The organism is Microbacterium sp. SORGH_AS_0421 (assembly GCF_030818635.1).
Taxonomy (GTDB): domain Bacteria; phylum Actinomycetota; class Actinomycetes; order Actinomycetales; family Microbacteriaceae; genus Microbacterium.
This window is the reverse complement of sequence record NZ_JAUTAO010000001.1, coordinates 3254771-3312182: the sequence shown is the minus strand read 5'-3', so window position 1 is coordinate 3312182 and position 57412 is coordinate 3254771. Positions and strand designations below refer to the sequence as shown.

Genomic DNA, 57412 nt, shown 5'->3' with positions numbered 1-57412 from the left:
CTGACTCTGTGCGGATTGCTGGGGTGATGTCGCGCGGGTGGGCCGGGCGTCGCGCAGTCTCAGTGTTTCGCGCAACTTCAGCTGCTTGGCCCTGGATGCCGCTGACTCTGTGCGGATTGCTGAGGTGATGTCGCGCGGGTGCGCCCGGCGTCGCGCAGCCTCAGTGACTCGCGCAACCTCAGCCCCTTCGCCCCGGATGCCGCGCACCCTGTGCGGATCGCTGAGGGTGCGCGGGCGACACGCCGACGCGCGGAAGGCCGGCGCCCCTCGGGGCACCGGCCTTCTGGCATCCGGACGCGGGCTTCGCGTCAGGCCTTGGCCTTCGCCTTCGGCTTGCGGACGAACAGGGTCTCGGTCTGCTCGAGCTCCATGCCCTTGGTCTCGGGGATGCGCAGGGCGACGTAGACGAACGACAGGGCCGCGAACAGGGCGTACATGCCGTAGGTGAGGGGCAGCGACCAGCCCGACATGGCCGGGAACGACACCGTGATGGCGAAGTTCGCGATCCACTGGGCTCCGGCGGCGACGCCGAGGGCCTTGCCTCGGATGCGGCTCGGGAAGATCTCGCCGAGCAGCACCCAGACCAGCGGGCCCCACGACGCCCCGAAGCCGACGACGAAGACGTTCGCGGCGACCAAAGCGACTCCACCCCACGGGGCGGGCAACGACACGTCCGTACCCGAACCGGTGGCGAAGGCGAACGAGAGCGCCATCGCACCGAGCGAAACGGTCATGAGGATCGAGCCGGTCAAGAGAATCGGCTTCCGGCCCACCCGGTCGACGAGGAAGATCGCGACGAAGGTCACGACGACGTTCGTGACCGAGGTGATCACCGAGATCAGCAGAGAGTTGCTTTCGTCGAAGCCGACAGCCTTCCAGAGGGTCGTGGAGTAGTAGAAGATCACGTTGATGCCGACGAACTGCTGGAACATCGACAGCAGAATGCCGGTCCACACGATCCCCTGCAGTCCCAGCACCGGCCCGCGCAGCGAGACGTTCTTGTTCTTGCGGTCGGCCTCGATGGCGTTCGAGAGCTCGTTCATCGTCTTGTCGAGGTCGGCCGGCGGCACCAGCCGCGCGAAGATCGCCTTCGCCTCGTCGCGCTTGCCCTTCGAGAGCAGGTAGCGGGGCGATTCGGGAACCGTGAAGGACAGGACTCCGTATACCGCTGCCGGGACCACACCGACGAGGAACATCCAGCGCCAGGCCTCCATGCCCAGCCACAGCTGATTGGCCGCGCCGCCGGCGGTGTTGGCCAGCAGCGCGTCCGAGAGCAGGGCGCCGAAGATACCGAGCGTGATCGCCAGCTGCTGCAGGGAGGCCAGGGAGCCACGGATCTGACGCGGGGCGACCTCCGCGATGTAGGCGGGGGCGACCACCGAGGCGATGCCGATTCCCAGTCCGCTCATCACGCGCCACAGGATGAGGTCGGGCACGCTGAAGGTGAGGGCGGCGCCGATCGACGAGACGAAGAACAGCACGGCGCCGAGGAGCATGACCTTGAGGCGCCCCCAGCGGTCCGACAGGGCGCCGGCAACGATCGCGCCGACGGCGCATCCGAGCAGGGCGACGGCGACGACGAAACCGGTGAGCACCTGCGAGAGCTCGAAGTTGCCCTGGACGGCATCGACAGCGCCGTTGATGACCGAGGAGTCGAAACCGAAGAGGAAACCGCCCACCGCTGCCGCGAGCGAGAGCCCGATGGCTCGTCGCCCGTAGGGGCTCCTGAGGGTGAAAGCGTTCGAGGGGATGGACTGCGTTTGACTCACCTGATCACGCTACTCCTGCCCATCGGGAGCGTCGGGCACTGGCGGGATCGCTGACTACAGTGGAACAATGCCCGTTTCCCTCCTCGGTGCCTCCGAGATCCGTCGGCTCGCCGCCGAGCTCGATGTGACCCCCACCAAGAAGCTCGGGCAGAACTTCGTCGTCGACGCCAACACGGTGCGCAAGATCGTGCAGGCGGCTCGGGTCACGGCATCCGATCGTATCGTCGAGATCGGTCCCGGTCTCGGATCCCTCACCCTGGCGATCCTCGAGACGGGTGCCTCGGTCGTTGCCGTCGAGATCGATCACCGGCTCGCGGAGCGGCTTCCCTCCACCGCGGCAGCCCACGACGTGCCCGCCGGCCGCCTGACGGTCATCGACGCCGACGCTCTGCGCGTCGATGAGCTGCCGGGAGAACCCGGCGTCCTGGTCGCGAACCTGCCGTACAACGTCTCGGTGCCCGTGCTGCTGCACTTCCTCGAGACCTTCCCCTACCTGCAGCGCGGCGTCGTCATGGTGCAGGCCGAGGTGGGGGAGCGCCTCGCCGCCCCTCCCGGGTCGAAGATCTACGGCGCCCCGAGCGTCAAGGCGGCCTGGTACGGCTCATGGCGACTGGCCGGCACGGTGTCGAGTCAGGTGTTCTGGCCCGTGCCGAACGTCGACAGCGTGCTCGTCGGCTTCGACCGGGATGCCGAAGCCCGCGGCACCGAGGAGCACCGACTCCGCACTTTCCAGATCGTGGATGCCGCTTTCCAGCAGCGCCGCAAGATGCTCCGCCAGGCGCTGTCGGGCGTGCTGGGCGGCACGGCCGCGGAGGCGTCAGCTCATCTCGAAGCGGCCGGCGTGGATCCCACGCTGCGCGGCGAGCAGCTGACGGTTGAGGACTACGCGCGCATCGCCGCGGTCTGATCGCCGCGCTCTGACCCGAGGTCGGGGCGCCTCGACGTGACCCGCGTTCGAGGTGACCCCTGTCCGCCGAGAGGACCCGCGTTTCGCGCTCGTCTCGGGTCATCTCGCGCATCGTGGGTCATGTCGCTCGACCGGGCGGGATGCGGCGCGGCGTCCACCCCACACGACGTCCCGTGCCACCGCGCAGTGCGGCCACGTTGTGAACTGTCGGGTGAATTCTCGCCGTGTTCATCACGCGTTCCAGAAACATGTCTGTAACATTTCGAGCCAACCGGGAGCATCACGCCGGTGACGAGGTCGTACCCGACGGCCCGAGAGGATCGAGATGCGCTACGCCGAGTACCCCCGAGCCGAACGTGTGCTGCTCCACCTGAGCGACACCCACCTTCGCGCCGGCGGTGCACCGCTCTACGACGACGTCGACTCCGAGGCGTACCTCGCCCGTGCGGTCGAGGCGATCGGTGCGTCGGGCATCCGCCCCGACGCCCTCGTCTTCACCGGCGACCTCGCCGACTACGGCGAGGCTGACGCCTACGACCGTGTCCGCGCGTTGGTCGAGCCGCTCGCCGAGCGCTTGCAGACGCGCGTGGTGTGGGTCATGGGCAACCACGACGACCGGGCGGCCTTCCGCTCGCGGCTGCTGCCCGGTGACGAGGGCGACCGCGACGCTCCGGTCGACCGCGTCGACGAGTTCGACGGCTTGCGCATCGTGACGCTCGACACCTCGGTGCCCGGTGCCCATCACGGCGAGGTCACGGCGGCTCAGCGCGAGTGGCTCGCCGAGGTGCTGGCCACCCCCGCGCCCCTCGGCACGATCCTCGCGATGCACCACCCGCCCGTCCCGAGCGTGCTCGACCTCGCGGCCTCCGTTGAACTGCGCGATCAGCGCAGTCTCGCCGCGATCCTTCGAGGATCCGACGTCCGCGCCATCCTCGCGGGACACCTGCACTACTCGACGTTCGCTACGTTCGCCGGCATCCCGGTGTCCGTCGCCTCGGCCACCTGCTACACGCAGGACCTCATGGTGCCCGTGGGCGGCACGCGCCCTCAGGACGCGGCGCAGGGCTTCAACATCGTGCACGTGTACGACGAGACGGTCGTTCACTCCGTCGTTCCGCTCGCGACGAGCGCGGCCTTGCAGTATGTCGACGCGGACGAGTCGCAGCGGCGGCTGCACGACGCCGGCATCGTGGTCCCGGCCTCGCGCGAACTCAGCGGGCGGGTGTCGCCGCCGACGACGCCGCTGCCGATCCTTCGCTGACCGAGGTCTTCTCCCACGGCGCGGCGACCGGGAAGTAGCGCTCGAGGCAGGCGCGCAGCGCCGGGACGCGCACCTCCTCGGGGATCTCGGGCACGCTGCCGTCGTTGAGGCAGAACATGTCGGTGTCTCGGCGCGACACGAGGCGCTCCATGGTGCGGAGGGAGTCCAACTGCGTGGTCTGCACGTAGCGGGTGCGCGGCTCGGTCGTGATGACCGCGCGACCGGTCGCCAGGGCGTAGTGGTGGTACAGGCTGTTGGTGACCGAGATGTCGGTCGCCGAACGGAACCGGCTCGCGGCCGTGCGTGCATAGTCCTCGGCGAACTCCCGCTCGAGTTCGAAGGCGACCGAACGGCGCAGGGGCGTCGCGCAGTGCTCGAGGTCGAGTGTGATGACGCGGCCGAAGCGCTCTTTGAGCAGCGCCCGGTTCACGCGCAGGCCGTTGTCGTGGCCGGAGCGGTCGACGTGCGCCGGACCGCTGCCGATGCGCACACCGCTCTCGACGAAACGGCTCACTCCGCCACCGCTGAAGAACAGTTCGGGGGTGACGGGGCGCCCGAAGAACATGTCGTCGTTGCTGTAGAGGAAGTGCTCGGCCAGACCGGGGATGCGGTGCAGCTGCGCCTCGACCGCGTGCGAGTTGTGCGTGGGCAGGACCGAGGGATCGGCGAAGAACTCCTCGCTGCGCACGATCGTCACTTTCGGGTGATCGGCGAGCCATTCCGGGGTGGGGGAGTCGGTGGTGGCGATGAAGATGCGGCGCACCCACGGCGCGTACATGTGCACGCTGCGCAGCGCGTAACGCAGTTCGTCGACCTGCCGGTAGCGGGCGGCGTTGTCGTCGCCGTCGCCGACGACGTAGCCCTTCATCCGGGCGGCGCGCTGACGTTGGAACTCGCTCGAGGACCCGTCGACCCACGAGAAGACCATGTCGACGTCGGCGGTGAACTCGTTCGGGTGGGGGTCGAACATGCCCGAGACCGTCATCCAGCGGCGGCCGTAGCGCTCGACCTCGACCAGATCGAGGTCGGCGGCGGCGAACTTGCGGCGGGTGAGGGCGCTCGGGCGGGGTGCCTCGATGGTCTTCTCGCCGAAACGCCAAAGTTCCATCCGCGGAGCCAACGCCGAGCCGTAGCGGTAAGAGCCCTCGGTCGAGGTGCGCGGGCGGAAGACCGCGTAGGCCTGCACCGACCCGGGAGCGGGCTCGACGCTGTGTGCGGGCACCGGGTCTTCGCCACGGGCCTTGAGGTACATCGGGCCGAGGTCGGGATCGCGCAGCGCGGCGAGGGCCTTCGCCGCGTCGGCGGTGTCGACCACGAGCTTGGGACGACGGTTGGCGTCGCGCACCAGCAGCACCCTCACCCCCGCAGCTTCGATCGCGGACGCTGCGGTGAGCAGGTCGTCGCGTTCGGCCATCGCGGGCGTCGAGGAGTCGTCGACGACGTGCAGGATGCCGTCGTGCATGCGGATATCGGACCGGGACAGCAGGGCGCGCCAGGGGTCGGTGTCGATCGACAGGGGGACCATCGGGCGCATTCTGTCCTCCTCGGGGGTAGGTGCAAGGGATCCGGTCACCGTATGGTTCCGGGGTTACGAAGACGTTTCGGCCTCGGCGCCGAACGACGGGGGAGCGGAGCACTACTGTCGAAGAGTGACTCAGATCGCTCGCTCCGGCCCGGACCTTCCCGTACCGCCTTGCGAGCGTTGGCGGGAAGTGGGCCGACGTTCCAGTTTCGCACACCCCGACAGCCCCCGGCGCGCGGGACGGCGGCAGGGACGATGAGCGTCCACGCCCCGGCATCCGTCCGCGTTCGCGCGCCCGGGAAGATCAACGTCTTCCTCGAGGTGGGCGACGTCCAGGACGACGGTTACCACGAGCTCGCGACGGCCTTCCAAGCGGTGTCCCTCTACGAAGAGATGGTCGCGACGCCCGCTGACGACATCACGATCGAGGTGTCCGCGCGCGGTCCGGTCGATATCGATGGTGTTCCCACCGACGACCGCAACCTCGCCGTTCGCGCGGCGCGCCTTCTCGCGCAGACCGCGGGAATCGACCGAGGCGCCCATCTCTCGGTCCGCAAGGCCGTTCCCGTCGCCGGCGGCATGGGTGGGGGATCGGCCGATGCGGCTGCCGCCCTCGTCGCCTGCGATGCGCTCTGGGGGCTCGGGATGCCGACGGGCGAGCTCGCCCGCCTGGCTGCCCGCCTCGGCGCGGACGTCCCCTTCGCCCTGCTCGGCGGGACCGCCATCGGCACCGGTCGCGGCGACCAGCTGAGTCCGGCTCTCGCGCGTGGGCGCTTCGACTGGGTGCTCGTTCCGAACGAGACCGGCATGTCGACCCCCGTCGTCTACGGCGAGCTCGATGCGCACCGCAGACGTCACGCCGTCGACATCGGTCCGGCTCCGCGCGTGCCCGTGGTCGACCGTGACGTGCTCCACGCCCTTCGTCAGGGCGACGCCGGCATGCTCGCCGCGAGCCTGCGCAACGACCTCCAGGCGCCGGCCCTCCACCTCCGCCCCGATCTCGCCCGCGTGCTCGAGCGCGGCGAGAGCTCGGGTGCCCTGGCGGGGATCGTTTCGGGCTCCGGGCCGACGCTCGCGTTCCTCGCCGCCGACGAATCATCCGCCATCGACCTGCAGGTCACCCTCAGCGCCGCCGGTCTGGTCGCCCTGCACGTGCACGGGCCCGTTCCCGGCGCGCGTGTGGTCTGAGGGCGCCGCACCCTAGCCCAGGTCGTCACACGGGGCAATCTGCGCTTTGCGTGCCGACCGTCTGGTTAGCCTCATGCGAGGTGGTCCGTCACCGGTGGGCGCTGTGCCCGCGGGACGCCACGGAGGGGGTAAACCATGAAGGCAGTGCTCGACGGCGTCGTGATCGCCGAAGCCGACCGCAACGACCTGGCCTCGATCGAGGGCAACTGGTACTTCCCGCCGCAGTCCGTCCGCGAGGGCGCTCTGCATGAGAGCCCCACCCCGTACACCTGCCCGTGGAAGGGCGCTGCACAGTACTGGAACGTCGCGCTCGACGGTGTCGAACTGGCCGACGGTGCCTGGTCGTACCCCGACCTGTACCCGGGCGCTGTGGAGCGCGTGGGCAAGGACTTCGCCGGCTACGTCGCCTTCGACCGGAAGGTCGTGGTCTCCGACTGAGGTCGGGTGAGCACATGATCGAGTTCTCGGCCGTCTCCAAGGTCTTCCCCGACGGCACGCGCGCCGTCGACGACTTCCATCTCGTCATCCCCTCGCGAAAGACGACCGTCTTCGTGGGGTCGTCCGGCTGTGGCAAGACGACATTGCTGCGCATGATCAACCGCATGGTCGAGCCCTCCTCGGGCACGATCGAGATCGACGGAGCAGACATCGGCGGCAGCCCCGCCGTGCAGTTGCGCCGCAGCATCGGCTACGTGATGCAGAACTCCGGCCTCTTGCCGCACTTCACCGTGGCCGACAACATCGCCACCGTGCCGGTGCTGCAGGGGCAGAACCGTAAAGCCGCTCGCGCCCGGGCGCTCGAGCTCATGAAGACGGTGGGCCTCGACGCGGCGATGGCCGACCGTTACCCCAGCCAGCTCTCCGGCGGGCAGCAGCAGCGCGTCGGCGTCGCTCGCGGCCTCGCCGCCGACCCCAACATCCTGCTGATGGACGAACCCTTCGGTGCCGTCGATCCGATCGTCCGCGATGAACTGCAGCAGGAACTCCTTCGTCTGCAGAGCGAGATCGGCAAGACGATCGTCTTCGTCACCCACGACATCGACGAGGCCTTCCTGCTCGGCGACCAGGTCGTGATCCTCGAGAAGGGCGCGAAGATCGCGCAGGTGGGAACTCCCAGCGAGATCGTCGAGAACCCCGCCAGCGACTTCGTCGCGAGCTTCATCGGCGCGGTCAAGGGCAAGCGCGCGCTCCATCTGAAGCAGACGCCGAGCGGCACGGTCGTCGTGGATGCCGAGGGACGCACGCAGGGTGCGCTCGTGGAGGATTCCCGCCCGTGAACTGGGTCGGCAACAACCTCGAGCTGATCGGGGAGCTCACGCTGGTGCACCTGCGCCAGAGCATCATCGCGTTGATCGCTGGCTTCGTGCTGAGCGTCCCGCTCGGCTGGGTCGCGTGGCGGTATCGCCTCGTGCGCAGCGGTGTCATCACCATCACCGGCTTGCTCTACACGATCCCCTCTCTCGCCCTGCTGATCCTCGTGCCCGTCGTCACCGGTTGGTACAGCATCGTCAGCGAGACGAACCTCATCGTCGCTCTCGCCATCTACGCGGTCGCGATCCTCGTACGCGCGGTCGCGGACGGTCTCGATTCGGTGGATGCCGGAGTCCGCCAGGCCTCGACGGCCATCGGCTACGGCTCCTTCCGTCGCTTCTGGGCGGTGGAGTTCCCGCTCGCCGGCCCCGTCGTGCTCGCGGGCCTGCGCGTCGCCTCGGCCAGCACGATCGCGCTGGCCACGGTCGGCATCCTCGTCGGCATCCAGAACATCGGCTACCTGTTCACGAACGGGCTGCAAAGGCGCATCATCCCCGAGGTCTTCGCGGGCGTGATCGCCGTCGTGGTGCTCGCTCTGATCATCGACCTGCTGCTCGTGGTCGCGGGCCGCCTGCTCATGCCGTGGACGCGTGGGACGAAGACCGTCTCGCGTCAGGCCAACCGAACGCTGGTGAAGGCATGAACCTCCTCGGCGACGCGATCGCCTGGATCTTCTCCGGGGATTCCGGCCAGTTCGACTCGATCCCCGCCGCCATCGGCGTCCAGTTGCTGTACACGCTGGTCGCCGTGGTGATCGCGGGAGCGATCGCCATCCCGCTGGGCTGGTACATCGGCCACACCGGCAAGGGGCGCGAGAGTGCCGTGGCGATCTCGGGTGCGGCACGGGCGATCCCCTCCTTCGGCTTGCTGATCCTCCTGACACTGCTCCTCGGCGTCCTCCACAAGCCCGAGGCCGCGGTCATCTCGTTCATCGTGCTGGCGATCCCGTCGCTGCTCGCCGGGGCGTACACGGGCTTCGAGGCCATCGACCGCCGCGTGATCGACGCGGGACGCTCGATGGGCATGACCGAGTCGCAGATCCTCTGGCGCATCGAGGTTCCCCTCGGTCTTCCGCTGCTGGTCGGCGGCATCCGTGCGGCGACCCTGCAGGTGTTGGCGACCGTCACGATCGCCGCGTACATCGGCCTCGGCGGGCTCGGGCAGTACATCATCGCCGCGATCCCGCTCCGCCGGTTCGACATCCTCATCGGCGGGGCGATCCTCGTGGCCGTCCTCGCGCTCGTCATCGACGGGCTCTTCGCCCTGCTTCAGCACCTGGTCGTACCCCGTGGCATCCGTGCCGCAGGTTCCGCTCAGCCGCAGCGGCGCTCCGTTCGTCAGCGTCGCGCCGAAGCCCTCGCCGTGGGGGCACCGACCGCACCTCCGGCGACCCCCTGACCCACACTCGATTCCCGAATCACCAGAAAAGAGAGCACCCATGTTCACAGCACGAACCAAGAAGGGCCTCGGCCTGTTCGCCGGCCTCGCGGTCGCCTCGCTCGCCCTCGCCGGTTGCGGCGGCGGCTCCAGCGATCCCCTCAGCAACGGCGGCGGCGACGCCAGCGCCTCGAGCGACACCATCGTGGTCGGCTCGCAGGCCTACTACTCGAACGAGATCATCGCCGAGATCTACGCGCAGGCGCTCGAGGGTGCCGGCAAGACCGTGAAGCGCCAGTTCCAGATCGGTCAGCGCGACGCGTACATCCCGCTGCTCGAGGACGGCACCGTCTCGGTCTTCCCCGAGTACACCGGCAACCTGCTCCAGTTCTTCGAGAAGGACACCACCGCGCGCACCTCCGACGACGTGTACGCGGCTCTGCCGGCCGCCCTCCCCGAGGGTCTCGAGGTCCTCGACCAGTCGCAGGCCACCGACCAGGACTCGTACACCGTCACGAAGGCGTTCGCCGACGCGAACGGGCTCACCTCGATCGCCGACCTCGCGAAGGTGACGTCGGGTGTGACCCTCGGGGGCAACGCCGAGCTCGCCGAGCGTCCCTACGGACCCACCGGTCTGCAGTCGACCTACGGCGTGAGCGTCCAGTTCTCGCCCACCGGTGAGACCACGGTCGACGACCTCGTCGCCGGTACCGTCCAGGTCGCCAACGTCTACACGGCCGACCCCCGCATCAAGACCGACAACCTCGTCACGCTGACCGACCCCAAGGGCCTGTTCCTGGCGTCGAACGTGGTGCCGGTGGTCAACTCGAACGTCGCCTCCGAGGTGTCGGACGTGCTCAACAAGGTCAGCGCCGCCCTGACGGCCGATGCCCTCGTCGAGATGAACGTCGAGTCCACGGTCGACCAGAAGTCGTCCGCCGACATCGCCAAGGAGTGGCTCTCGGCCAACGGCTTCTGAGCCGTCGAGTCACGCGGGGTCGTCCGGTTCGCCGGGCGGCCCCGTCGTCGTTCCGGCCGCGGCCCCGGGTGCCGGCATCCGGGGTGCGCCTGCGATCGTCTCGTCCGTGGCGCGCCAGATGGGCGACGGGAAGCAGGAGATCCCGGATGCCGGCACCCCCGCGCGCTCGCACACCCCGGGCACCGCGTAGCCTGGGACGGATATGGCACACCTGCTCGGGGGCGAAGCCCTGCACCTGGAATACCCGACCAAGGTCGTCTTCGACTCCGTCTCGCTCGGCGTGAACGAAGGTGACCGAATCGGCATCGTCGGTCGCAACGGCGACGGCAAGTCGAGTCTGCTCGGCATGCTCGCCGGCACCCGCGAACCCGACGGCGGGCGCGTGACGGTGCGCGGCGGCGTCACCGTGGGCGTGCTCGACCAGCAGGACACCCTCGACGACGACGACACGATCGGGCACGCGGTGGTCGGCGACCGCGCCGAACACGAGTGGGCCGGTGACGCGCGCACGCGCGACGTGATCGCGGGTCTGCTGGGTGATCTGCCCTGGGACGCGCGCCTCGGCGACCTCTCGGGCGGTCAGCGCCGCCGCGTCGCGCTGGCGGCGCTGCTCTCGGGCGATTGGGATGTGCTGTTCCTGGACGAGCCCACCAACCACCTCGACGTCGAAGCCATCACCTGGCTCGCGGGGCACCTGAAGAAGCGGTGGGCGCCGTCGGCGGGCGGTCTGCTCGTCGTCACGCACGATCGGTGGTTCCTCGACGAGATCTGCACGGTCACCTGGGAGGTGCACGACCGTCTCGTCGAGCCCTTCGAGGGCGGATACGCGGCGTACATCCTGCAGCGCGTGGAGCGCGACCGTCAGGCGGCATCCATCGAACAGCGCCGACAGAACCTGGCCCGCAAAGAGCTGGCGTGGCTGCGTCGCGGGGCGCCGGCGCGCACGTCGAAGCCGAAGTTCCGCATCGATGCGGCCAACGAGCTCATCGCCGACGTGCCCGAGATCCGCGACAAGGTCGCGTTGCAGTCCCTCGCCGTGGCACGGCTCGGCAAAGACGTGGTCGACCTGCTCGACGCCGGTGTGACCTACGGCGATCACACGGTCCTGAAAGACGTCGAGTGGCGCATCGCCCCGGGTGAGCGCACCGGCATCCTGGGGGTGAACGGCGCGGGCAAGTCGACCCTGCTGAGCCTGGTCACCGGCTCGCTCGAGCCGACGAGCGGCCGGGTCAAGCGCGGCAAGACGGTGAAGGTCGCCACCCTCACCCAGCGCCTCGACGAGCTCGACCAGCACCTGAACGACCCCGTGCGCGTGGTGATCTCGGGGCTGCGGACCACCTATTCGTTCGGCGCGGGGTCGAAGGCGAAGGAGCTCACCCCCGGCGAGCTGCTCGAGCGCCTCGGGTTCTCGAGCGCCCAGCTCTCGACCCCCGTGAAAGACCTCTCCGGCGGTCAGAAGCGGCGCCTGCAGCTGCTGCTCGTCCTGCTCGACCAGCCGAACGTGCTCATCCTCGACGAGCCCACCAACGACCTCGACACCGACATGCTCGCGGCCATGGAAGACCTGCTCGACTCGTGGTCGGGCACCCTCATCGTCGTCTCGCACGACCGGTACTTCCTCGAGCGCGTCACCGACCAGCAGTACGCGATCCTCGATGCGAAGCTGCGGCACCTGCCCGGCGGCGTCGACGAGTACCTGCGTCTTCGAGCGATTCAGGATGCCGAGCCCTCGCGGTCCGCGACGACGGGCGGCGCCACCGCGACCTCGGGTCTGCAGGGCGCGGAACTGCGCGCCGCGCAGAAGGAGGCCTCGGCCACCGAGCGGCGCATCGAGAAGCTGCAGCAGCAGATCGACAGGGCCAAAGCCGCGCTCGTCGACCACGACCAGGCGGATTATGAGGGACTCGGCAAAGAGATGCAGCGCATCTCGGCCCTCGAGGGCGAGCGCGACGAGCTCGAGATGAAGTGGTTCGAGCTCACCGAGACGATTGGCTGAGCTCGTCCCGAGCGAGTGCCGCCCAGCGGAGGATTTTCGTACCTCGATCGTCCTCGGCCGCCGAGATCTCCTCCCCGCACGGCGAACGGCCCGCCCCCTCGGGTGACGGGCCGTTCGCGTCGTCGGGTCAGTGCACCGAGACGAAGATCGGGTTCGTGTAGAGCCACGTGTCGAGCCAGGGGTTTCCCTGCCCCGCCGCGTGCGGCTGAGGAGCGCGCGGGTCGACCTCGGCGCCGCGGGGGCCGGTGCCGTGGACCTTGCCGTCGGAGCCGCGCACGCGCACGTAGCCGTCGACGTCGGCCGTGCCCACCGGGATCACGATCTGGAAGGGCGAGCCGCTGCGGTCGCTCACGTCGCGCAGCTCGACGACGCGGGTGCGGGGAGCGATCATGGTGTCGCGGTCGGTCACCGCGCCGGTGATCTCCCCGCGGATCACATCGAGGTGGGCCAGACGGGGCAGGATGCCGGCGGAGTTGCGCTGCGTGGTCGGCTCGACGTCGATCACGATCTCGATCTTCGTCCCCGTCGGCACGCGCAGGGTTCCGCCGAGGGTGGCGGTGTTCGCGGTGTCGTCGACCGCGCGGAGGGTGACCCCGAGCCCGGCGACGAGGTGGCCGTGGTCGACCCACATGCGCCCCGCTCGCACCGCGTCGAGGACGGCCGTGTGCGTCTTCGCGGTGGCGCCCACGTGGGTGCGGCTGAACTCGCCCGGCCAGAGGTCGCTGCCGCCCTGCGGTGCCGCCGTCGACACGGGATCGGGGCGGCGGCCGGCGCGGTTGAAGTTCGCCAGCGTCGCGCCGTTGTCCCAGCCCGAACCGGTGGGAAAATCGCCCACGCGGGTGTTGTCGAAGTTCTTCAGGTGCAGGTCGCTGTTCGTGGTGATCCACCAGCGGCGTCCCTCGCTCAGCAGTGCGTCCCACATTCCGCCGACGACGGCCGTCATCCAGTCGAAGCCGCCGTGCGCCCGGTAGGCCTCGCTGGGGAACCCGGGGTACGAGTAGTCGCTGCGCGAGTTCTCGTACTCCCCGCGCTGCGAACGGTCGGTGGTGTTGGCCGCGAGGCCCGAGGCCTGCGCTCCCGGTGCACCCTCGAATCCGACGAAGATGTCGGGGTCGGCATCCTGCCACGCGCGCAGTTCGCCGGGGGAGTCGATCCCCAGACGGCTGGGATGGTTGGCGAGCACCAGCACGTCGGCGATCGCCCCCGCGGTGCGCTGCTGACCGAGCCACGAGATGCCGTCGACCGCGTGCTGCAGCCAGTCCGCGGCGTCGCTCGTGTTCGGCCGCGGCTTCTCCCACTTGTTCAGCTTGCCGTCGTAGTCGAGCTCGAAGCGTCGCAGCACCTCGGTGACCCGGGGGCCGGGTGCGACGAGAACAGTGCCGTGCTCCGCGGCCGGGATGTACCACTCGAGCCCCTGGAACACGAGCAGGTCCGGGCGCGCCGTGCGTGCCGCCTCGATCTCCCGGGCGGCGTTGAAGACGCCTCCGACGTTGGCGTGACCGACGTTGCTGTGCTCTGTGAAGGCGATGGCATCCACCCCGAAACGCTGCGCCTGGTCGAGGATCGTCGTCATCGCGTACTTCGCGTCGTGCGAGTACACCGAGTGCACGTGGTGGTCGAAGACCAGCCAGCGCAGGGTCTTCGGGTCGGTGACGGCGGCGGGCGCGGCGGTCGCCGCCGCAGCTGTCGCGGCGGCGGCGGGACCGAAGGACGACGCGGCGGACGCGGTCGTGACGGCCGCCGCCGCGGCGGCGAGGAAGGCGCGGCGGGAGAAGCCGGAAGGGGTGTGAGTGGGCATTGGTCACTTTCGTGAGAGGGGTCGCCGGGAACGTAGGGGCCGCGGGTGAATAGCGGGTGGCCTGCGGGTGATGTTGGCGTCATCATCCGTTCACCGGGCGGACCGAACCGTGGGGCACAGTCCGTTCGTCCTCACCACCCGATCGAGAGCAGCCATGTCGTCCACGCCCGTGCCCACCCGCCTTCTCCCCATCGCCGCCGCCGTGGTCCTCGTCGCGGGTATCGTTCCGCTCAGCTCCCTGGCCGCTTCCGCGGCGAGCCCCCTCGTGCTGCGGGATGCCGACGGTGCGGCCGTCTTCTCGGGCGACGCCGCCGCATACCCGTCGTTCGCCACCGCGTACTTCGCCGACGGCTGCCCGGCCGGCACACGCGACGGGGCGCGCCTGACCGTTTCGGCGGGCGGCAGCACCGTGGTGGTGTCGGCGACCGTGCCCGTGGACGGGGGAGCGGCCGTGAGCGTCCCCATGGGCTCGTCGTTCCGCGCCGTGGTCCCCGCGGGAGCGACGGCGGCGACCCTCAGCCTCGAGTGCCTCGCGCTATCGTCGGGCGTGCCCTCATCGATCACCTCGGCGGCCAGTCTGCCCGTGACCCTCACCGCCTCGGGCTGGTCGGTCCCGGGCCAGCCCGCTCCGACTCCGACGACGGCCCCGACGACCGCCGCTCCGTCGCCGAGCACCTCGGCGTCGGTCGGCCCCGACCCGGCGGCCGCCGTCACTCCGCGCCCCTCGGTCTCGACGGTCGCGGTTCCCGTCGCCGCGGGCGGGGCGGACCTCGCCGTCACGGGGGCGCAGGTCGCGGGCGTTGCGGGACTCGGGGCCCTCCTGGCCGTCGTCGCCGGCTTCGTCCTGCGCAGCCGCGCCCGTCGCCGGGCGGTCGCTCGGGACTGATGGCCCTTCCCACCGCGTCGTTGCGAGAGCGATGAGACGGTCGGCGTCAGCGGAAGGCGCTCGTGTCGCCCGCGACGAGATGTCGACGAGGGATGCCGTCAGTGGATGGCGTACTCGAGCAGGATGATGAACACGCCGAGGCAGGCGGTCGCGAACGCTCCCAGCAGACGCACCGCGATCCGGGCCTTCCGCCTCGCGTACGCGCCGTACCCCAGCAGCGCGAGCACCGCGAAGGTCGCCCACATGCAGGCCTCGAAAGCATCGTCCACCGAGACGCCGGTGAGGCCGGCCCACACCAGCACGAGGATCGAAGGAACCGAGGCGTACAGCATCCCGGCTCCGTGGCGCATCCCCTCACGCGTGGCCAGACGCAGGCCGTGGTCGGCGTGCTCGGTCAGGGTGTGGGCGAAGACGTGCGCGATGAAGAACACCACGAGCGACACCGACGCGCTCGCGAGGACCTCCCACACGTCCTCGGCGTGATCGTCGGCGATCGAGACGAAGGCCGCGAACACGATGAGGCCGTAGATGGCGGCGGGGGAGCGGAAACGAACGTCGAACCACCCCCTCACACGGGCCCAACGCGAGGGGGACCCGATCGGAGCGCTCACGCGTCGAACCCCAGGCTCAACTTGCGAAGCAGGGTCGCGAGGCGGTCGCGGTCGCCGCGGGAGAGGCCCTCGAGCAGCAGGGCCTCGGCATCGACGAGGCGGGTGATCGCGGCATCCACTCGTATTCGTCCGTCATCGGTCAGAGTCACCAGGATGCTCCGTCCGTCCCCGGGGTCGGCCTCCCGGCGCACGAAACGGCGAGCGACCAGCCGATCGATGCGGTTCGTCATCGTTCCGCTCGACACCAGCGTCTGCTGAAGAAGCTGCTTGGGGCTCAGCTGGTAGGGCTCGCCCGCGCGGCGCAGAGCCGAGAGCACGTCCCACTCCCACGACTCGATGTCGCTGCGGCGGAACGCCTCCTTGCGGGCGATGTCGAGGTGCCGTGAGAGGCGGGCGACACGCGAGAGCACCTCGAGCGGCGAGAAGTCGAGATCGGGGCGCTGCCGCATCCACGCATCGACGATGCGGTCGACTTCGTCGCTGTCCCGGCTCACGGTCTCATTATGTCGAGTGCGCGGTCCACCGTCGTCGCGCGCCGCAAGTCGGAACGCACGGCGCTCGGGTCTGGCAGACTTGACCGGTGCCCGCGGGCACGGTCCGCCGTGGTGTAACGGCAGCACAACAGCCTTTGGAGCTGTTAGGTCTAGGTTCGAATCCTGGCGGCGGAGCATGACATCACCGACCGAGCTGGCCGTCGTCGTCCTCGCCGCGGGTCAGGGCACGCGCATGCGCTCCCGCACCCCCAAGGTGCTGCACCCCGTCGGCGGTCGCCCGCTGGTCGGTCACGTGCTCGACACCGCGGCCTCCCTCGACCCGGCGCGCATCGTCGTGGTCGTGCGTCACGAGCGAGAGCTCGTCGCCGAGGCCGTGTCGGAGCTCGCGCCCGGCGTCGTGATCGTCGACCAGGACGAGGTGCCCGGTACCGGTCGTGCGGTGGAGGTCGCCCTCGACGCGCTCGACGGATTCGAGGGCGATGTCCTCGTGCTCAGCGCCGACGTGCCGCTGCTCGAGACCGGAACGCTGACCGAGCTGCTCGTGACGCACCGCACGGGCGGCACCGCCGTCACCCTGCTCAGCGCTCGCGTCGACCAGCCGTTCGGCTACGGCCGGATCCTGCGCGACGAGGCCGACGGCGTGCGTCGGATCGTCGAGCAGAAAGACGCCTCGGCCGAGGAGGCCGCGGTCACCGAGATCAACGTCGGGGTGTACGTCTTCCAGGCGGCGCCGCTTCGCGCCCAGCTCGCGCAGGTGGGTACCGCCAACGCGCAGGGCGAGAAGTACCTCACCGACGTGGTCGGCCTGCTGCGCGACGCGCAGCTGGGGGTCGCCGCCTCCGTCACCTCCGACGCCTCGGCCGCCCTCGGAGTCAACGATCGCGTGCAGCTGTCCGAGGCCGGGCGCACGCTGAACGCCCGCACGGTGCGTCGCTGGCAGCTCGAGGGCGTCACCGTCGTCGATCCCGCCACGACCTGGATCGACGTGACCGCCACCCTGGCTCCCGACGTCACGATCCTCCCCAACACCCATGTGCGCGGGGCGACCGTCATCGCCTCGGGCGCCATGATCGGCCCCGACACGAGCCTGGTCGACTGCGAGGTGGGAGAGAACGCCACGATCACCCGCACCGACGGCACCCTCGCCGTCGTCGAGGCCGGGGCGACCGTCGGACCGTTCGCCTACCTCCGTGCGAACGCCCGGGTGGGCGTGAACGGCAAGGTCGGCACCTTCGTCGAGGTGAAGAACTCCTCGATCGGCGAGGGCAGCAAGGTGCCGCACCTCTCCTACGTCGGCGACACGGAGATCGGCCGCGGCGTCAACCTCGGCGCCGGCGCCATCACCGCCAACTACGACGACGTCGCCAAGCACCGCACGGTGATCGGCGACGAGGTGCACAGCGGGTCGCACAACGTCTTCGTCGCGCCGGTTACGATTGGAGCGGGTGCCAAAACGGGCGCCGGAGCGGTGATCCGCAAGGATGTCCCGGCCGGTGCGTTGGCGCTCAGCGTGGCACCCCAGCGCAACGTCGAGGGGTGGGTCGAGAAGAACCGACCGGGCACCAGAGCGGCCGACGTGGCCCGCGCGGGCTCGGGCTGAACAGGAAGCGGCCGATGGCTCGTAAGAAGAATCGTGTAGACCTCGACCGCGACAACGGCATCGCCCCCGGGCTCGTCGCCAAGACCAAGAAGCGGCTCGTCGTCGCCTCGGGTCGTTCGCACCCCGATCTCGCGGCACAGGTCACGCAGCACCTGGGTACCGAGCTCGCCCCGACTGAGCACCGCACCTTCGCGTCGGGCGAGATCTACACCCGGTTCGAGGTGTCGATCCGCGGCTGCGACGTCTTCGTCATCCAGTCCTTCGGTCCTCCGGTCAACGAGTGGCTGATGGAGCTGCTCATCATGCTCGACGCCCTCAAGCGCGCCTCGGCCAAGCGCGTCACGGTCGTCGCTCCGTACTTCCCCTACTCGCGTCAGGACAAGAAGGGCCGCGGCCGCGAGCCGATCAGCGCCCGCCTCGTCGCCGACCTGCTCAAGACCGCCGGCGCCGACCGCATCATGAGCGTCGACCTGCACGCGGCACAGATCCAGGGCTTCTTCGACGGCCCGGTCGATCATCTCTTCGCCAAGCCCGTGCTGCTCGAGCACTTCGAGCAGGGCCTGTCGGCCGAAGACCGAGAGACCCTCACGGTCGTCTCGCCCGACATGGGTCGCGTCCGCGTCGCCGACACCTGGTCCGACAGCCTGGGGGCCCCGCTCGCGATCATCCACAAGCGTCGTGATCCCAAGGTCGCCAACCAGGTGTCGGTGCACGAGATCGTCGGCGACGTGAACGGGCGCACCTGTCTGCTCGTCGACGACATGATCGACACCGGCGGCACGATCCAGAAGGCCGCGCAGGCTCTCAAGGCCGCGGGCGCCCGCAAGGTCATCGTCGCCGCGACGCACGCGATCTTCAGCGACCCGGCGATCGAGCGCTTGCAGGACGCGGCGATCGACCAGGTCGTGGTCACCGACACCATCCCGATCGAGGCCGAACGCCGGTTCGAGCGCCTCACCGTGCTGCCGATCGCGCCGTTGCTGGCTCGCGCGATCCACGAGGTCTTCGAGGACGGCTCGGTCACGAGCATGTTCGGCGGCGACGCGTAGGCGTTCGCTGCTTCGATACTCAGCCACCTCCCCTCGGGGAGGTGGCTGAGTCGTTCTCGTGCCGGGCCGTCCTGCGGAGTCGCGTGGCACACGCCGCTCCGGGATGCCGCGGCACGGCGTGTCGCCGAAGACCTCCGACGGAGGGTACGGGCGGCTGCCGGCCCGCTCGCGCGGCCGCGGCCGGGCCGTCGTGCGGAGTCGGGGTTCGACACGCCGGTTTCGGGTGCCGCGAGCACGGCGTGTCAACCGCGAACTCCGCTCGGCGGCCCGGGCGGCCCCCCATTGCCACCTCGCCCCAAACGCCCACCACACATAGCTTGCACAAAAGAGTGAACCGGTGAGCGGGCAAGGTCGTGTCCCTACCGTGAGCACGTACGCGCCGCGAGGCACGACCGAAGGAGGACCCTCATGATCCGCACCACAGCCGTACCCCGTCCCGTCCGCATCGGCACCGCTCTGCTGGGTGTCGCCGGTATCGCCACCCTCGCCGGGTGCGCGGGCGGCACCACGACCGGCGACGCCGCCCCCGCCGAAACCGCGGCCCCCGCCGCGAGCTCGGCGCCCACCACCTCGGGTGCCGCAGCCGGATCCACCGGCTCGGGCTCCTACAAGGACGGCGAGTACGAGGCCACGGGCCAATACGCCACCCCCGAAAGCGTCGAGACCATCGACGTCACGCTCACGATCGCCGGCGACACGGTCACCGCGGTCACGGTCACGGGCGATCCGCAGGCCGCGGAGTCCAAGCGCTACCAGGGCGAGTTCATCGGCGGCATCCAGAGCGAGGTCGTGGGCAAGAAGCTCGACGAGATCTCGGTCAGCAAGGTCGCGGGCTCTTCGCTCACGAGCGGCGGTTTCAACAAGGCCGTCGACACGATCAAGTCCGAGGCCCAGGCCTGACAGCCATGAGCACTCCGATTGCGACGGGTTCGACCTGGACCTTCGACGCGATCGGCACGTCGTGGGCGATCGAGACGGCGGATCCGCTCTCCTCGATCGCCCGCGACGCGGTGTCGTCGGTCATCGAGCGCTTCGATCAGGAGTGGTCGCGATTTCGCGATGATTCGCTCGTATCCTCGCTCGCCGAGGGGCGCACGGCATCCGTTCCCGCCCCGGAGGACGCGGATGCCATGTTCTCGCTCTACCGAGAGCTCGACGCGGCGACCTCCGGCGCGGTCAACCCCCTCGTCGGCGATGCGCTCGCGCGCCTGGGCTACGACGCACGGCTGACCCTGGCTGCGTGGGGAGACCCGCAGCCGGCGCCGTCATGGCGCGACGTCCTCACCTGGGACGCCGACCGCGTGAGCGTCGCGACTCCCGCGACCATCGACGTCGGGGCGCTCGGCAAAGGGCGACTGGTCGACCTCGTGCTCGACACGCTGAGCGCCTTCGTCGAGGGCGACCTCGTCGTCGACGCCTCGGGTGATCTCGCCCTTCGCGGGACCCCGCTGCGCGTCGGGCTCGAGCACCCGTTCGACGCCACGCGCGCGATCGGCGTCGTCACCGTGACCGACGGGGCCCTCTGCGCCTCGGCGATCAACCGCCGCGCGTGGGGAGACGGGCTTCATCATGTGCTCGACGCCCGCACCGGCACCCCCGTCCGAGCGTTCGCCGCGACGTGGGCTCTGGCCGACACGGCCATGCGCGCCGACGCCCTGGCCACGGCGCTGTTCTTCGACGGCGGCCCGGAGCTTGCGGCATCCTGGAACGCGAACTGGGTGCGCATGCGCACCGACGGCCGTGTCGAATGGTCGCCCGGCTTCTCGGGCGAGATCTTCTCCTGACTCCCATCTTTCGAAGGGTTCCCTCTCATGAGCACCACGCTCGCCGCCGGTTCGACCCGGGTCCTCGGACTCATCGGACGCGTCTCGATGTACCGGCTCGTCATGGCGTCGCTCGGCCTTCTCGCCGTGATCTCGCTCGTCCTGTCGTTCGCCGGGCTGGTCGTGCCGCAGCCGCTGGCGATCGTCGCGAGCGCCGTGGTGCTCGCCGCCGCGTGTGCCCTCACCGATGTCGTGGCGCAGAGTGCGCTCCGGATGCCACATCGTGTGGAATCCTCGCTGATCACGGCCGGAATCCTGCTGTTCGTCCTGCGCCCCTCGATCGAGCCGTTGGGTCTGGCCGGTCTCGCTCTCGCCGGGGTGGTGGCATCCGCGTCGAAGTACCTGCTCGCCTGGCGGGGCCGGCACATCTTCAACCCCGCGGCCACGGGGGCGGCGGTGTTGACGATCGTGAGCATCTGGGCGCCCGATCTCGGCTCCTCGGCCTGGTGGGTCGGCTCGCCGTGGCTCGCGGGTCCGGTGCTGGTGCTGGGTGTTCTGCTGCTGTTTCGCACCGACAAGCTGCCGATCGTCGTGGTCTTCTGGGTGGTCGCGATGGCCGTCGCCTTCTTCCGCACGAGCGTGCAGTTCCAGGCCGCGGGCTTCCCGGTCGACGTGCCGAGCGTGCTGCTGCAGGTGGCGTTCTCGTCGCCCTTCCTCTTCCTCGGGGCGTTCATGCTGTCCGAGCCGCTGACCCTTCCTCCGCGTCGCCTCCAGCAGTACCTGGTCGCGATCCTGGTCGGCGTCCTCGCGGGTTGGCCGCTGCCGCTCGGCGAGATCACGCTCGGCCAGGAGCGCGCCCTGCTCATCGGCAACCTGCTCGCGTTCCTGTTCTGCCTGCGCGCGGCCGTCCGTCTGCGGGTCGAGCGTCGCCGCGATGTGACGCCCACGGTGCGCGAGCTGTCGTTCCATGCCGCCCGCCCCTTCTCGTTCCACCCCGGGCAGTACCTCGAGCTCGACGTGCCGCACCGCCGCCCCGATGCCCGCGGCACGCGGCGGGAGTTCTCGATCGTCTCGGCACCGGAGGACCTGCCCGAGGTGCGCATCGCGTTCAAGGACGGCTCGCAGTCGTCGTACAAGCGAGCGCTGGCGGCGGTCGAGCCGGGCTCGACCCTCGCCGTCACCGGCGTCTGGGGCGACTTCGTGCTGCCCTCGCGCCCGACCTCCCCGGTGCTCCTGGTCGCCGCCGGCATCGGTGTGACCCCGTTCGTCTCGCAGCTGCGTCACCTCGTGGCGACGAATCAGGACCGCGACGTCGTTCTCGTCTACGTGGTGTCGGAGGCATCCGAACTCGCCTTCCGCGACGAGATCTCCGCCAGCGGCATCCCGGTGGTGGTGTTCTCGCGCGACGAGCCGCTCGACCTCCCCGCGGGCTGGGTGTGGGCGGGACCCGATCGCGTGGATGCCGAGGCGCTGCTGCGCTCTGTTCCCGATATCGCGCAGCGAGCGGCGTACGTCTCGGGCCCGCCGCGGCTCATCGCGGCCCTCGCCCCCGCGCTCGCGAAGGCGAAGTCGCTGACCACGGACGCGTTCGCCGGGTACTGAATCGAGGGTGGCGGAGGAGGGCCCGAGCGGGAAGGGTGGGGGGATGACCCCCAGTTTTGTTCCCGCCGACCCTCGGAGGCCGGTCGGGCACTCTCTCGGACGAGGTGCGAACGCGATGGGGCAGAACCGCTCTCGGGCTTTCCTCGCCCTCCTCGCCGTGACCCTCGTGCTCAGCGGCTGCTCGGCCGACAACGGGAGAGACGAGGTCGCAGGCTACGTCGAGGCAGCGATCGCCGAGATGCGCGACGGCATCCACGCCGACACGGACGAGTTCCGGGATGCCGTGTCTCGAGTCGAACCCGAGCTGAAGGCGAAGGCGACGATAGCGGAGACTCATCGGGGGCTGGGCGAGTTGGTGGTCGTGGCGGGCGGGGTGCACTCGTGGCTGCAGACGCCCGCGGATGTCGCCTCCAATTCGGCGCAGAACGCGCCGGCGGCGTCCTTTCCCGTGCCGACGGTCTCGACGCGGGACGGCATCAGCATCCTGTCGCTGCCCGGGTTCCAGGGGGAGGAGCCCGAAGCGATCGAACGGTACGAGGCAGCGGGACTGCAGGCGATGCGGGCCGCCGCCGCGGCGACGACCTGCGGCTGGATCGTCGACCTGCGCACGAACGGTGGGGGCAATGCGTGGCCCATGCTCGCTGTTGTCGCGCCGCTGCTCGACGACGGAGACGTCGTCGGACTCGAGCGAGACGGGCAGGTGCAGTGGGCACGTGTGGCCGACGGCGGTGTCGTCTCGACGCCCGGGGGAGACGACACCTCGTCTCCCGGGGGATTCACCGTCGACGCCCCAGTGGCGCTGCTTACGTCGGGGATGACGAACAGCGCCGCCGAGATCGTGGCCATCGCCTTCGCCGGTCAGGCCGATGCCCTACGGGTCGGCAAACCGACGGCGGGAATGACGACCGGTAACCAGGTCCGAGAACTCAGCGACGGCGCCCGCCTCATCCTCACCACCAGCTACGACGTCGATCGCACCGGTCGGGTCTACGACGGTCCCCTCGCCCCCGACATCGAGGCGGCTCCCGGCCCCGACCTCGAGGCCGCGCGGACGGCGGTCAGGTCCCGCTGCGCCTGACCGCCGGCATCCGGAATCTCAGACCGGATCCGCGGGCTTCGCGGGGAGGCGCACCTCGAACGTCGTGTCACCGGGGCTGCTCTTCACGTTGATGGTGCCGCGGTGGGCGTCGACGATCGCGCGGGCGATTGAGAGGCCGAGGCCCGTGCCGCCGGTCTTGCGGTCGCGGGAACGGTCGGCGCGAGCGAATCGCTCGAACAACTGGGAGGCGACCGACGGGTCGATGCCGGGTCCGTTGTCGTGCACGCGCAACACGGCCTCGGCTCCCTCGTGGGCGACGGAGACGTTCACGACGCTTCCGGCCGGCGTGTGCGTGCGCGCGTTGGCGAGCAGATTCGCCACCACCTGGTGCAGGCGCGCGGCGTCTCCGGCGAGTTCGACGGGGGTGTCGGGCACGTCGATCGTCCACGAATGGTCGGGGCCGGCGGGGCGCGCATCGCCGACGGCCTCGACGGCCAGGCGCGTGAGATCGACCGAGCCGTAGACGAGCTCTTGGCCCTCGTCGAGGCGCGCGAGAAGAAGCAGGTCCTCGACGAGCGTGGTCATGCGCAGCGACTGCGCCTGAATGCGCTCGAGCGACTGCTCGGTGGTCTCGACGGCCAGGGCGATGCGTTGGCGACTCTCGTCGTCCTGCGCCTGACGCATGGCGCGCAGCGACAGCTCAGAGAAACCGCGAATGGATGCCAGGGGCGTCCGCAGTTCGTGGCTGGCGTCGGCCACGAACCGGCGCATGAGTTCCTCGTTGCGCTGGCGCGCGCTGAGCGAGGCGTCGACGCGGTCGAGCAGGGTGTTGAGGGCGGTTCCCACTTGCCCGATCTCGGTGTGCTCGTCGACCTGGTCCGCCGGGACGCGCTCGGTGATCGACACGTCTCCCTGATCCATGCGGATCGACGCGACGCGCGTGGCGGTCTCGGCGACCGCGCGCAGGGGGCGCAGCCCCAGACGGATGACGATCGCGATGATCACGGCGAGCAGCAGCAGGCCTCCGGTGGTGACGAGCGCGACGGTGGTGAGGATGGCACCGATCGTGCTGGTCACGCTCGACAGGGGGAGACCCACGAGGAAGACGCTGTCGCTTCCGGGTGTCGGGAACGCTCGGACGAGGTACTCGCCGAGATTCGGCAGATCGACCGTCTGAGCGGTGGGGTCGGATGCGGCAGCCTGGAGGCTGTCGGCGATGCGACCGAGGTCGTCGGTCGTGAGCGCGCGCACGCCGTTGTCGCCGACGACAGCTCCGGTGATCCCGGCACCGCGCGAGTTCATCACGAGCAGCGTGCCGGAGTCGAAGAACCCCGACTCCAGGACCTGCTCCGCCGAGCTCTGGAACGCCGCCCGCGGCTGTATGGAGGCAGCCGCTTCGTCCACCTGGGCGCCGAGGTTCACGTAGAGAACCTGGCTGAGGATCGCACTGGTCGAGATGCCGATCATCACGAGGATGAACGCGACCATGCCGATGACGGCCGTCATCAGACGCACCTGCAGCGTCCACGGGCGGCGGAGCCGCGTCGACAGGGGCTCCCGCTTCGGCCTCGGCTCCGGTGTGCCGGTGTCGGCGACTGCGGGGTGGTCGGTCTCCCAGACCTCGGACGGGGGAGCGGGGGGCGCTGGTCTCGGCGGAATACTCACTGAGGCGCTTTGATCATGTACCCGACACCGCGCACGGTGTGGATGAGCGGGTCGTTTCCGGCGTCGATCTTCTTGCGCAGGTACGAGATGTAGAGCTCGACGACGCTGGAGCGACCGCCGAAGTCGTAGTTCCAGACGCGGTCGAGGATCTGCGCCTTCGACACCACGCGACGCTGGTTGCGCATGAGGAAGCGCAGGAGCTCGAACTCGGTCGCGGTCAGCTCGATCTCCTTGCCGCCGCGGATGACCTCGTGGCTGTCCTCGTTCAGCGAGAGGTCGCCGACGCGCAGGATTGGCTCGGAGTCGCGCGTGAGGGCGGTGCCGGCGCGACGCATGAGGCCTCGCAGGCGCGCCACGACCTCTTCGAGGCTGAAGGGCTTGGTGACGTAGTCGTCGCCACCGGCCGTGAGACCCGCGACGCGGTCGGCCACGGCGTCCTTCGCCGTCAGGAACAGCACGGGCACGTCGTTGCCCGAGTGACGCAGGCGCTGCAGCACCGCCATGCCGTCGAGGTCGGGCATCATGATGTCGAGCACCATGGCATCCGGCTCGAAGTCGCGCGCGGACTGCAGGGCGTCGAAGCCCGATCCGGCGGTCTTCACGTCCCAGCCCTCCATGCGCAGGGCCATCGACAGCAGGTCGGTGAGCATCTGCTCGTCGTCGACGACGAGGACGCGCAGGGCGCTCCCGTCGGGGCGGGTGAAGGTGGGGGCGGCGGCGGTCGCGGTCATAGAACTCATTGTGCTCTCGTATCTATGAGCTTTCTATGGCGAGCCTTATGGGAATCCTGGGAACGGGAGATCCGACGGCTGAGAACGAGCCCGTGCCGACCCCGACCGCGGCACCCGGGGTTGTTCGCGACGACGTCGCGGACGTCCGCGACGCGCCTGGGCGGCCATAGACGCACGAGGCGGCGACGAGCCATGCTCGCCGCCGCCTCGTCAAGACAGCTCTCAGTGGGTGTCTTCGGCTTCGATCTCGGTGCGGTCGCCCGACCACAGGGTGTGGAAGGTGCCCTCCTTGTCGATGCGACGGTAGGTGTGCGCACCGAAGAAGTCGCGCTGGCCCTGGATCAGGGCGGCGGGCAGGCGCTCCGCGCGCAGGCCGTCGTAGTACGCGAGCGACGAGCTGAACGCGGGGGCGGGGATGCCGCTCGCCGCCGACAACGACACGATGTGGCGCCATGCGTCCTGCGCCCGGCCGAGGGCCTCGACGAAGTACGGGGCGGTCAGCAGCACGGGGAGGGTGGCTTCGGCGTCGTAGGCCTCGGCGATGCGGTTGAGGAACTGCGCACGAATGATGCACCCGCCGCGCCAGATCTTCGACACCGCGCCCAGGTCGATGCTCCAGTCGTACTGGGCGGCACCGGCGCGGATCTCGTCGAAGCCCTGCGAGTAGGCCACGATCTTCGAGGCGTAGAGCGCGAGTCGCACCTGCTCGATGAAGGCGTCGGCATCTTCGCCCGAGAGCACGTCGGTGCCCGAGGGGCCGGGGAGCTCGCGCGAGACCTCGCGCTGCTCGGGGTGGCTCGACAGCGACCGGGCGAACGTGGCCTCGGCGATGCCCGAAACGGGGACGCCCAGGTCGAGGGCCGTCTGCACGGTCCACGCGCCGGTGCCCTTGGCGCCGGCCTGGTCGAGGATGACATCGACGAGGGGCTTGCCCGTGTCGGCGTCGGTCTGGCGCAGCACCTCGGCGGTGATCTCGATGAGGTACGACTCCAGTTCGCCCCGGTTCCACTCGGCGAACACGTCCGCGATCTCGGCCGGGCTCTTGCCCGTGGCGCGGCGGATGAGGTCGTAGGCCTCGGCGATCAGCTGCATGTCGGCGTACTCGATGCCGTTGTGCACCATCTTCACGAAGTGACCGGCGCCATCGTGGCCGACGTGCGTCACGCAGGGCTCGCCCTCGGCGACCGCGGCGATCGACTTTAGGATCGGGCCCAGCGTGGCCCAGGCCTCGTCGGAACCGCCGGGCATGATCGAGGGGCCGCGCAGGGCACCCTCTTCGCCGCCCGAGACGCCCATGCCGACGAAGTTGATGCCGGTGTCGCGCACGGCCTTCTCACGGCGGATGGTGTCGGTGAACAGCGCGTTGCCGCCGTCGACGATGATGTCGCCCGGTTCGAAGACCTTCACCAGCTCGTCGATGACGAAGTCGGTGGGACGGCCGGCCTTGACCATGATGATCGCGGTACGCGGCTTCGCCAGCGACGCGGCGAAGTCCTCGTACGAGAACGAGGCGACGAAGTTGGCCTCGGGGTGCTGCTCGAGAACGTGCTCGGTCTTGTCCTTGCTGCGGTTGAAGATGGCGACCGTGTTGCCCTCGCGGCTGGCGAGGTTGCGGGCGAGGTTCGAGCCCATCACGGCCAAGCCGACGACGCCGATGTTGGCGCGGCCGTCGCCCTCGCCCTGGGGGCGTGAGTCGGCGTCGGCGGTGGGACGGTCCACCTCTTCGATGCCGGGCGCACCCTCGTGCACCTGTGCGGCCTGATGCGGGGACTGGTCCTGGTCGGTCGAGGGGCCGGTCGGGGAGGCGTGGGACGTCATGGGTGCTCCGTCTTCAGGTGCGAGGGGTGTGGGCAGGCTCACGTGGGCCGCCTCCGCCACTTTATCGGCTCGGCCCGCGCGTGTTTCAGGACGGGGTGTGCGTGAGCTGGAGACGCTCGACGACCTCTCGCACCTGCTCCTGGGGAGTGAGGTCGAGGTCGATGCGGATCGCGCGCTCATCGGCATCCGGGATCTCCAGGGTCTCGAACTGCGAGGTCAGCAGCGACGGCGGCATGTAGTGGCCCTGTCGACGCAGTAGGCGTTCGAGCACGAGCTTCGGGTCGCCCATCAGCAGGACGAAGGTCACATCGTCGCGGCGCAGTACGTCGCGGTAGCTGCGCTTGAGGGCCGAGCACGTGATGACGCCGGGGCGTCCGGCGGCGATCTGGCCGTCGATCCAGCCGGCGACGCGATCGAGCCACGGCCATCGGTCATCGTCGTCGAGGGCGTGACCGGATGCCATCTTGGCCACGTTCTCGGCGGGGTGCAGGTCGTCGCCCTCCTGGAAGTCCCAGCCGAGGCGACCGGCGAGCATGCCGGCGACGGTGGACTTGCCGGTGCCGGCGGGGCCCATGAAGACGAGGACGGGGTGGGACGTCATGATTCTCTCTTCCTCTCCCATCAGACGAACACGCTGATCGCGAGAACGCCGGCCAGGCCCATGACCGAGATCACGCACTCCAGCACGCTCCATGTTTTCAGTGTCTGTGGGATGTTCAAGCCGAAGTACTCCTTGATGAGCCAGAAGCCGGCATCGTTCACGTGGCTCAGGAACACCGAGCCCGCGCCGATCGCGAGCACCAGCAACGCCGTCATGGGGGCGTCGAGCGTCTCGGTGAGCGGCTGCAGGATGCCGGCGGCGGTGATCGTGGCGACGGTGGCCGATCCGGTCGCGACGCGGATGACCACGGCGACCAGCCAGGCCAGCAGCAGCACGGAGACACTGGAGCCCGCGACGAGATCGGCGATCACTTTGCCGATGCCGGTGTCGACGAGCACCTGCTTGAACCCGCCGCCCGCGCCGACGATGAGGAGGATGCCGGCGATGGGCCCGAGAGAGGAGCCGACGACGCTCGTCAGCTTGGCGCGGTCGAAGCCGGCGCCCCGGCCGAGCACGACGAAGCCGACGAGCACGGCCAGCAGCAGGGCGATGATCGGCAGGCCGAGGAAGTCGATGACCACCTTCCATGCGGCGGTCGAGCCGGGCGCGACGATGTCGGCGACGGCCTTCAGCAGCATGAGGAACACGGGCAGGAGGATGCTCGCGAGCGTCGCCGCGAACGACGGGCGGCGAGCGGGCTCCTCTCCCTTCTCCTCGGCCGAGACGAACAGCTCGGGCACGGGGACGGGGGCCCAGCGGGCGGCGATCGGGGCGAACAACGGGCCGGCGACGATGACCGCGGGGATCGCGACGATCACGCCGAACGCGAGGGTCAGGCCGAGGTTGGCATCCAGTGCGTCGATGGCGGCGAGCGGCCCCGGGTGCGGGGGCACGAGGCCGTGCATCGCGGAGAGGCCTGCGAGGGTCGGGATCGCGATCTTCATCAGCGAGACGCCCGAGCGGCGGGCCACGAGGATGATGACGGGGACCAGCAGTACGAGACCGACCTCGAAGAACATCGGCAGGCCGATGATCGCTCCGATCAACCCCATGACCCAGGGGAGTGAGCGCGGGGTCGCGCGGGCGACGAGGGTGTCGACGATGCGGTCGGCGCCGCCCGAGTCGGCGAGCAGCTTGCCGAAGATCGCACCGAGGGCGATGAGGATGCCGACGCCGCCCATGGTCGAGCCGAAGCCGCCGGTGAAGCTCGTCACCGAGGTGGCGATGGGCATGCCGGCGACGACGCCCGTCGTGAACCCGCCGATGGTCAGGGCGAGGAAGGGGTGCAGCTTGCCCCACGTGATGAGCACCACGATGAGGGCGATGCCGATGAGGGCGGCGGTGATCAACTGCCCGGCGGGGGCGGTGGTCGCGGACTCCGCGGCGGCGAGCACCAGCGTGGAGGGGTGGGGGGAGAGGGCCATGAGCGTCCTTGATCCGGCGAGCGGCAGCGATGCCGTGGGTGATGGTGCAGTGGGTATTTGTCGTACATAAAACCACAAGATGCAGGGATGTGCACGACGAATGCGTCCGTCGGAGCGCATCACGTCTGTCATCATCGAGAAATGACGTTGGACCGTCCCGCCGTGTCGACGCTGCACGACGCCCTCGTCGACCGCCTGGGCTCGGCGATCGTCGACGGGGAGCTGGGCGCCGGCTCGCGCCTCATCACAGCCGAGCTCTCGCCCGGATCGTCGCGCGGAGCGGGCCGTGAGGCCGTGCGCGTGCTGCAGTCGCTCGGGCTCGTGCGGGTGCGTCGAAAGACGGGTGTCGAGGTGCTTCCGTCGACGCAGTGGAACGTCTACGCGCCCGAGATCATCGCCTGGCGCCTCGCCGGTCCCGGCCGGCACGCGCAGCTACGCGAGCTCAGCGAGCTCCGCGGTGCGATCGAACCGCTCGCTGCGCGTGCCGCGGCGACCCACGCCACCGACGCGCAGCGCCAGGTGCTGGTGGCCGCGGTGATGGAGATGGCGCGCACCGAGCACGACGCGGACGGCGCCGAGTACCTCGCGGCCGACATCCGCTTCCACCGCACGGTGCTCGCGGCATCCGGCAACACGATGTTCGCCGCCCTCGGCGCGGTCGTCGAATCGGTGCTGGTGGGGCGGACGCGACACGAGCTCATGCCGCACGACGCCAACCCGCATGCCGTGCGGTGGCACCAAGACGTGGCCTTCGCCGTCGCGGCCGGTCGCGCCGACGACGCCGTGCAGGCGATGCACCTCATCGTGCGCGAGGCGGGGGATGCGATGGCCTCCGCGGTGAGCTCGGAGTAAGGCCTCGGCGGATCCGTTGCGCGCCGGGGACGAGTCGGTCGTGGTGAGCTCGGTGATCGCGGTCGCTCCGGCGCTCGCCGATCTCAGTCCGTGTGGGTGGGGGCGGAGCTGCGCTCCGCCGTGAAGCGGCGGGTGACGGCGATGTCGCGGCCGCCCAGGCCCCGCTCGACGATCTCGTCGAAGGCGGCTCGCAGGGCCGGCAGCAGCGCGGGGCGCGTGTCGGTGGACGCGGCGATGTCGGCCGCGAAGCGCAGGTCCTTCACCATGTACTCCGCGATGCCACTGGGGGAGTCGTCGCCCGTGACGAGGCGCTCGCGACGGCTCTCGAGCAGGCGTGATCCGGCGTACCCGCCACCCAGAAGGTCCCACAAGGTGGCGGGGTCGACGCCGGAGCGCGCGGCGAGCTCGGTCGCCTCCCCGAGCGCGAGGATCGTCGATGCGACGACGAGTTGGTTGCAGGCTTTCGCCACCTGCCCGGCGCCGAGGGGGCCGAGGCGCACGGGCGTTCCGCACGGAGCCAGAAGTGCGGCAGCCCGGTCGGTGTCGGCGGGGGAGCCGCCGAGCATGATCGACAGTCGCCCGGCCTTCGCGCCGTCCTCGCCGCCCGAGACGGGGCAGTCGACCACCCGGATGCCGTCGGGGAGGCGGTTCGACAGCTCCCGCACGCCCACGGGCGACGAGGTCGAGCCGATCATGACGAGGAAATCGCGGTCGCCGATGCCTGCCAGCAGCCCGTCGGGCCCGTCGAGGTGCTCCTCGAGCTGCGGAAGGTCGGGCAGCATCACGAGCACGGCGTCGGTGTGGACGGCGAGCTCACGGGCCGTCTCGGCCCACTGCGCGCCGGCCTCGATGAGCGCCGGGCGTCGCCGACGCGCGTGGACGGTCAGGGAGCCGCGGGCGGCGAGCAGGTGGTGCGCCATCGGTGCCCCCATTGCCCCGAGGCCCCATACCCCGAGTCGGACGGTGGCGGGGGTGGTCTCGTCGTCGAGAGGTGTCATGCACGGCATCCTATCGACTGGACAACAGGTTGAACAGGGTTCACTATGGTGAACGTATACCGAGGTGTCGAGCGGCTCGCGGTGCCCGCGATCGCGGCGAAGGGATGGACGAAGATGTCGACGCACAAGAGCCTACGCGCGGTGGTCGCCGTTCCGCTGTCGGAGGAGCACTGCCGGCTCATCGAGCGGCTGGAGCCGCGGCTCGAGCTGGTGCGCGATGCCGCTCTCACGCGCCCCATGCGCGGCCCCGCCGACTGGTCGGGTGACCCGGCCCACGTGCGCACCGACACCGAGCAGCGCGCCTTCGAGGCGATGGTCGACTCCGCCGAGGCGCTTTTCGGCATTCCCGACGTCGAACCGGCCGCGCTCTCGCGCACGGTCGCCGCCAACCCGGGGCTGCGGTGGGTCATGACGACGGCAGCCGGTGGCGGCGGGCAGGTGAAGGCGGCAGCCCTCGACGACACGGCTCTCGAGCGCATCGTGTTCACCACGAGTGCGGGCGTGCACGGCGGGCCGCTCGCGGAGTTCGCGGTGTTCGGAGTGCTCGCGGGGGCCAAGGGCCTGCCGCGCCTGCGGGCAGACCAGGATGCGCGCGTCTGGTCCGATCGCTGGGAGATGCGCCAGATCGACGAGATGACCGTGCTCGTCGTGGGGCTCGGCGGCATCGGTGCCGAATGCGCTCGCCGCTTCCACGCTCTGGGCGCCGAGGTGTGGGGCACGACCCGCTCGGGCACGCCCGTCGAGGGGGTCGACCGCCTCGTACCGCTCGACGATCTCGCCGAGGCCGTCGGGCAGGTGGATGCCATCGTCGTGACGCTCCCCGGGACCGATCAGACGCACCACCTCATCGGTGCGGACATGTTCGCCGCCGTCCGTCCGGGGGTCGTCCTCGCCAGCGTCGGGCGCGGCAGCGTCATCGACGAGAGCGCTCTGCTCGCGGCCCTCGACGATGGCCGGGTCGGTTTCGCGGCGCTCGACGTGTTCGAGGTCGAGCCGCTGCCCGTCGACTCGCCGCTGTGGGGGCACCCGCGCGTTCTCGTGAGCCCGCACACGGCCGCGCTGAGCAGCAGGGAAGAGGAGAGGATCGCCCGTCGCTTCGCCGAGAACGCCACGCGCCTGATCGATGGACAGCCGTTGCGCGCGGTTGTCGATACGGTCGAGTTCTACTGATCGAGACCATCGAGGGGAGCCGGCATGACCGACGACGACGGCCGGCTCGCACGGGATCCCGCCCCGGCGGTGGGACGCAGTATTCGCCTGCTCGGGCTTCTGGCCGAGGCCGAGCGTGCGCTCACCCTGACCGAGCTGGCATCGGGGCTGGGGCTGGCGAAGTCGTCGACCGCCAACCTGTGCCTCTCGCTCGAGGCGGAGCGCATGATCGAACGAGTCCCGCTCGGCTATCGCCTCGGCATCCGCACCGCCGAGCTCGGCGGAGCTTTCGCGGCGCAGTTCAACCAGGTGCGCGAGTTCTACGCCGTCTGCGAGTCGTCGCCCGTGCTAGTGCGCGAGCTCGTGCAGGTGGCGGTGCTCGATGACGCCGACTCGCTCTACCTCGCCCGGTACGAGGGCTCGCGCTCGGTGCGTCTGGGCACGCCGCTGGGCTCCCGACTTCCCGCCGCCCTGTCGGCGACGGGGCGCGCGCTGCTCATGACGCGCGACGACGCCACCGTGCGGGATCTGCTCGCGCGTCGAGGCCCGCTGCCCGCGCTGACGGCGCACAGCACGGTCGATGTCGAGGGCATCCTCGTGAAGCTGGCGGTCGCTCGCGAGCGCGGATGGGCCATCGACGAGGAGGAGTCGTTCCGGGGGATCGTCGGGGTGGCCGTGCCCCTCGAGGGGTGGGCGCCGGGCGATCCGCAGTTGGCCCTGGGTGTCGGCATCCCCGTTCTGGATGCCACGCCCGAGCGCATCACGCGCGTCGGAGAGGCGTTGCGCGGGGCCGCGTCGGCGCTGACGAATCCGTTCAGCGCGGCACCGCGCCCCTGAGTGCGCTCGTCTCGCCCCTCCGTGGAGGGGTATTCGTCGCGCCTCCCGATCGATGGAGTGGAAACGGGCTCAACGAATTGTGTTCAACATATTGAACTCAGTTCAGAGGGTTGATACAGTCCCGGTGTCGGGAGACCCCAGCCGATCAAAGGAGATGGCCGTGACCACTGCACCCACCGCACCGCCCGTGCCGCAGGACGACCCCGAGTACGCCGCCAATCTGCGGAGGGCGACCCTCGCCTCCAGCATCGGCAGCGCGCTCGAGTACTTCGACTTCGCGCTCTACGGGCTGTCGACGGCGCTGATCTTCAACGTCCTGTTCTTCTCGCAAGACAACCCGGCCCTGGCCACGGTCGCCGCTTTCGCGACCTACGGCGTCGGCTTCCTGGCACGTCCCTTCGGCGGACTCTTCTTCGGCGTGCTCGGCGACAAGCTCGGCCGTAAGTGGGTCCTCGTCATCACGATCGTGCTGATGGGCGGGGCGTCCACCGCCATCGGCCTCCTGCCCACGTACGAGGCCGTCGGCATCCTCGCTCCGATCCTGCTCGTGGTCATGCGACTGCTCCAGGGCTTCGGCGCCGGCGCCGAGCAGGCGGGGGCCACGGTCCTCATGGCCGAATACGCCCCCGTCAAGCGCCGCGGATTCTTCTCGGCCCTGCCCTTCATCGGCATCCAGGCCGGAACGCTGCTCGCGGCCGTCGTGTTCAGCCTCATCTCGCTGCTGCCCGAAGACCAGCTGCTCAGCTGGGGCTGGCGCGTGCCATTCCTCGCCTCGTTCGTGCTGATCCTCCTCGCGCTGTTCATCCGCATGCGCCTGCGCGAGACGCCGACCTTCATCGAGCTCGAGAAGAGCGAGCAGATTGCCGAGCGGCCCGTGCGCGACATCTTCACGCGCGGTCTGCCCGGAGTCATCGTCGGTATCGGGCTCCGCATGGCCGAGAACGGCGGCTCCTACATGTTCAACACCCTCGCGCTGACCTTTTTCGTCGCGTCGGTGGGGGGACAGGCCGACCGCAGCCTCCTCACCTGGGGGGTCACCCTCGGCTCGCTGATCGGCATCTTCTCGGTGCCGCTGACGGGCGCCTTGTCCGACCGGATGGGTCGTCGCACGGTGTACCGCGCGGGCGCGGTGTTCATGCTGCTGTTCACCTTCCCCGCCTGGTGGCTGATCTCGCTCGGGAGCTACCCGATCACGATCGCCGTCGTCGCGATCGGTATCGGCGTCGCCGTCAACTCCATGCTCGGACCCCAGTGCGCGATGCTCCCTGAGCTGTTCGGCAACCGCCACCGTTACCTCGGCGTCGCGATGGCGCGAGAGATCTCGGCGGTGCTCGCCGGTGGCCTCGCGGGTGTGCTGGGCGCCTACATCATCGCCGTCAGCGGCGCAAACTGGCTGCTGCTGGCGATCTACATGGCCACGCTCGCCCTGATCACCACGGCATCCACCTTCCTCGTCCCCGAGACGCTGCGCCGCGACCTCACGCGCACCGACGACGCGATCAAGGTGTCTCGCGAAGAGGCCGGCGAGGGCGTGGACGCCACGACCGTCACCGTGCGGACGATCCGATGACGGCCGCGTTCGACCTGACCGGGCGGCTGGCCCTGGTCACCGGTTCCAGCCGCGGCATCGGCCGGGCCCTCGCGCAGGGCCTCGCCGAGGCGGGGGCCACGACGCTCGTGCACGGACGGGATGCCGAGACCGCCGGACGCGCGGCGGAGGAGATCTCCGCGTCGACCGGGGTGGCCGCTCACGCGGTGACCTTCGATGTGGGGGAGTCCGGCGCTGTCGACGAGGGCGTCTCTCTCATCGAGCATCGCTACGGCGTGCCCGACATCGTCGTGAACAACGCCGGCATCCAGCGGCGCGCGCCGATCGCGGAGTTCGCCGACACCGACTGGGACGACCTGGTGCGCACGAACCTCTCGAGCGCGTTCTACGTCTCCCGACGTGTGGCCGGCGGCATGATCTCGCGCGGATCGGGCAAGCTCGTGCAGATCGGTAGCGTCCAGTCGCAGCTGGCCCGCCCTTCCATCGCGGCGTACGGCGCGACGAAGGGAGCGATCACGATGCTCACGAAGGGCCTGTGCGCCGATCTCGCGCCGCACGGCATTCAGGCCAACGCCATCGCACCCGGGTACTTCGCCACGGAGCTGACCCGGGCACTCGTCGACGACGAGAAGTTCTCCGCGTGGGTGCGCTCGCGCACGCCCGCGGGGCGGTGGGGGAACACCGGCGACCTGGTGGGGGCGCTGGTGTTCCTCTCGAGCTCGGCGAGCGACTTCGTCAACGGCCAGACGATCTTCGTCGACGGCGGCATGACGGCGGTGGTCTGATGCGCATCGCTCGCGTCGAGACCCCCGCCGGGGTGCGCACGGTCCGTCTCGCCGACGACGGGTCGTGGATCCCGATCACTGATCCGTACGCAGCGTTCGCGGACGGCCGCCGCCCCGCCGACGAGGGCGACCCGGTCGCGGGACGTCTGTTGGCTCCGTGCGAGCCGATCGTGGTCGTCGGCATCGCGCAGAATGGCCCCGATCATGCCGCTCCCGTGCAGGCATGGCTGAAGAGTCCGCGCACCGTCACCGGGTCGGACGCGTCGGTGGCGCTCCGGCGCGACGCGGGCACCACGGTCGCCGAAGCCGAGATCGCCGTCGTTATCGGTCGCGACACCACCGGGTTGACGGCGGCGAACGCCCACGAGTACGTGCTCGGCATGACTGCCGTCAACGACCTGTCGAGCCCCGACCGGTCGGTCCTCGATCCGCGCAACTTCGAGTCCAAGGCGGGCGCGGGCTACACACCGCTCGGGCCGTGGATCGACACCGGGTTGTCGCTCGATGCCGATCTGGCTCTGGCGCTCATCGTCGACGACGAGCCGGTCCGGCAGACCTCCGCCGCGCGTCTGCCGGTCTCGCTGAGGGACTGCCTGGCCTACGTCGCCGGGTGGAACGTCCTCGGCCCGGGCGACGTCATCATGATGGGGGCACCGTTCTCCGCCGCACCGATCCACCCGGGTGCGCGGGTCGACGTCGTCGTCGCCGATGTGCGCCTTCGCACCGCAACTTTCTGAGGAGAACCGTGACGAATCTCGCCGTGGTGGCCCACGCCGCCGACGACCTCCGCATCGACGACATCGGTGAGCCGACCCCGGATGCCGATGAGGCCGTCGTCGCCGTCTCATTCGGGGGTGTCTGCGGCTCCGACCTCCACTACTGGCGACACGGGGCTGCGGGAGCATCGATCCTGCGGGAGCCGCTCGTCCTGGGCCATGAGCTGTCGGGGGTGGTGGTGCGCGCCGCTGCCGACGGAAGCGGGCCCGCCGAGGGCACGCCGGTGGCCGTGCACCCGCTGACTCCCCGCGACGACGGCGCGACGCCGTGGCCGCGGGAGCGCCCGAACCTCGCGCCGGCCTCGACCTACCTGGGCTCGGCCATGCACCTCCCGCACACGCAGGGCAGGGCGGGTTCGCCGAGCGTGTCGCGCTCCCCACGCGCATGCTCTTCCCTCTGCCGGCGGGGCTCGATCTCGCCACGGCCGTGCTTGCGGAGCCCGCGGCGGTCGCGTGGCACGCCGTCGAACGCGCCGGAACGGTCGCGGGCCGACGCGTCGCGGTCATCGGGTCGGGTCCCATCGGCCTGCTCGCCGTGGCCGCGGCTCGCCACCACGGTGCCGGCGAGGTCATCGCCACTGATCTGCACGAGCTTCCGCGCGGTCTGGCAGCGGCTCGTGGGGCGCGTACCCTCGACGCGCGCGACGCGGCGGCGATCGAGGCCCTGCACGCCGACGTCGTGATCGAGTCGAGCGGCACCGTCCCCGGACTCGCTGCGGCGGTCGCGGCGGCGCGGCGCGGCGGGACGGTCGTTCTGCTCGGGCTTCAAGCGGCGGGCACGGTAGCGGCGCCGATCGCGACGGCGATCACACGGGAGCTGACGCTGACCGGGTCGTTCCGTTTCGGCGGCGAGTTCGGCGAGGTGCTGGCGGCGCTTGCCGACGGGTCACTCGCCGTGGAAGGCATCGTGACGCACGTGACGCCCGTCGCTCACGCCCTCGACGCCTTCGCGACGGCGGTGGACGCGTCGCGATCGTCGAAGGTCGTGCTCTCGTTCGGCGGAAACAACTGAACGACCCGTCACGCTCCCCGGAGGCGGGGTGACGACGATCGAGCTCGTCCTCACGAACCGGTCCGCATAAGGGTCGGCACAGCCCGGCGACCGCGGAGCGGCTCCGCCGGGGGCAAGCCGCGGTTCCGGGCGTCAGTGCTTCTTGTAGTTCGTGGTGCGGCCCATCGAGAACAGGGCGCCGACGGTGCCGAGCAGGCCGAATGCGGCGATGCCGCCGATGACCCAGAGCACGACGTGAGAGAAGAAGCCGCTGTCCATGATGATCCTCCGGGTGGGTTGTGGCCGTTCGATCCTACCGTCGCTCCGCGGGCGGTCCTGCGCGCGCCCCGGCGGCGGGGTCGTGGTGCGGCCCCGCGCGCTGGTAGACTTCCGGGGAACTTCGGCGAGGGATGCCACCTCGTACGCCGTACGGCGCGCTGGGCATCCGTGATCGACGCAGTGATGCAGGCTCCCGGCTTTCCTCACGCGCTCGCGTTCGAGTCGAATCCAGACCACACAGGTGCGGACCTTGTCCGCTCACAAGCTGCGGGACACGAGCCCGCGAGGAGAACATCATGTCGGAAGACAACAAGGTCGTCGTAGAACTGCGCGAGAACTTCGGCAAGGGCTTCGCCCGTCGCCTCCGCGCCGCGGGCAAGATCCCCGCCGTCATCTACGGTCACGGCACCGAGCCCCAGCACGTCGCGCTGCCCGGTCACCAGACCGCGCTGCTGATCCGTCGCGCCAACGCGCTGCTCGACCTCGACATCGCGGGCAAGAGCCAGCTCGTCCTCGTCAAGGATGTCCAGAAGGACCCCGTGCGCCAGATCATCGAGCACATCGACCTCATCGTGGTGAACAAGGGCGAGAAGGTCCAGGTCGACGTTCCCGTCGTCATCACCGGCGAGCCCTTCTCGGGCACCATCGCCATGCTCGACGCCACGTCGGTCTCGCTCGAGGTCGAGGCCACTCACATCCCGCAGAACGTCGAGGTCGATGTCGAGGGCGCCGAGGACGGCACCCAGATCACCGCCGCCGACCTGAAGCTGCCCCAGGGCGCGACCCTCGTCACCGAGCCCGAGACCCTCATCGTGGGTGTCTCGATCCCGCTCGACACGATCGCCGCCGACGAAGAGATCGCCGAGGCCGACGCCGAGGTCGCCGGGGAGCAGTCCGAAGAGGCCGAGACGGCCGAACAGGGCGACGACAAGTAATTCCCGAGGGCCGTTCACCGGTCCGACGACGACGAGGGGGCGCGGATTCGCGTCCCCTCGTTCGTTTCCCCGCGCGGCGCACCGCGTCGTCGCGTACGGTCCCCACCCGGACCCGGAAGGATGGATGCCATGGCAGACACCTGGCTCATCGTGGGTCTCGGCAACCCCGGCCCGCGCTACGAGGCGACGAGGCACAACATCGGTCAGATGGTCATCGATGAACTCGCCGCCCGTCGCCGCGAAGCGTTCCGCGCGCACAAGGCCAACGCGCGCGTGGTCGAGACCTGGCTGCGGCCGGGAGCGGCGAAGCTCGTGCTGGCCAAGCCCAACAGTTTCATGAACGTCTCCGGCGGCCCGGCCGCCGGCCTCGCCCGGTTCTACGACATCGGTCCCGAGCGGATCGTCGTCGTGCACGACGAGCTCGATATCCCCTACGACACCATCAAGCTCAAGACCGGCGGCGGTCACGGTGGTCACAACGGCGTCCGTGACATCGCGAAAGCGCTCGGCACGCCCGACTTCCCCCGGGTGCGGGTCGGAATCGGTCGCCCGGTCGGCCGGCAAGATCCCGCGGACTGGGTGCTCGACCCCTTCAGTGCCGCCGAGCGTCAGACCCTGCCCATCCTGGTCTCGGATGCCGCGGATGCCGTGGAGCTGTTGGCCGACGAGGGCCTCGTCGCCGCGCAGCAGCGCTTCCACGCTCCGCGCGCCTGAACGAACGGCTCATACCGAGCCGGTGACCGGTGTGGTCGGGGTCGCGAGCGTGGTGGCCGTCCCCTCCGAGTGCAGAATGTGACGATACGGTCCGGTCGCCGCGAGTTCTAGCGGGAGGAGCGCGGCGTCGAGAGCGGCCCAGGTGTCCCCGAGGTCGACGGGCCGTTGTGCGAGTCGGACGCTCGCCGCGCGGGGCGCTCCCGGGATCGTGACCACGTCTGTTCGGGCCGCCTCGCAGACCGCGGTCACGGCGATCACCCGGGGGTCCGTCGTCCCGTCGTAGACGAGGGCGACCTCCGCCCCTGCCGGTGCGGCCATCCGATCGAGCACCGCGCGCACCGCCGCGGGAATCTCCGACTCGTGCGCCACGGACGTCCGCAGGCCCGGGCCCGTGAGCGGGGGGAGCGCTTCCAGCGTCAGCGTCGTCGCGATGTCGTGGTGCCCGCGGTCGAGCGAGGCGATCCTGCTGTCCAGACGGCGCAGGGCGGCGTTGTCGCGGGCGATGCTGGCGGAAAGCGTCGATCGCCTCGCATCGAGGACTGCGCGCAGCTTCGCGTGGTCCGTCCGTGAGTCGAGCAGGACGCGGATCTCTTCGAGTCCGAAGCCGTTGGCACGGAGGGCGACGATGGTCAGCACGCGTCCTTCCTGCGCGAGGTCGTAGGAGCGGCGTCCGGTTGCCGGATCGACGTCTGCGGGAGGCAGAAGGCCGGTGGCCTCCCAGTGGCGCAGCATGCGTGGCGTCGTACCCGTTTGCCGAGCGAGTTCACCGATCGAGACCATGACGACAGTCCACACCCTGCCACGGTGTCAGGGGCAACACGAGACGGCGAACGGTCCCGGTCGCGAGCAACCGTGGCCGTTCGCACCGAGGGTCAGCTCACGTCGAGACGCCGATCGCCGCGCCTGCGGCCAGGGCGATTCCGACCACGATGCCGCCGAGCACAGATAGCACGACGGCGCCGATGCCCCACCCACGACCGCGACTCTTGATCGCCGCGACGATGCCCTGGACGAAGCCCCACAGGCCGAGAACGGCGTACACGGCGAAGGCGACCACGGTCAGGATGCCGAAGAGCGCAGCCGCCTGCTGGACCTCCGGTGGGAGGGCGTTCGGGTCGACCCGCTGACCGGCGTCGGCGTAGGGCGCGAGGGCCGCGCTCTGCATGCCGGCGATGAGAGCGATGATCGAGCCGCCGACCACGCCGACCAGCGAGACGACGAAAGCGCCGAGCCCGAGCTTGTTTCCGCCCTTGGGGTTCGCAGATGCCGGGGGGACGTAGGCAGGAGCCGCGGGGGCGGGCACTCCTGCGGGGGTGGCGCGGTAGGCGTCGTTGCGCGCGACGGGCTGCTGGTAGGGCTCGGGGGGCGGCGGTGTCGTGCTCACGGAGTGCTCCTCTGGTCTTCGATGGGCGAACAGGCCCTGTCCCGAAGTCTAGGAACCGACTGGCCGGGGATCGCGGGGGTGGACGGTCGCCGATTCGGCGCGATGTCGCCCACTGGGGCGAGGAGCAGTCCGCCCGGGGATCAGACCGACGAACCGCCGGAGGGGACGCTCGCCAGCCCTGCCACGATGGCGATGAGCGTGAGCCCGCCGAAGATCGCGGGTCCCAGAACCGCGATGACGAGCCCGGCGATCCCGGCGCCCCGCCCGGACCGCCGCACGATGGCGACGATACCGAGCACGAGCGCCGTGAGACCGATCACGGTTCCCGACCAGAAAGCGACCTCGCCCAGCAGCACCAGATCGCGGACGGGGGAGAGGACGCGCCAGTCGAAGCCGTTCGACGACATGGTGCCCAGCCCGGGGGCCGCCCCGCGCGCCGAGCGGAACGCCGCGAATCCTCCGACGGCGGATGCCAACACCGCCGCGACGACCGAGAGCGCGAGCGCCCAGGTTCCCAGGGGTCGACCGCGGCGCGTCGGCTCCGGGGGAGTGAGCAGCGTCCCGACCGGCGGCGCCGCGTGGGGGGCGGCGAAGACCGGACCGTTCGGAGCGCTCGGCGACGTCATGCGGCCAGCCTACGAGACACGGATCGCCCGCCGTGTTGTCCACCCCGTCCGAATGTCGGAGCCCCCGCGTAAACTCTTCCGAGTGACAGTTCCCGGGATCGTTCGCGCCCTCGAGCAGGCTGAGTCGTATCGTGAAGCCGCTTCGGCTGCTTCCTCCGACCTGTCTCTCTCCCTCGTCGATGGCCTCGACGCCCCGGTCATCGCCGGCCTCGTCGAACGGCGCCGCTCGGCGGGTGGCCCCGGTGCCGTGCTGGTCATCGCCCCGACCGGTCGACGAGCCGAGTCTCTCGGTCCGGCTCTGGATGCCGTCCTCCCCGGCGCACAGGTTCTGCACTTTCCGGCATGGGAGACGCTGCCGCACGAGCGGCTCAGCCCGAGCCCCGAGACGGTCGGCCGACGCCTCGACGTCCTGCGCCGGATCGCCGCGTGGGACGGCACCGCCCCCCTTGTCGTGACCGCATCGGTGCGCAGTGCTCTCCAGCCGCTGGCTCCCGGGCTCGGCGATGTCGATCCGATCGAGCTCGTCGTCGGCGGGCGTGGACTCGAACTCGAGGGCGTCATCACACGGCTCGTCGAGCTCGCGTACCACCGCGTCGATATGGTGTCGCGCCGCGGCGAGTTCGCGGTGCGCGGCGGCATCCTCGACGTGTTCCCGCCCGTGGCCGATCATCCCTACCGCGTCGAGTTCTTCGGCGACGAGGTCGACCAGATCCGCGCCTTCTCCGTCGCCGACCAGCGTTCGCTCCCCGGCGAGGTCACCTCTGTGATCCTTGTTCCCAGCCGCGAGCTGCTGCTCACGACCGAGGTGCGTGCCCGGGCCGCCGAGCTCCGCGACGGCTACCCGGGCCTGCGTCAACTGCTCGAGAAGATGGCCGAGGGCATTCCCGCTGAGGGGATGGAGTCGCTCATCCCGGTGCTGGTCGACGACCTCATCACCCTTGTCGACTACCTCCCCGGCGGCAGTGCGGTGGCGCTCGTCGACCCCGAGCGTTCGCTCGCCCGCGCGACGACGCTCGGTGACACCAACCGCGAATTCCTCGAGGCTGCCTGGTCGGCGGCTACGGCCGGCGCGGACACCCCGGTCGACCTCGGCTCCGGCGATTTCGTCACCCTCGACGACCTGCACGAGAAGGCGAGCGGGCGCGGCGGTGTCTGGTGGCAGCTCAGCGCCTTCGACTCGGGAGCGGCCGATGCCGAGGACGAGGGGCTCATCGTCCGAGACGACTCGACCCACCGCATCAAGGCCGATCCCGTTCCCTCCTTCCATGGCAATGTCGAGGGCGCGACCGCTCACGTCGGCACGCTGATCAGCGACGGATGGTCGGTCGTCGTCACGGCATCCGGTCCGGGAATGGTCGATCGCGCCCGCGACGTGCTCTCGGAGCGCGGAATCGCGGCGCGTCGTGTCGACGACGTGCGTCTGGCGCCTGAGACGGGTGTCGCTCACGTGGTGTGCGCTCCTCTCGAACGCGGATTCCAGCTTCCCGAGGCGAAATTCGCGGTCATCACGGAAACCGAGTTCTACGGTCGCTCGGTCAGCGGCGACAACCGCGGCGTGAAGAAGCTCGCTTCCCGCCGTCGCAACGTCGTCGACCCTCTGCAGCTCAAGCCCGGCGACGTCGTCGTGCACGCGACGCACGGAATCGGCAAGTTCCTCGAGCTCACCCAGCGCGAGGTGTCGAGTGGTGGCCGTCACGCGGTGAAGACGACGAAGGAGTACCTCGTCCTCGAGTACGCGCCGGCCAAGCGCGGCTACCCGGGCGACAAGCTGTTCGTCCCCACCGATCAGCTCGATCTGCTGTCGAAGTACGTCGGCGGCGAGGCGCCCACTCTGTCGAAAATGGGCGGCAGCGATTGGGCTGCCGCCAAGGGGCGCGCCCGCAAGGCCGTTCGCGACATTGCGGTCGAGCTGGTGAAGCTGTACTCGGCGCGCATGGCGTCGAAGGGCTACGCCTTCGGTCCGGACACCCCCTGGCAGCGCGAGCTCGAAGAAGCATTCCCCTTCGCCGAGACTCTCGACCAGCTTCAGACGATCGACGAGATCAAAGCCGACATGGAGAAACCCATCCCCATGGATCGTCTGCTCTCGGGCGATGTCGGTTTCGGGAAGACCGAGGTCGCGGTCCGCGCGGCCTTCAAGGCCATTCAGGACGGCAAGCAGGTCGCCATGCTCGTGCCGACAACGCTGTTGGTCAAGCAGCATCTCGAGACCTTCGCCGAGCGTTTCGCCGGGTTCCCCGTCACCGTGCGGCCACTGTCGCGTTTCCAGACCGACAAAGACGTCAAGGCCACCCTCGCCGGCCTCACCGACGGCACCGTCGACATGGTCATCGGGACCCACCGCATCCTCACCGAGAAGGTGATCTTCAAGGACCTCGGTCTCATGATCATCGATGAAGAGCAGCGCTTCGGCGTCGAACACAAGGACCAGCTGAAGAAGCTCAAGACCAACGTCGACATCCTCGCGATGAGCGCCACACCCATCCCGCGCACGCTCGAGATGGCGGTCACCGGTATTCGTGAGATGTCGACGCTCGCGACTCCGCCGGAGGACCGGCACCCGATTCTGTCGTACGTCGGACCCCGCAACGACAAGCAGATCGCGGCGGCCATCCGGCGCGAACTGCTGCGAGAGGGCCAGATCTTCTACGTGCACAACCGGGTGTCCTCGATTCAGCGGGTCGCTGCGCACCTCGCCGAACTGGTCCCCGAGGCGCGCATCGTCGTCGCCCACGGGCAGATGGGGGAGCACGCGCTCGAACAGGTCGTCGATGACTTCTGGGAACGTCGTGCCGACGTGCTCGTATCGACCACGATCATCGAGACCGGCCTCGACATCTCGAACGCCAACACGATCATCATCGATCGCGCCGACAAGTACGGGCTCTCGCAACTGCATCAGCTCCGCGGTCGAGTGGGCCGCGGTCGTGACCGCGCATACGCGTACTTCCTCTACGACGAGATGAAGCCCCTCTCCGAGACCGCGGCCGACCGCCTCGAGACCATCGCCGTCAACAACGACCTGGGTTCCGGCATGCAAGTGGCTCTGAAAGACCTCGAGCTCCGCGGTGCCGGCAATCTCCTCGGTGCCGAACAGGCCGGGCATATCGCCGGCGTCGGTTTCGACCTGTATCTGCGGATGATCGGCGAAGCGGTGTCGACGTTCCGAGGTGAGGACGTCGACGGACCCACCGAGCTGCGGCTCGAGCTCCCCGTGGACGCACGCCTGCCCGAGTTCTACATCGACAGCGAGCGGCTGCGTCTCGAGGCGTACCAGAAGCTGTCGGCTGCGGCGTCAGGTACCGCGAAGGCCGACGCGATCGACCTCGTGGTCGACGAACTCCGCGACCGGTATGGGGAGCCTCCTGCGGAGGTCGAAGGTCTCATCGCGGTCGCGCGCCTGCGTCGTCGTGCGGCACAGGCGGGCTTGGCCGATGTCGTCGCTATGGGGTCCAATCTGCGCGTCGCCCCGGCCAACCTGCCCGATTCCATGCGCGTGCGACTGCAGCGGCTGTACCCCAAAGCAAAACTCGTCGCCAATGGAGATGCCATGGTGGTGCCGCTTCCACAGGATGCCGACGACGCGAACCTCATCGCGTGGGTGCGCCAGTTGCTCGATGCGCTGTGGCCGCTGCCGGTAGACGAGAACGCGGAGACCGCGAACGCCTGAGCGTCGCCCGCCTCGCGGATGATCGAGGCAGGAGCCCGGCCGACTGTTCGTCGGCCGGGCTCCGTCGTAGGACCGTGTCATTCTCGGGGCGAGGGGTGGCGACACGCCCGGGCGGAGGCCTCGATTCGACCGATCCGAACTCCCGACGTAGTGTTTTACCTGTTCGCCCCACAGGGGAGAGCGGAGAGGCCGGAAGGCCCCGCTTCGTCTCAAGTGGCGGACTGTCCAGAACCTCATCGTTTCGGTGTAGGGTTTTGGTTCTGGTCTTCGACCGGGTTTCACGACGTTGATCTTTTATAGGTCCCACGGTGAGTACCTTAAGGTTTGAATGATCGAATAGGTAGTGAATTGCCTCACGGGTAGGTCGGGAGACTGTTTCTGTGGGTGCGTCCGTTCCTTGAGAACTCAACAGCGTGCACTTGTCAAATGCCAATTTATTCCTCGTCGGTCTGACTTTTGTTGGATTGCGAGAAATTCCTTTGGATCAAAGACCAGCCCTTCCGGGGGTTGGCATATGAATTCGTCAGTTTTGATGTTTTCTCTTTGGTCAGTTTCAAACTCGCTATGACTGTCGTTTTCCCGGTGGTTGTATGCATTTCTTTTTTACGGAGAGTTTGATCCTGGCTCAGGATGAACGCTGGCGGCGTGCTTAACACATGCAAGTCGAACGGTGAAGCCAAGCTTGCTTGGTGGATCAGTGGCGAACGGGTGAGTAACACGTGAGCAACCTGCCCTGGACTCTGGGATAAGCGCTGGAAACGGCGTCTAATACTGGATATGAGACGTGATCGCATGGTCGTGTTTGGAAAGATTTTTCGGTCTGGGATGGGCTCGCGGCCTATCAGCTTGTTGGTGAGGTAATGGCTCACCAAGGCGTCGACGGGTAGCCGGCCTGAGAGGGTGACCGGCCACACTGGGACTGAGACACGGCCCAGACTCCTACGGGAGGCAGCAGTGGGGAATATTGCACAATGGGCGGAAGCCTGATGCAGCAACGCCGCGTGAGGGATGACGGCCTTCGGGTTGTAAACCTCTTTTAGCAGGGAAGAAGCGTAAGTGACGGTACCTGCAGAAAAAGCGCCGGCTAACTACGTGCCAGCAGCCGCGGTAATACGTAGGGCGCAAGCGTTATCCGGAATTATTGGGCGTAAAGAGCTCGTAGGCGGTTTGTCGCGTCTGCTGTGAAATCCCGAGGCTCAACCTCGGGCCTGCAGTGGGTACGGGCAGACTAGAGTGCGGTAGGGGAGATTGGAATTCCTGGTGTAGCGGTGGAATGCGCAGATATCAGGAGGAACACCGATGGCGAAGGCAGATCTCTGGGCCGTAACTGACGCTGAGGAGCGAAAGGGTGGGGAGCAAACAGGCTTAGATACCCTGGTAGTCCACCCCGTAAACGTTGGGAACTAGTTGTGGGGACCATTCCACGGTTTCCGTGACGCAGCTAACGCATTAAGTTCCCCGCCTGGGGAGTACGGCCGCAAGGCTAAAACTCAAAGGAATTGACGGGGACCCGCACAAGCGGCGGAGCATGCGGATTAATTCGATGCAACGCGAAGAACCTTACCAAGGCTTGACATATACGAGAACGGGCCAGAAATGGTCAACTCTTTGGACACTCGTAAACAGGTGGTGCATGGTTGTCGTCAGCTCGTGTCGTGAGATGTTGGGTTAAGTCCCGCAACGAGCGCAACCCTCGTTCTATGTTGCCAGCACGTAATGGTGGGAACTCATGGGATACTGCCGGGGTCAACTCGGAGGAAGGTGGGGATGACGTCAAATCATCATGCCCCTTATGTCTTGGGCTTCACGCATGCTACAATGGCCGGTACAAAGGGCTGCAATACCGTGAGGTGGAGCGAATCCCAAAAAGCCGGTCCCAGTTCGGATTGAGGTCTGCAACTCGACCTCATGAAGTCGGAGTCGCTAGTAATCGCAGATCAGCAACGCTGCGGTGAATACGTTCCCGGGTCTTGTACACACCGCCCGTCAAGTCATGAAAGTCGGTAACACCTGAAGCCGGTGGCCTAACCCTTGTGGAGGGAGCCGTCGAAGGTGGGATCGGTAATTAGGACTAAGTCGTAACAAGGTAGCCGTACCGGAAGGTGCGGCTGGATCACCTCCTTTCTAAGGAGCATCTGGCATCCGGGGTTTTCGAATCGTGGGTGTCCAGGCGCCAGTTCAACACCGAATGTGTGTTGCTGGTAGCTCATGGGTGGAACATTTGATGGGGTGCTCATGCCGATGGTTCGGGTCTAGTACGCAGCTTGCTGTGGGAACGGTTCGGGTTGGAGGGGTGGGTACATGCACGCTGTTGGGTCCTGAGGGGCCGGGCGCTGGTTGCGCTAGTCGGAAGGCTGGTGTGGTTGGTGGCTGTTCCTCGTGGGCCTTCCCTGCTGTCACGGTTGTGGCGTGTGGGGTGGGTACCGCCCGTACTTTGAGAACTACACAGTGGACGCGAGCATCTTCGACATGACTTTTTGGTTGTGTCGTGAAGATGATCTTAAAGATCATTAGTCAATTTTTTGACGATTCAACTCATGTGATTTCAAGTCTTTAAGAGCAAACGGTGGATGCCTTGGCATCTGGAGCCGAAGAAGGACGTAGCAATCTGCGATAAGCCTCGGGGAACTGATAAGCGAGTTTTGATCCGAGGATGTCCGAATGGGGAAACCCCGCCAGGGCGCGTGCGTACCTGGTGACTCCCGCCTGAATATATAGGGCGGGTAGAGGGAACGTGGGGAAGTGAAACATCTCAGTACCCACAGGAAGAGAAAGCAAAAGCGATTCCGTAAGTAGTGGCGAGCGAAACCGGAAGAGGCTAAACCTAGCGTGTGTGATAGCCGGCAGGCGTTGCATGTTGGGGGTTGCGGGACTTTTCTGATTGTTCTGCCGAATGATCGACGTGACAAGAGGGTATAGACGAACGGTTTTGAATGGCCGGTCATAGAGGGTGCGAACCCCGTAGTCGAAATGCCTGTTCTTGGCGTGAGAAGTATCCCAAGTAGCACGGGGCCCGAGAAATCCCGTGTGAATCTGTCAGGACCACCTGATAAGCCTAAATACTCCCAGATGACCGATAGCGGACAAGTACCGTGAGGGAAAGGTGAAAAGTACCCCGGGAGGGGAGTGAAATAGTACCTGAAACCGTTTGCTTACAAACCGTTGGAGCCTCCTTAGTAGGGGTGACAGCGTGCCTTTTGAAGAATGAGCCTGCGAGTTAGCGATACGTGGCGAGGTTAACCCGAGTGGGGTAGCCGTAGCGAAAGCGAGTCTGAATAGGGCGATTCAGTCGCGTGTCCTAGACCCGAAGCGAAGTGATCTATCCATGGCCAGGTTGAAGCGACGGTAAGACGTCGTGGAGGACCGAACCCACTTAGGTTGAAAACTGAGGGGATGAGCTGTGGATAGGGGTGAAAGGCCAATCAAACTTCGTGATAGCTGGTTCTCTCCGAAATGCATTTAGGTGCAGCGTTGCGTGTTTCTTGCCGGAGGTAGAGCTACTGGATGGCCGATGGGCCCTACAAGGTTACTGACGTCAGCCAAACTCCGAATGCCGGTAAGTGAGAGCGCAGCAGTGAGACTGTGGGGGATAAGCTTCATAGTCGAGAGGGAAACAACCCAGACCACCAACTAAGGTCCCTAAGCGCGTGCTAAGTGGGAAAGGATGTGGAGTTGCTTTGACAACCAGGAGGTTGGCTTAGAAGCAGCCACCCTTGAAAGAGTGCGTAATAGCTCACTGGTCAAGTGATTCCGCGCCGACAATGTAACGGGGCTCAAGCACGCCACCGAAGTTGTGGCATTGACATTTTTGGTAGGCCTTCGTGGTCCAGCCGTGTTGATGGGTAGGAGAGCGTCGTGTGGCGAGTGAAGCGGCGGGGTGACCCAGCCGTGGACGCTACACGAGTGAGAATGCAGGCATGAGTAGCGAAAGACGTGTGAGAAACACGTCCTCCGAAAGACCAAGGGTTCCAGGGTCAAGCTAATCTTCCCTGGGTAAGTCGGGACCTAAGGCGAGGCCGACAGGCGTAGTCGATGGACAACGGGTTGATATTCCCGTACCGGCGAAGAACCGCCCCAGTCAATCCAGTGGTGCTAAGAGTCCTAGCTCACGCTTTAGCGGATCCCTTCGGGGTGAGGCGGGTGTGTGTGAACGCTCGACCCCATGCTGGTGCGGCTAGCGTATTAACAGGTGTGACGCAGGAAGGTAGCCCAAGCCAGGCGATGGTAGTCCTGGTGCAAGTGCGTAGGCCGACTCTTAGGCAAATCCGGGAGTCATGAGGCTGAGACACGATGCGGATAAAAAGTGGGTGATCCTATGCTGCCAAGAAAAGCATCGACGCGAGGTTCTAGCCGCCCGTACCCCAAACCGACTCAGGTGGTCAGGTAGAGAATACCAAGGAGATCGAGAGAATCGTGGTTAAGGAACTCGGCAAAATGCCCCCGTAACTTCGGGAGAAGGGGGGCCATCCACTTATTAGGACTTGCTCCGAAAGGGTGTGGTGGCCGCAGAGACTAGTGGGTAGCGACTGTTTACTAAAAACACAGGTCCGTGCCAAGTCGCAAGACGATGTATACGGACTGACGCCTGCCCGGTGCTGGAAGGTTAAGAGGACCGGTTAGCCGTAAGGCGAAGCTGAGAATTTAAGCCCCAGTAAACGGCGGTGGTAACTATAACCATCCTAAGGTAGCGAAATTCCTTGTCGGGTAAGTTCCGACCTGCACGAATGGCGTAACGACTTCCCAACTGTCTCAACCGCGAACTCGGCGAAATTGCATTACGAGTAAAGATGCTCGTTACGCGCAGCAGGACGGAAAGACCCCGTGACCTTTACTACAGCTTGGTATTGGTGTTCGGTGTGGCTTGTGTAGGATAGGTGGGAGACGGTGAAGCATTCACGCCAGTGAGTGTGGAGTCATTGTTGAAATACCACTCTGGTCACTCTGGATATCTAACTTAGGACCGTGATCCGGTTCAGGGACAGTGCCTGGTGGGTAGTTTAACTGGGGCGGTTGCCTCCCAAAATGTAACGGAGGCGCCCAAAGGTTCCCTCAACCTGGTTGGCAATCAGGTGGCGAGTGTAAGTGCACAAGGGAGCTTGACTGTGAGACTGACAGGTCGAGCAGGGACGAAAGTCGGGACTAGTGATCCGGCAGTGGCTTGTGGAAGCGCTGTCGCTCAACGGATAAAAGGTACCTCGGGGATAACAGGCTGATCTTGCCCAAGAGTCCATATCGACGGCATGGTTTGGCACCTCGATGTCGGCTCGTCGCATCCTGGGGCTGGAGTAGGTCCCAAGGGTTGGGCTGTTCGCCCATTAAAGCGGTACGCGAGCTGGGTTTAGAACGTCGTGAGACAGTTCGGTCCCTATCCGCTGCGCGCGTAGGAAGTTTGAGAGGATCTGACCCTAGTACGAGAGGACCGGGTTGGACGAACCTCTGGTGTGTCAGTTGTTCCGCCAGGAGCACCGCTGATTAGCTACGTTCGGGATGGATAACCGCTGAAAGCATCTAAGCGGGAAGCCGGCCTCAAGATGAGACTTCCATACCTTTATGGTGAGAGGCTCCCAGCCAGACTACTGGGTTGATAGGCCGGATGTGGAAGCGTAGTAATACGTGAAGCTGACCGGTACTAATAAGCCGATGACTTGATAACACACCTGTTTTTGGTGCTTGCGTCCACTGAGTGGTTCTCGATGTACGGTCGGGAACTCAACAATGATCATGTCGTTGTTGGTTTGTGAAACATCAATAGTGTTTCGGCGGCCATAGCGAGAGGGAAACGCCCGGTTACATTCCGAACCCGGAAGCTAAGCCTCTCAGCGCCGATGGTACTGCAGGGGGGACCCTGTGGGAGAGTAGGACACCGCCGGACTTCTTTTCAGTCGAAATGGCCACCCAACGTTGGGTGGCCATTTCGCATTTACGGGCACTTTCAGGTGCGGTACCGCGTCGGTGCGTTCTTCCGTAGGGAAGCACCCACCGACGCATCACCACACCCACCGCATGTGAGCCTGCCGCGTGCTCGCTACCTGTGGTTGCGTGCCATCCACGGTGACGGGGCTGGCCCATGCCCCGGCCCTCGTCTCGTCGACATTCTCCACTCATCCTCCGCGCCGCGGGTGCGTTCGATCGAGGCACACGCGAGGTCGTTCGCGTAGTGCTTCGCCGACGGGTTCGGACCGGTGGAGCACCTCGAGGAATCGCCTCGTCAACGCAGAACGCGCCGGCTCCCGCGAGGGGAGCCGGCGCGTTCTGCGAGGGATCGTGTCTCAGCCGGTGTTCTGCAGACCGGCCGCGACTCCGCTCACCGAGAGGAGCAGGAGGCGCTGGTGTTCCGCATCCGGAGTCGGGTTATCCGCGTCTGCGTCGCGGAGGGCGCGCAGAGCTCGCAGCTGAAGCAGCGAGAGGGCGTCGACGTAGGGGCTGCGCATCTTCACCGCGCGCTGGAGGATCGGCTTGTTGCTCAGCAGATCGCCGCCGGTGATGCGCTCGACCCACGACCGCGTCAGAAGCATCTCGTCCATGACGAGCTGGGCGAGATCGTCTCGATCGCCGAGAGCGAGGTAACGGCGAGCGATGCGCTCGTCGGCCTTCGCGAGGCTCATCGCCACGTTGTCGATCATCGTGCGGAACAACGGCCACTGCTCGTACGCGTCACGGAGACGTTCTTCGTCGCCGACGGCCTGGAGCGCGGTGCCGAGACCGAACCAGCCGGCGAGGTTGATGCGCGCCTGCGTCCACGAGAACACCCACGGGATGGCGCGGAGGTCCTCGAGGGACTCGACCGACAGACCGCGGCGGGCGGGGCGGGATCCGAGGGCGAGATGTCCGAGCTCTTCCATCGGCGTGACGGTGGCGAACCACGGCGCGAAGCCGGGCGCCTTCACCAGGGCGAAGAAACGCTCGCGTGAGGCGACGTCCATCGTGCTCGCCACATCTGCGAACGCTTCTGCCGCGCCGCGATTGCGTCGTTCGATGGAGGGGGAGGACGCCGTCAGCACGGCAGCCGCCACCTGGTCGATGTGACGCATCGCGATATCGGCGTCGCCGTAACGGGCGAAGATGACCTCGCCCTGCTCGGTGAGCTTGAACCGGCCGTCGACGGAGTGCGGGGGTTGCGCGAGGATGGCGGAGTTCGCCGGTCCGCCACCACGGCCCAGAGCACCACCGCGACCGTGGAAGAGCGTCAATTCGATGCCCTCCGCCTCAGCCCACGTAGAGATCTCGGCCTGCGCCTCGTACAGCGCGAGGTTGGCTGCGACGGGGCCGACGTCCTTCGAGGAGTCGGAGTACCCCAGCATGACCTCGAGGCGTCTGCCGGTGGCATCCAGTCGGCTGACGAACGAGGGGTGCGAAACGATCTCGGCAAGGATGCCGGGGGCCGCCTGCAGGTCGGCGAACGTCTCGAACAGCGGGATCACGTCGAGAACGGGGAGGGCTTCGCCGGGGCCCACCGCGTAGGTGGCCAGCTCGTGCACATTCGCCAGGTCTTCGGCCGACTGGGTGAACGAGACGATGTAGCGACCGGCGGCACGGGGGCCGAATCGCTCCTGGACGTATGCGATCGAGCGGAAGACCTCGAGCACCTCGTCGGTCTGCTCGCTCCGCGCGCCGCCGGATCGGAGTTCCTGGAGCACCTTACGGTGCACGGCGGAGTGCTGGCGCACCTCGAGTTCGGTGAGGTGGAAGCCGTACGTCTCGACCTGCCAGACGAGACGCTGGAGGGACCCGTACGCCTGACGGGCGGCGCCGGCGGCGACCAACGAGTCCTGCACCAGGCGCAGGTCCGTGAGCAGGTGCTCGGGGTCGCGGTAGGCCAGGTCGGCGTTGCGCGTACGCGTCGCGGCGATCTTGCGTGCGAGCAGCAGCAGGATCCGGCGGTGCGGCTCGTCGGGCGAGCGCTCGGCGATCTCGGCCGCGGCGTCCTCGTCGGCGGCGCGTAGACGGTGCCAGAGAGCGATCAGAGCATCGCTGGGCGGGGTGCTCTCGGCATCCAGCGTCAGACCTCGGCCCACACGCTGAGTGGTGCGTTCGAGCCCGAGCAGGACGTGCTCGCTCGCGATCGCCGCGGCTTTGCGGGTGACGGATGCCGTGACGAAGGGGTTGCCGTCGCGGTCGCCGCCGACCCAGGAGCCGACGCGCACGAACGGCTTCACGATCGGGGCGCGGGATCCGGCGTTCTCGCCCTGCAGGATGTCGTCGATGCGGCGGTACACACGGGGCACGGCGGTGTACAGGGTCTCGTCGAAGACCGACATGACCGAGCGGACCTCGTCGACGGGCGAGGGCTTCTCGCGCCGCAGAGGAGCGGTGCGCCACAGCGTGTCGATCTCTTCGAGCATCCGGCGTTCCGTGCGACGGCTCTCGGTTCCTCCCTCGGAGGCGTCGTCGTGCTCCGAGAGCAGCTCCGAGAGGCGCCGGATGCTGGTCGAGATGGCGCGACGGCGGGCCTCGGTGGGGTGGGCGGTGAAGACCGGGTGGAAGCGGAGGGCCTGGAGACGCGCGAGCGCGGTCTCTTGGCCCACCTCGGTCGCGAGACGCTCGAAGGCGCTCGCGATGGTGTCGGGAACGCCGCTGCGCGACGGTTGATCGCCGCGCTCTCTCAGCACGCGTACGCGCTGGTGCTCTTCGACGAGGTTGACGAGGTGGAAGTAGGCCGTGAACGCCCGCGCCACTTCGTCGGCTCGCTCGATCGAGAAACCGTCGGCGATCGCGGCGGCGCGTTCGAACGCCTCGGGCGTTTCGTCGGTGTAGGCCTGGATCGTCGCCGAGCGCAAGCGCTCGACGTCGTCGTACAGTCCGGGGGAGCCGCTCTCCTGAAGGACGCGGCCGAGGAGCGATCCGAGCAGGCGCACGTCGGCGCGCATCTGCTCGGGGAGCTCCTGGCCCGCTTCGAAGCGGCCCACGAGGTCGATGGCCTCGGTCGGGGTCAGTTCACGCACACGCCCCAGATTATCGGCGTCGAGCGTGCACCGATTCACGTGTAACGGCATGCATCGGTTTCGCGCGCCGAACTCCGGAGTTTCTCCGGTCGCGAGGCGTCAGGACCGCAGCAATCGAGGCGACGGGGGCGTGGCATCCGGAAATCTCCGGCTTCAACGACGCACCGAGGGGCGTTACGGGGAGGAAGCGCGTCCGGGCGACGGGTCGCGCATCGACGGCCGGGGGCGTTCACTCGGCGAGAAGCCGGCGGAGCAGATGACCGCATGGCAGATGCCGGGGGGCCCGTGAGCGTCCTCCCGGGGGATACTCGTGGCGAGCGGTGCCGTCCGGCCCGCGGAGGGAGGAACCGTGAGTGACGACGCCCTGCGGGAGGCAGCCGAGACCATGCGCGCGGTGCGCGAACGCTGCGCCTGGACCCAGACGATCGACCACCGCGACCTCGTGCCGTACCTGGTCGAGGAGAGCGCGGAGGTCATCGACGCGGTGGAGTCCGGCACGCGCGCCGACCTGCGCGAGGAACTCGGCGACCTGTTGTGGCAGGTGCTGTTCCACGCGGAGATCGCCGCGGGACACGCGAGCGACCCCTTCGACATCGACGACGTGGCTCGGGGACTCACCGAGAAGATGGTGCGGCGGCATCCGCACGTGTTCGCGGATGCCGTGGCATTCACACCCGAGGAAGTCCTCGTGCACTGGAACGCGGCCAAGGCGGCCGAGAAGAGCACACGCACCAGTGTGCTCGACGGGGTCAGCGACCACATGCCCGCCCTGGCCCTGGCGCAGAAGCTGGTGGGGAAGGCGGCGCAGGTGGGGGCGCAGGCGCCGCCGCATCGTCTGGCGGACCCCGTGAGCGAGGCCGAATTGGGCGACGCTCTGTTGACTCTCGTGCAGCTTGCTCGCGCCCGAGGCTGGGACGCCGAACGCGCGCTGCGGGAGCGTCTGCGGACACTGCGCGCCGAGGTGCGCGCGGCCGAGGGACGCGGCGAGGCCGCGTCGGGGTAAGTGATTCGCGGGCGGTGAGTGGCTGTCGTCGGCGTCTCGGCCCCCGGCCGCGCCGCCGCGGAAACAGGGCCCGCGCGGAGCATCGCCCCGACCCTGGAACAATGGACTCGTGGCATCCGTGAACCCGCCGCGCGGCATGCGCGACTTCCTCCCCGCAGACAAGGCCCGCCGCGAGCGCGTGCTCGCCGTCATCCGCGAGCGTTACAGCGCGCACGGTTTCGACGAGATCGAGACCCCGGTCATGGAGGATTACGACCGCCTTCACGCCGGCCTCGGCGGCGACAACGAGAAGCTCTCGTTCAGCATCCTCAAGCGGGGGATGGATGCCGACGGCATCCGCGCCGCCGCCGATGACCAAGCGGCGCTCGCCGATCTCGGCTTGCGCTACGACCTCACGGTCCCGCTCGCCCGGTTCTACGCAACCCACCGCGCGCAGCTGCCGACGGTGTTCCGGTCGGTTCAGATCGCACCGGTGTGGCGCGCCGAGCGGCCCCAGAAGGGGCGCTACCGCCAGTTCATGCAGTGCGACATCGACATCATCGGCGACGCGTCGGCGCGGGCCGAAGCCGAGCTCATGATCGCGAGCCTCGACGTGCTCGACGCGCTCGGGCTCGTGGGCGGATCGATCCGCGTCAACGATCGTCGCGCTCTCGACGCGATGCTGGACGTGTTCGGGTTCGCGCCGGACCAGCGACCGGGCGTTCTCATCACGATCGACAAGCTCGACAAGGTGGGTCCCTCGGGAGTCGTCGCCGAGCTCCGCGGACGCGGCGTGAACGCGTCCGCCGTGGACGCCTTCGCGGCGTACCTCGACCGTCCCGCGTCGGCCCCGTCGTTCGACGAGGCAGGCATCCGCGCCACGTTGCCCGACGGCATCCCCGACGAGATCGTCGCTCACCTCGTCGACCTCGGCGACACCGTCGCCGCGGCACGCGGTGGAGAGGTGCCGCTCGTCTTCGACCCCTTCCTGGTGCGGGGCATGGGCTACTACACCGGCACGATCTTCGAGCTCGCCCACCCGAGCGTCGACTACTCGCTGGGCGGCGGTGGACGCTACGACGGCATGATCGGCCGCTTCCTCGGCCAGCAGGTGCCGGCTGTCGGCTTCTCGATCGGCTTCGAGCGCATCGTCGATCTGCTGCCCGAGACCGGCAGCGAAGGCGAGCGCTCCGTGGTCCTCGTGCACGACCGCGATGTGCCGTTCGCCCAACTGCTGTCGCTCAAGACGGCCCTGATCGGCGGGGGAGCGCGCGTACGCGTCGAGCAGCGGCCGAAGAACATGAAGGCCCTGCTCGAGCGCTCCACCGCCGACGGCTACGCGTCGTTCGCGACCGTGAACGTCGATACGACGCCCGAGACGCTGGAGATCAAGCCGCTCTCGTGAGAGCGGGAGGTCGACGGATGCCGGGACCCCGACGCCGCTGAGCGCTCCGGGTCTCGCGGGCCGGCGTCAGGCCACCGCGCTGATCAACGCCTCCGTCGGGCTCTCGGCGGCGAGGCGTTCCAGGCGCGCCGCGGTCTCGGCATCCCGCGGAGAGAACCACACGACGCGAGAGCCGAGTCCGTCGTCGATCCACAGGCTCGACATCTCCAGGTGCAGTTCGCCGACGCGGGCATGCAGGAGGTGCTTGTTGGCATTGCGCTCGCCCCCGACGTCGCCCAGACGCCAGAGCTCGGCGAAGCGCGGGGACTCCTCTTCGAGCTCGGCGATGAAGCGCTGCCACGAGGGCTCTTCGTGGTGGCGGCCGTAGGCGGCGCGGAGCCGCGCCGCGATCCGCCGCTGAGCGTGGTCGAGGTCGACGTGCGAGCGCTGCCACTCGGAGTCGGTGAAGAGCAGCACGGCGCAATTGCGTCGCTCGGCCGGCATGTCGTCGAGGTCGTCGAAGAGGTACCGATAGGCGCGGTTGTATGCGCGGATGTCGAAACGCGCGGTTTGCACGGCCGCGGGGTAGGGCAGGAGCTTCTCGAGCAGGTCGAGGTGGGTCGCACCGACGCAGTGCCGCGCCTCGCGGTCTGGCACGGGGAGGTCGGCGAGGGCGAACAGGTGGTCGCGCTCGTCGTCGCTCAGGCGGAGCGCGCGGGCGATGGCTGCGACGACCTGGGCGGACGCCGCGATCGGGCGACCCTGTTCGAGCCAGGTGTACCAGGTGAGGCCGACTCCGGCGAGTTGGGCGACCTCTTCGCGGCGAAGGCCCGCGACGCGGCGCCGTGTTCCCTCGGGCAGCCCGACGTCGGCGGGACGCAGGCGCGCTCGCCGACTGCGCAGGAACCCCGCGAATTCGGCGCGGACATCGTCGGATCGAGTCACGGCATCCCTCCCTCTCCGGCGATCATAGGACGGGCGTGCGACCTCCCGCCCGCCGCAGGGGAGTGCTGGCAGTACCAGGATGAGCGCACTCCTGGTACCAGGATGGATCGATCTCCATGCTGGCACCATGCCGACTTCCGCACACCCCGCCTCGGGGACCGCCCCCGTGCCGATCCGCCCGGGAACGGTCGTCGAGGTACCCACCTGGCGTTATCTCGGCTTC

General features: G+C 68.4%; 46 protein-coding genes, 1 tRNA gene, 3 rRNA genes and 1 pseudogene (1 of these 51 only partly in view). 34 read left to right on the top strand and 17 right to left on the bottom strand.

Annotated elements, in window-relative coordinates; translation table 11 throughout:
* Positions 1–308: 308 nt before the first annotated feature.
* Positions 309–1769: a sugar porter family MFS transporter gene (locus QE416_RS15820; protein ID WP_210074048.1), complete on the bottom strand. Its 1461-nt coding sequence runs from the start codon at positions 1767–1769 to the stop codon at positions 309–311.
* A 67-nt stretch (positions 1770–1836) separates the two neighbouring features.
* On the opposite strand from QE416_RS15820, the gene rsmA reads away from it, so the two are divergent.
* Both rsmA and QE416_RS15810 read left to right on the top strand, forming a co-directional pair.
* The gene (gene rsmA, locus QE416_RS15815; protein ID WP_307317617.1) at positions 1837–2676 is read left to right on the top strand and encodes a 16S rRNA (adenine(1518)-N(6)/adenine(1519)-N(6))-dimethyltransferase RsmA; all 840 of its coding nucleotides are present in this window, start codon (positions 1837–1839) and stop codon (positions 2674–2676) included.
* Between the two features lie 325 nt (positions 2677–3001).
* Positions 3002–3937: a phosphodiesterase gene (locus QE416_RS15810; protein WP_307317615.1), complete on the top strand. Its 936-nt coding sequence runs from the start codon at positions 3002–3004 to the stop codon at positions 3935–3937.
* Here the strand turns inward: QE416_RS15810 and QE416_RS15805 are convergent.
* A complete protein-coding gene (locus tag QE416_RS15805; protein ID WP_307317613.1) occupies positions 3888–5471 on the bottom strand; it encodes a stealth family protein in 1584 nt (527 codons plus the stop codon). The genes QE416_RS15810 and QE416_RS15805 overlap by 50 nt on opposite strands.
* A gap of 243 nt (positions 5472–5714) precedes the next feature.
* Here QE416_RS15805 and QE416_RS15800 point away from each other — a divergent pair, with 243 nt between their 5' ends.
* From QE416_RS15800 to QE416_RS15770, 7 genes are all read left to right on the top strand, one after another.
* Positions 5715–6647 (top strand): 4-(cytidine 5'-diphospho)-2-C-methyl-D-erythritol kinase, encoded by a 933-nt coding sequence (locus QE416_RS15800; protein ID WP_307317610.1) that lies wholly within the window; start codon positions 5715–5717, stop codon positions 6645–6647.
* A 135-nt stretch (positions 6648–6782) separates the two neighbouring features.
* The gene (locus QE416_RS15795; protein WP_267787506.1) at positions 6783–7085 is read left to right on the top strand and encodes a DUF427 domain-containing protein; all 303 of its coding nucleotides are present in this window, start codon (positions 6783–6785) and stop codon (positions 7083–7085) included.
* Positions 7086–7099: 14 nt separating this feature from the next.
* Entirely contained in the window at positions 7100–7924 is an 825-nt protein-coding gene (locus tag QE416_RS15790) for an ABC transporter ATP-binding protein (RefSeq protein ID WP_210074061.1), read from the top strand.
* On the top strand, positions 7921–8601 hold the full coding sequence (locus tag QE416_RS15785; protein WP_210074063.1) for an ABC transporter permease: 681 nt from the start codon (positions 7921–7923) through the stop codon (positions 8599–8601). The genes QE416_RS15790 and QE416_RS15785 overlap by 4 nt, the downstream gene beginning before the upstream one ends.
* Positions 8598–9356, top strand: a complete 759-nt coding sequence (locus tag QE416_RS15780) for an ABC transporter permease (protein WP_267787505.1) — start codon at positions 8598–8600, stop codon at positions 9354–9356. Before QE416_RS15785 ends, QE416_RS15780 begins: the two co-directional genes overlap by 4 nt.
* 40 nt (positions 9357–9396) lie before the next feature.
* Entirely contained in the window at positions 9397–10314 is a 918-nt protein-coding gene (locus QE416_RS15775) for an ABC transporter substrate-binding protein (protein WP_267787504.1), read from the top strand.
* A 202-nt stretch (positions 10315–10516) separates the two neighbouring features.
* Positions 10517–12310, top strand: coding sequence for an ABC-F family ATP-binding cassette domain-containing protein (locus tag QE416_RS15770; protein ID WP_210074068.1), 1794 nt, complete (start codon positions 10517–10519; stop codon positions 12308–12310).
* A gap of 127 nt (positions 12311–12437) precedes the next feature.
* Here the strand turns inward: QE416_RS15770 and QE416_RS15765 are convergent, their stop codons facing one another.
* Positions 12438–14108 (bottom strand): PHP domain-containing protein, encoded by a 1671-nt coding sequence (locus tag QE416_RS15765; RefSeq protein ID WP_267787503.1) that lies wholly within the window; start codon positions 14106–14108, stop codon positions 12438–12440.
* A gap of 154 nt (positions 14109–14262) precedes the next feature.
* Here QE416_RS15765 and QE416_RS15760 point away from each other — a divergent pair, with 154 nt between their 5' ends.
* Positions 14263–14994 carry a hypothetical protein gene (locus QE416_RS15760; protein ID WP_307317600.1) on the top strand — a complete coding sequence of 244 codons (732 nt, stop codon included), beginning with the start codon at positions 14263–14265 and terminating at the stop codon, positions 14992–14994.
* A 98-nt stretch (positions 14995–15092) separates the two neighbouring features.
* Here the strand turns inward: QE416_RS15760 and QE416_RS15755 are convergent, their stop codons facing one another.
* Together QE416_RS15755 and QE416_RS15750 are read right to left on the bottom strand one after the other, a co-directional pair.
* Positions 15093–15605 (bottom strand): hypothetical protein, encoded by a 513-nt coding sequence (locus QE416_RS15755; RefSeq protein ID WP_307317597.1) that lies wholly within the window; start codon positions 15603–15605, stop codon positions 15093–15095.
* Positions 15602–16054, bottom strand: coding sequence for a MarR family transcriptional regulator (locus QE416_RS15750; RefSeq protein ID WP_210074209.1), 453 nt, complete (start codon positions 16052–16054; stop codon positions 15602–15604). The genes QE416_RS15755 and QE416_RS15750 overlap by 4 nt, the downstream gene beginning before the upstream one ends.
* Before the next feature lie 147 nt (positions 16055–16201).
* Between QE416_RS15750 and QE416_RS15745 the strand changes: the two genes are divergently transcribed.
* The 7 genes from QE416_RS15745 (at position 16202) to QE416_RS15715 (ending at position 23191) form a co-directional block, all read left to right on the top strand.
* Positions 16202–16273, top strand: a tRNA-Gln gene (locus QE416_RS15745).
* 1 nt (position 16274) lies between these two features.
* The gene (gene glmU / locus QE416_RS15740) at positions 16275–17699 is read left to right on the top strand and encodes a bifunctional UDP-N-acetylglucosamine diphosphorylase/glucosamine-1-phosphate N-acetyltransferase GlmU (RefSeq protein ID WP_307317593.1); all 1425 of its coding nucleotides are present in this window, start codon (positions 16275–16277) and stop codon (positions 17697–17699) included.
* A 14-nt stretch (positions 17700–17713) separates the two neighbouring features.
* Positions 17714–18748, top strand: a complete 1035-nt coding sequence (locus QE416_RS15735; protein ID WP_210074077.1) for a ribose-phosphate diphosphokinase — start codon at positions 17714–17716, stop codon at positions 18746–18748.
* Positions 18749–19156: 408 nt separating this feature from the next.
* Positions 19157–19648 carry a hypothetical protein gene (locus QE416_RS15730; RefSeq protein ID WP_210074079.1) on the top strand — a complete coding sequence of 164 codons (492 nt, stop codon included), beginning with the start codon at positions 19157–19159 and terminating at the stop codon, positions 19646–19648.
* A gap of 5 nt (positions 19649–19653) precedes the next feature.
* Positions 19654–20532 (top strand): FAD:protein FMN transferase, encoded by an 879-nt coding sequence (locus QE416_RS15725; protein ID WP_307317588.1) that lies wholly within the window; start codon positions 19654–19656, stop codon positions 20530–20532.
* A gap of 27 nt (positions 20533–20559) precedes the next feature.
* Positions 20560–22113 (top strand): FAD-dependent oxidoreductase, encoded by a 1554-nt coding sequence (locus QE416_RS15720; protein WP_307317586.1) that lies wholly within the window; start codon positions 20560–20562, stop codon positions 22111–22113.
* A gap of 115 nt (positions 22114–22228) precedes the next feature.
* A complete protein-coding gene (locus QE416_RS15715) occupies positions 22229–23191 on the top strand; it encodes a S41 family peptidase (RefSeq protein WP_307317583.1) in 963 nt (320 codons plus the stop codon).
* A gap of 18 nt (positions 23192–23209) precedes the next feature.
* On the opposite strand, the gene QE416_RS15710 is transcribed toward QE416_RS15715, so the two are convergent.
* The 5 genes from QE416_RS15710 to QE416_RS15690 all read right to left on the bottom strand — a co-directional run bounded on the left by QE416_RS15710 (position 23210) and on the right by QE416_RS15690 (position 29391).
* Positions 23210–24658 carry a cell wall metabolism sensor histidine kinase WalK gene (locus QE416_RS15710; RefSeq protein WP_267787496.1) on the bottom strand — a complete coding sequence of 483 codons (1449 nt, stop codon included), beginning with the start codon at positions 24656–24658 and terminating at the stop codon, positions 23210–23212.
* A 155-nt stretch (positions 24659–24813) separates the two neighbouring features.
* Entirely contained in the window at positions 24814–25548 is a 735-nt protein-coding gene (locus QE416_RS15705; protein WP_056228637.1) for a response regulator transcription factor, read from the bottom strand.
* Positions 25549–25770: 222 nt separating this feature from the next.
* Positions 25771–27366, bottom strand: coding sequence for an NADP-dependent phosphogluconate dehydrogenase (gene gndA, locus QE416_RS15700; RefSeq protein ID WP_307317580.1), 1596 nt, complete (start codon positions 27364–27366; stop codon positions 25771–25773).
* Positions 27367–27451: 85 nt separating this feature from the next.
* Complete coding sequence (locus tag QE416_RS15695) at positions 27452–27967, bottom strand: gluconokinase (protein ID WP_307317578.1); 516 nt, start codon at positions 27965–27967, stop codon at positions 27452–27454.
* Between the two features lie 20 nt (positions 27968–27987).
* On the bottom strand, positions 27988–29391 hold the full coding sequence (locus QE416_RS15690; protein ID WP_307317576.1) for a GntP family permease: 1404 nt from the start codon (positions 29389–29391) through the stop codon (positions 27988–27990).
* 141 nt (positions 29392–29532) lie between these two features.
* On the opposite strand from QE416_RS15690, the gene QE416_RS15685 reads away from it, so the two are divergent.
* A complete protein-coding gene (locus QE416_RS15685) occupies positions 29533–30243 on the top strand; it encodes a FadR/GntR family transcriptional regulator (RefSeq protein ID WP_267787492.1) in 711 nt (236 codons plus the stop codon).
* An 83-nt stretch (positions 30244–30326) separates the two neighbouring features.
* On the opposite strand, the gene QE416_RS15680 is transcribed toward QE416_RS15685, so the two are convergent.
* The gene (locus QE416_RS15680; RefSeq protein WP_307317574.1) at positions 30327–31241 is read right to left on the bottom strand and encodes an NAD(P)-dependent oxidoreductase; all 915 of its coding nucleotides are present in this window, start codon (positions 31239–31241) and stop codon (positions 30327–30329) included.
* A gap of 114 nt (positions 31242–31355) precedes the next feature.
* On the opposite strand from QE416_RS15680, the gene QE416_RS15675 reads away from it, so the two are divergent.
* The 7 genes and pseudogenes from QE416_RS15675 (at position 31356) to QE416_RS16545 (ending at position 37349) form a co-directional block, all read left to right on the top strand.
* On the top strand, positions 31356–32411 hold the full coding sequence (locus QE416_RS15675) for a D-2-hydroxyacid dehydrogenase (protein WP_307317980.1): 1056 nt from the start codon (positions 31356–31358) through the stop codon (positions 32409–32411).
* 24 nt (positions 32412–32435) lie between these two features.
* Positions 32436–33227, top strand: coding sequence for an IclR family transcriptional regulator (locus QE416_RS15670; protein WP_267787490.1), 792 nt, complete (start codon positions 32436–32438; stop codon positions 33225–33227).
* A 154-nt stretch (positions 33228–33381) separates the two neighbouring features.
* Positions 33382–34797 (top strand): MFS transporter, encoded by a 1416-nt coding sequence (locus QE416_RS15665; protein ID WP_307317572.1) that lies wholly within the window; start codon positions 33382–33384, stop codon positions 34795–34797.
* The gene (locus tag QE416_RS15660; RefSeq protein WP_267787489.1) at positions 34794–35561 is read left to right on the top strand and encodes an SDR family oxidoreductase; all 768 of its coding nucleotides are present in this window, start codon (positions 34794–34796) and stop codon (positions 35559–35561) included. The genes QE416_RS15665 and QE416_RS15660 overlap by 4 nt, the downstream gene beginning before the upstream one ends.
* Positions 35561–36298 carry a fumarylacetoacetate hydrolase family protein gene (locus tag QE416_RS15655; RefSeq protein ID WP_267787488.1) on the top strand — a complete coding sequence of 246 codons (738 nt, stop codon included), beginning with the start codon at positions 35561–35563 and terminating at the stop codon, positions 36296–36298. The genes QE416_RS15660 and QE416_RS15655 overlap by 1 nt, the downstream gene beginning before the upstream one ends.
* A gap of 8 nt (positions 36299–36306) precedes the next feature.
* Positions 36307–36531 (top strand): annotated as a pseudogene (locus QE416_RS16550) (alcohol dehydrogenase catalytic domain-containing protein); the annotation flags it as partial.
* A gap of 191 nt (positions 36532–36722) precedes the next feature.
* On the top strand, positions 36723–37349 hold the full coding sequence (locus tag QE416_RS16545; protein ID WP_373458866.1) for a zinc-binding dehydrogenase: 627 nt from the start codon (positions 36723–36725) through the stop codon (positions 37347–37349).
* Positions 37350–37481: 132 nt separating this feature from the next.
* Here QE416_RS16545 and QE416_RS15645 read toward each other — a convergent pair whose 3' ends face one another.
* Entirely contained in the window at positions 37482–37607 is a 126-nt protein-coding gene (locus QE416_RS15645; RefSeq protein ID WP_307317569.1) for a hypothetical protein, read from the bottom strand.
* 296 nt (positions 37608–37903) lie between these two features.
* On the opposite strand from QE416_RS15645, the gene QE416_RS15640 reads away from it, so the two are divergent.
* Both QE416_RS15640 and pth read left to right on the top strand, forming a co-directional pair.
* On the top strand, positions 37904–38542 hold the full coding sequence (locus QE416_RS15640; protein ID WP_210074105.1) for a 50S ribosomal protein L25/general stress protein Ctc: 639 nt from the start codon (positions 37904–37906) through the stop codon (positions 38540–38542).
* Positions 38543–38671: 129 nt separating this feature from the next.
* Positions 38672–39256 carry an aminoacyl-tRNA hydrolase gene (gene pth, locus QE416_RS15635; RefSeq protein ID WP_267787485.1) on the top strand — a complete coding sequence of 195 codons (585 nt, stop codon included), beginning with the start codon at positions 38672–38674 and terminating at the stop codon, positions 39254–39256.
* A gap of 9 nt (positions 39257–39265) precedes the next feature.
* Here pth and QE416_RS15630 read toward each other — a convergent pair whose 3' ends face one another.
* The 3 genes from QE416_RS15630 to QE416_RS15620 all read right to left on the bottom strand — a co-directional run bounded on the left by QE416_RS15630 (position 39266) and on the right by QE416_RS15620 (position 41266).
* The gene (locus tag QE416_RS15630; RefSeq protein WP_307317978.1) at positions 39266–40036 is read right to left on the bottom strand and encodes a MerR family transcriptional regulator; all 771 of its coding nucleotides are present in this window, start codon (positions 40034–40036) and stop codon (positions 39266–39268) included.
* A gap of 97 nt (positions 40037–40133) precedes the next feature.
* Complete coding sequence (locus QE416_RS15625) at positions 40134–40640, bottom strand: hypothetical protein (RefSeq protein WP_210074111.1); 507 nt, start codon at positions 40638–40640, stop codon at positions 40134–40136.
* A gap of 140 nt (positions 40641–40780) precedes the next feature.
* Positions 40781–41266, bottom strand: a complete 486-nt coding sequence (locus QE416_RS15620; protein WP_307317563.1) for a hypothetical protein — start codon at positions 41264–41266, stop codon at positions 40781–40783.
* An 82-nt stretch (positions 41267–41348) separates the two neighbouring features.
* Here QE416_RS15620 and mfd point away from each other — a divergent pair, with 82 nt between their 5' ends.
* From mfd to rrf, 4 genes are all read left to right on the top strand, one after another.
* Positions 41349–44936, top strand: coding sequence for a transcription-repair coupling factor (gene mfd, locus QE416_RS15615; RefSeq protein ID WP_307317560.1), 3588 nt, complete (start codon positions 41349–41351; stop codon positions 44934–44936).
* Positions 44937–45538: 602 nt separating this feature from the next.
* Positions 45539–47060, top strand: a 16S ribosomal RNA gene (locus QE416_RS15610).
* Between the two features lie 419 nt (positions 47061–47479).
* Positions 47480–50589 (top strand): 23S ribosomal RNA (locus QE416_RS15605).
* Between the two features lie 102 nt (positions 50590–50691).
* Positions 50692–50808 (top strand): 5S ribosomal RNA (gene rrf, locus QE416_RS15600).
* Together the 16S, 23S and 5S rRNA genes form the textbook arrangement of a ribosomal RNA operon.
* Positions 50809–51205: 397 nt before the next feature.
* On the opposite strand, the gene QE416_RS15595 is transcribed toward rrf, so the two are convergent.
* On the bottom strand, positions 51206–53878 hold the full coding sequence (locus QE416_RS15595) for a phosphoenolpyruvate carboxylase (RefSeq protein WP_267786820.1): 2673 nt from the start codon (positions 53876–53878) through the stop codon (positions 51206–51208).
* A gap of 385 nt (positions 53879–54263) precedes the next feature.
* Between QE416_RS15595 and QE416_RS15590 the strand changes: the two genes are divergently transcribed.
* Positions 54264–54881, top strand: coding sequence for a MazG family protein (locus tag QE416_RS15590; RefSeq protein ID WP_307317976.1), 618 nt, complete (start codon positions 54264–54266; stop codon positions 54879–54881).
* Between the two features lie 136 nt (positions 54882–55017).
* Positions 55018–56265, top strand: coding sequence for a histidine--tRNA ligase (gene hisS / locus QE416_RS15585; RefSeq protein WP_307317974.1), 1248 nt, complete (start codon positions 55018–55020; stop codon positions 56263–56265).
* A 66-nt stretch (positions 56266–56331) separates the two neighbouring features.
* Here hisS and QE416_RS15580 read toward each other — a convergent pair whose 3' ends face one another.
* Complete coding sequence (locus QE416_RS15580; RefSeq protein WP_210074220.1) at positions 56332–57189, bottom strand: helix-turn-helix transcriptional regulator; 858 nt, start codon at positions 57187–57189, stop codon at positions 56332–56334.
* A gap of 127 nt (positions 57190–57316) precedes the next feature.
* On the opposite strand from QE416_RS15580, the gene QE416_RS15575 reads away from it, so the two are divergent.
* On the top strand, positions 57317–57412 hold the start of the coding sequence (locus QE416_RS15575; RefSeq protein WP_307317557.1) for an MFS transporter. Its footprint extends 1350 nt past the window's final position; 96 of the gene's 1446 nt are visible here — the first part of the coding sequence; it begins with the start codon at positions 57317–57319; its stop codon lies off the right edge, out of view.

Excerpts from the sequence above, each read along its gene's own strand:
- rsmA (WP_307317617.1), top strand. The coding sequence starts at position 1,837 with ATGCCCGTTTCCCTCCTCGGTGCCTCCGAGATCCGTCGGCTCGCCGCC.
- QE416_RS15810 (WP_307317615.1), top strand. The coding sequence starts at position 3,002 with ATGCGCTACGCCGAGTACCCCCGAGCCGAACGTGTGCTGCTCCACCTG.
- QE416_RS15805 (WP_307317613.1), bottom strand. The coding sequence starts at position 5,471 with ATGCGCCCGATGGTCCCCCTGTCGATCGACACCGACCCCTGGCGCGCC.
- QE416_RS15800 (WP_307317610.1), top strand. The coding sequence starts at position 5,715 with ATGAGCGTCCACGCCCCGGCATCCGTCCGCGTTCGCGCGCCCGGGAAG.
- QE416_RS15795 (WP_267787506.1), top strand. The coding sequence starts at position 6,783 with ATGAAGGCAGTGCTCGACGGCGTCGTGATCGCCGAAGCCGACCGCAAC.
- QE416_RS15790 (WP_210074061.1), top strand. The coding sequence starts at position 7,100 with ATGATCGAGTTCTCGGCCGTCTCCAAGGTCTTCCCCGACGGCACGCGC.
- QE416_RS15780 (WP_267787505.1), top strand. The coding sequence starts at position 8,598 with ATGAACCTCCTCGGCGACGCGATCGCCTGGATCTTCTCCGGGGATTCC.
- QE416_RS15775 (WP_267787504.1), top strand. The coding sequence starts at position 9,397 with ATGTTCACAGCACGAACCAAGAAGGGCCTCGGCCTGTTCGCCGGCCTC.
- QE416_RS15770 (WP_210074068.1), top strand. The coding sequence starts at position 10,517 with ATGGCACACCTGCTCGGGGGCGAAGCCCTGCACCTGGAATACCCGACC.
- QE416_RS15765 (WP_267787503.1), bottom strand. The coding sequence starts at position 14,108 with ATGCCCACTCACACCCCTTCCGGCTTCTCCCGCCGCGCCTTCCTCGCC.
- QE416_RS15760 (WP_307317600.1), top strand. The coding sequence starts at position 14,263 with ATGTCGTCCACGCCCGTGCCCACCCGCCTTCTCCCCATCGCCGCCGCC.
- QE416_RS15750 (WP_210074209.1), bottom strand. The coding sequence starts at position 16,054 with ATGCGGCAGCGCCCCGATCTCGACTTCTCGCCGCTCGAGGTGCTCTCG.
- glmU (WP_307317593.1), top strand. The coding sequence starts at position 16,275 with ATGACATCACCGACCGAGCTGGCCGTCGTCGTCCTCGCCGCGGGTCAG.
- QE416_RS15735 (WP_210074077.1), top strand. The coding sequence starts at position 17,714 with ATGGCTCGTAAGAAGAATCGTGTAGACCTCGACCGCGACAACGGCATC.
- QE416_RS15730 (WP_210074079.1), top strand. The coding sequence starts at position 19,157 with ATGATCCGCACCACAGCCGTACCCCGTCCCGTCCGCATCGGCACCGCT.
- QE416_RS15725 (WP_307317588.1), top strand. The coding sequence starts at position 19,654 with ATGAGCACTCCGATTGCGACGGGTTCGACCTGGACCTTCGACGCGATC.
- QE416_RS15720 (WP_307317586.1), top strand. The coding sequence starts at position 20,560 with ATGAGCACCACGCTCGCCGCCGGTTCGACCCGGGTCCTCGGACTCATC.
- QE416_RS15715 (WP_307317583.1), top strand. The coding sequence starts at position 22,229 with ATGGGGCAGAACCGCTCTCGGGCTTTCCTCGCCCTCCTCGCCGTGACC.
- QE416_RS15710 (WP_267787496.1), bottom strand. The coding sequence starts at position 24,658 with ATGACGGCCGTCATCGGCATGGTCGCGTTCATCCTCGTGATGATCGGC.
- QE416_RS15705 (WP_056228637.1), bottom strand. The coding sequence starts at position 25,548 with ATGACCGCGACCGCCGCCGCCCCCACCTTCACCCGCCCCGACGGGAGC.
- gndA (WP_307317580.1), bottom strand. The coding sequence starts at position 27,366 with ATGACGTCCCACGCCTCCCCGACCGGCCCCTCGACCGACCAGGACCAG.
- QE416_RS15695 (WP_307317578.1), bottom strand. The coding sequence starts at position 27,967 with ATGACGTCCCACCCCGTCCTCGTCTTCATGGGCCCCGCCGGCACCGGC.
- QE416_RS15690 (WP_307317576.1), bottom strand. The coding sequence starts at position 29,391 with ATGGCCCTCTCCCCCCACCCCTCCACGCTGGTGCTCGCCGCCGCGGAG.
- QE416_RS15685 (WP_267787492.1), top strand. The coding sequence starts at position 29,533 with ATGACGTTGGACCGTCCCGCCGTGTCGACGCTGCACGACGCCCTCGTC.
- QE416_RS15680 (WP_307317574.1), bottom strand. The coding sequence starts at position 31,241 with ATGACACCTCTCGACGACGAGACCACCCCCGCCACCGTCCGACTCGGG.
- QE416_RS15675 (WP_307317980.1), top strand. The coding sequence starts at position 31,356 with ATGTCGACGCACAAGAGCCTACGCGCGGTGGTCGCCGTTCCGCTGTCG.
- QE416_RS15670 (WP_267787490.1), top strand. The coding sequence starts at position 32,436 with ATGACCGACGACGACGGCCGGCTCGCACGGGATCCCGCCCCGGCGGTG.
- QE416_RS15665 (WP_307317572.1), top strand. The coding sequence starts at position 33,382 with ATGGCCGTGACCACTGCACCCACCGCACCGCCCGTGCCGCAGGACGAC.
- QE416_RS15660 (WP_267787489.1), top strand. The coding sequence starts at position 34,794 with ATGACGGCCGCGTTCGACCTGACCGGGCGGCTGGCCCTGGTCACCGGT.
- QE416_RS15655 (WP_267787488.1), top strand. The coding sequence starts at position 35,561 with ATGCGCATCGCTCGCGTCGAGACCCCCGCCGGGGTGCGCACGGTCCGT.
- QE416_RS16545 (WP_373458866.1), top strand. The coding sequence starts at position 36,723 with ATGCTCTTCCCTCTGCCGGCGGGGCTCGATCTCGCCACGGCCGTGCTT.
- QE416_RS15645 (WP_307317569.1), bottom strand. The coding sequence starts at position 37,607 with ATGGACAGCGGCTTCTTCTCTCACGTCGTGCTCTGGGTCATCGGCGGC.
- QE416_RS15640 (WP_210074105.1), top strand. The coding sequence starts at position 37,904 with ATGTCGGAAGACAACAAGGTCGTCGTAGAACTGCGCGAGAACTTCGGC.
- pth (WP_267787485.1), top strand. The coding sequence starts at position 38,672 with ATGGCAGACACCTGGCTCATCGTGGGTCTCGGCAACCCCGGCCCGCGC.
- QE416_RS15630 (WP_307317978.1), bottom strand. The coding sequence starts at position 40,036 with ATGGTCTCGATCGGTGAACTCGCTCGGCAAACGGGTACGACGCCACGC.
- QE416_RS15620 (WP_307317563.1), bottom strand. The coding sequence starts at position 41,266 with ATGACGTCGCCGAGCGCTCCGAACGGTCCGGTCTTCGCCGCCCCCCAC.
- QE416_RS15590 (WP_307317976.1), top strand. The coding sequence starts at position 54,264 with ATGCGCGCGGTGCGCGAACGCTGCGCCTGGACCCAGACGATCGACCAC.
- hisS (WP_307317974.1), top strand. The coding sequence starts at position 55,018 with ATGCGCGACTTCCTCCCCGCAGACAAGGCCCGCCGCGAGCGCGTGCTC.